We start from the raw sequence: 57,671 nt of genomic DNA on the forward strand, positions 1-57,671 counted from the left end.
TGATGACAAAACCACGGCATGAATTAAATAAGCAATTACAGACTGTTTAAACCACAAGGGTTCCAGCTTTTCTTAGTGCCATTCGTATAAGACTCCTTTCACAGAACCTCCTACAGGCGTTATTGAGAGGTTAAAAGTACCTACAAAATGAACTTTACTGCTATTGGTACCATACTACCGAATACTATTACTGAATTAAGGAAAGTTGATTCAGGACGAAACGTAAGTACTATAGATGCTGGGGATGTTTATCTTTCTCCCTCTCCTGGGAACACAGAGGACACAAACCATAAAATTCCAAGGTATGATAAAAAATTTTGAATGGTAAGGATTGATATAGTCGACCTTCTAGTTCCTTAATCGGACAAAAATCTAAAGGAACTGAGTCACCACAATCTACACAGGTGACATAATGTCGATCCCTATCTACCAAACTGTAAAGGGATTCACCATTGAGTTTTATACGGCTTTGTACTAAGCCCCATTTTTTCAATGCTTCTAGGGAACGATAAACTGTAGCTAAACCCACGTGTGGATTAGAAGAACGCAATTTAATATACAAATTTTGAGCAGAAATCTGAGTATCAAGCTTTTCTAGCAATTTGATAATTTTCTTTTGATATTTAGTTAGTCCAGTTTTCATTGTGACGATTTATTGAGATGTAATGTAATTTTGTACAAAATACTCATTGCAGTTTTTCTTCATACTTTAGCTTGCTAAAAATAACTTTTGCGCTAATATGATAACGATTCTCATTATATTTTAGTGCGATCAACTCATTAAATCAATCTCAAAATAATTGGAGCAAAGGAGGTGGTGAAGGATCGAGTTTTGTCTAAAAAGATATCAAAGCTGCAAATTCCACCTCCATCCTCAAGGGTTAATCGTACAGAATTAATTAGTGCGTAGTGCGCCTTTAGAAACAGGCTTTCTCCTACGCCGTAATATATTGCTAAATATTTTCTGAAAGGAGAAAATATGACTCAAATCACCGCACCCAAATCTGAAGTAATTCCCAATATTCCTAAACGGGGAATGCCTATTACGATTATTACAGGATTTTTAGGTAGTGGTAAAACCACATTATTGAATCAGATTCTTAATAATAAACAAGATTTGAAAGTCGCCGTACTTGTGAATGAATTTGGCGATATTAATATTGATAGTCAACTGCTCGTCTCTACAGATGACGACATGATGGAATTGAGCAACGGTTGTATTTGTTGTACTATCAATGATGGTTTACTTGATGCTGTGTATCGAGTTTTAGAAAGGGAAGACCGTGTTGATTACATGGTCATAGAAACAACAGGTGTAGCGGATCCACTCCCGATTATTTTAACATTTCTCGGTACAGAACTGAGGGATTTAACTAATATTGATTCTATCCTCACTGTTGTTGATGCAGAAGCTTTTAACCGGGAACATTTCCAAAGTGAAGCTGCTTTAAAACAGATAACTTATGGAGATATTATTCTCCTGAATAAAACTGACCTTGCGAGTAAAGAAAAACTCGCGGATTTAGAAGGTTTTATTTATGAAGTTAAAGCGGGTGCAAAAATTCTCCATACGACTTATGGTAAAGTAGCTTTGCCATTAATCTTAGATGTGGACTTAACCCCCAAAGATGAGTATTCTTCGTTGATTGAAGAAGATACCCACGATGATCACGATCATGACCATCATGACCATGACCATCATGACCATGACCATCATGACCATGACCACCATGACCATCATGACCATGACCACGAACATCACCACCATCACCACCATCATCACTCAGATCATTTAGAAAATGATGGATTCGTTTCCATTTCTTTCCAAAGTGAACGACCTTTTGATGTCCATAAATTCGAAACATTTCTCGGTGAAGAAATGCCGCAAAATGTATTTAGAGCAAAGGGTATTCTTTGGTTTAGTGAGAGCGATCTACGCCACATATTTCAACTCAGTGGTCCTCGCTATCAATTAGATGCTGATGAATGGATGACTGCGCCCAAAAATCAAGTAGTTTTTATCGGTCGTGACTTGAACCGTGAGGAAATATATTCCCACCTGAATAATTGTTTAGTATAAATTTAAAAGTCACAATCCAGGATTCACAATCTAGGAGTAAGACTCTTATATATAGCATTACGCTTTCGGATTAAGGCGTTTTCCTATTCTCTGTTCCCTTTAAAGCAAATGGGTAATTGCTTTTTTAATTACCCATTCCCATTACCCAATTTCTATGAATGTACCTCTAATTTCCGTTGTTGTAGGTCCTGTAGGTTCTGGAAAAACTGCTTGGATTTCTCAACAAATCCAAGATACAAGCTCTGTAGAAGATAAACATATTATTTACTTCAGTCCCGGCACTGGTAACATTTCTATAGATAAAAACCATATAGCTGCTGATTTTCCTAACATACAAGTTTTCGGAGATGGTCAAGAAATGGATTTGCTTAAGCAAATTCCAACAGCTAAAGCAGTTTATATGGAAGTAGGATTTTACTTGGAGTTGCAAAGCTTAACACAAATATTAGATCGTTTACCCTACCATGTCATAGCTGTTTTACCATCTCACCTCCAAGATTCTGAATATCATGCTTGGGCTGATGAAATCATTCCAGGGATACCAGCTAAAACCGATTCATCTAACCATTTGTGGCGAGTAGGAACTAATTCTCAAGTGATTGATGAAGATAGTTTAGAGGAGTTTTGGTACGAATTAACTCACGGTGCTTATGGTAACGTTACCCGCGCCAAAGCAATTTTTGATGTTAATGACGGTAGAAGTATTTACTGTGATTTTGTTGCGGGTATACCCCAAGCAGATTTTTTAGAATTAAATCTACCCCGTTACCTGGAAGGTAGACCGGAACGTTTTAGCGGTATTGAAGTGGTGGGAGAAAACTTAGATGAAGTAACTTTGAAGCAAACTTTATCTGATTGTTGTTTATCAGATTCTTTGATTGAGCAATATCAGCAACAAGTTAAGCAAATGTTATTAGAGGGGATTCAAGCATGAAACTAGCCGTAATATCATGTCTTCATGGCAATATTGAAGCTTTGGATGCTGTGTTATTAGACATAGAACAACACAAAGCCGAAAAAATCTTTTGTTTGGGAGATTTAGTTGGATATGGTCCTTATCCTAATGAAGTGGTTGAAAAAATTCGTTCTCTGAATATTCCCACCTGTACTGGTTGTTGGGATGAAGATATCGTTGAAGGTTTGAATGCTTGTGATTGTAGTTATCCTTCTTTATTAGCAGAAAAACGCGGTATTATTGCCCATGAATGGGCTAATGAACAGATAAAACCAGAAAACCGTGATTTCTTAGCTCAGTTACCTCATGTTCTCAAAGAGGATAATTTAGCCTTTGTCCATGGAAGTCCCCACAGCAACCACGAATATTTATTACCAGAACTCGATGCATTTGTAGCCTTAGAAAGGGTAATTTCATCAGGTGCTGATGTGCTTTTTTGCGGTCACACCCATCGACCTTATTTCCGTAATTTAGATTCTGGTCATTTAAAAGTTCAAATTGAAAGCAAAGATTTATCTGAGGAAAGAAGTTTTACTGCGACCCTTAAGAAAATTATTAATGCAGGTTCGGTGGGAGAACCAAGACATGGACGACCAAATGCAACTTATGTCATTTATGACACTGATACTCAAGAGGTGAGATTACGAGAAGTTGCTTACAATTATCAAAAAACCTGTGCAGCAATTCTTGACAAGGGATTACCCGCAATTTTTGCTTGGCGTTTGGCGCGGGGAATAGAGTTTGCAGAACGTGCAGATGACCCAACTCATGTTTGTACTAGGTAGGAGATTGCTTAATATTCCATGGTTTAGCTGCAATTTCAAAATATAATGATTTTTTACAAAAATATGGTTGTAAAACATTCAAACGGCTGTGGGAGTGTGTCTCTAACCCAACTGTAGCCATTAATAGGGGTAGTCATAATTTGGGTGGAAATGAAATTCATTATCAACTTAACAATTGTTTACTATAATTTAAATAGCGTTAGTAATTATTGCTTGTTGCATAGTTAGTTGAAGAACTGTAGATACACTAACCCGGTTAGATTTTATTTGTCTAATCCCTGGGGGTAATATTCTATTGCGTCTATTTTGGTAAATATCAACTGATAACTAATAAGTAATGATTGTTGACTAAAAAGCAATTAAGTTAAAATAATGACTTTATCTTTCCGTCCCGAATTAAATTCTGTCGAGCAAGTTGTTTCATCTTTGTCTACACAAAATAGACCAACTGTTACGGATGAAGAGATGATGCAGGCTGTGAGAACCTTACTACTTGGATTAGGAGAAGATCCAGATAGAGAAGGACTCAAAGATACTCCTAAAAGAGTCATGAAAGCCTTACAGTTTTTGACAAAGGGATACCATGAGTCTTTGGACGAGCTGTTAAATGGTGCAGTATTTACAGAAGATGCCAATGAAATGGTATTGGTCAGAGATATTGATATTTTCAGTTCCTGCGAACACCATATCCTACCAATTCTTGGTCGCGCTCACGTTGCTTATATTCCGAATGGGAAAGTGATTGGATTATCAAAAATTGCCCGCATTTGTGAAATGTACGCAAGACGTTTACAAGTACAAGAAAGATTGACTTTACAAATAGCTGATGCGCTCCAAGGTTTACTCAAACCCCAAGGTGTAGCAGTAGTTGTAGAAGCTAGTCATATGTGTATGGTCATGCGTGGCGTACAAAAACCTGGTTCTTGGACTGTTACTAGTGCAATGCGTGGTGTATTTGCTGAAGATGCAAAAACTCGCGAGGAGTTTATGAATTTGATTCGACACAAGGCTAATTTTCATTAATATATAATTTTAGGCAATGGTCAACCAAAACTCGCCATTGCCTGCTACCCTAATTTTGGGGTTTGCGGGTAGTGGAAAAACTAGTTTAATTCAACATCTGAGTAATCAGACTGGGACTGCTGTAGAACATATACAAAGTGGTTCTTCAGAACTCGGCAGTGGTTGTATTTGCTGTACTGGACTCAAAGATTTAAAACAGTTAATTAAAGATTTACTTATTGCTAGAGAAAGTGGAAAAATTGAATGCCAGCAATTATTTATCGAAGCTGGTCACGAAACCGATCCAATTCCGGTTATCAGAACAATTCGACAATCTTTTTCTCCAGAAAGTATTTTTTTGAAAGAAGCGATTACAGTAATTAATGCAGCAAACTATCCACCTACAGATGCAGAACGTTACTTAGTTACTAATCAAATATTCTTTGCCGATAAAATAGTAGTCAATCACTGCGACCGCGCAACTGACGAGCAAATAAATAAATGCCATAAGCATATTCGTGGAGTAAAATGGCAGCCAATATTTAATTCTATTCAAGGAATTGTTAACACTAATGATTTTTGTGTGTCTTCAACAGTAGAAGCATTTGCGGGTGTTTCTAATGTAATTTCTTTTTCCTCCTAAATTTATTGATAAAAAAACTGATAATTGATAATTGACATGGCTCTGACAATATACAATACCCTCACCCGTCTTAAAGAAACCTTTCAACCTTTAGAACCAGGAAAGGTCAAAATGTACTGCTGTGGTGTCACCGTGTATGATTATTGTCATCTGGGTCATGCAAGGTCTTATATTGTTTGGGATACGGTGCGACGCTATTTAGAATTTAGCGGTTATGAAGTGTGTTACCTGCAAAACTTTACCGACATTGATGACAAAATTCTCAATCGCGCTAACGCTGAGAATACATCAATGGAAGAGGTTTCCCAAAAGTACATTCAAGCTTACTTTGAAGATATTCGTCGCTTAAATGTCATCGATGCATCTGAGTATCCCCGTGTGACTGAAAATATCACCCCTATTCATCAGTTGATTGCAGAATTAGAACGAAAAGACTACGCTTATGCGGTAAATGGAGATGTCTATTACAAGACCGAAAACTTTTCTGAATATGGCAAACTTTCTGGTAAGCATTTAGAAGATATGCAAGCTGGGGCAAGTGGTAGAGTTGATTTAGAAGACTTATCTGGAAAGAAGAAACATAAACCATCTGACTTTGCCTTGTGGAAAGCAGCAAAACCGGGAGAACCTGCTTGGGAGTCACCTTGGGGAATGGGAAGACCGGGATGGCACGTTGAATGTTCGGCAATGATTCGTGCTAATTTGGGAGAAACCATTGATATTCATGGTGGTGGTGGTGATTTGGTATTTCCCCATCATGAAAATGAAATCGCTCAATCAGAAGTAGTCACAGGTAAACCGCTTGCTAATTACTGGGTGCATAACGGTATGGTGACTGTGAATGGTGAAAAAATGTCCAAGTCTCTAGGTAATTTTACGACAATTCGAGAATTACTTGAGCGGCCAATCGACCCAATGGTTATAAGGTTATTTGTACTGCAAGCTCATTACCGCAAGCCTTTGGATTTTACAGAGGATGCTATTTATTCCGCTCAAAATGCTTGGGAAACTCTCAAAGCTGGTTTGCTATTCCGATATCATTATGGCGAACAATTGGGATGGAAGGAAACAGATCTAAATCCAAAAACTGAATTGCAAAACTCTCAGATAAACAGCTTTCAAGTAGCAATGGATGATGATTTTAATACACCTGGGGGATTAGCTGTATTATTTGAACTAGCTAAAGAACTGCGTCGGAATGCTAATATCATCACTCATCAAGGTAATACTGAAATTCCTTCAGAACAGTTAAAGCAAATGTGGCAAACTTTAGTGACATTAGCAAAGGTTTTTGGACTTGAAATTTTATCCCCAGCAGAAAATAAAAACCCATCAGAAGTAATTAGTAATGAAGAAATTTTAGCTTTAATTGAGCAACGACGAGATGCACGTAAAAATCGTAACTTTGCTTCATCCGATTCTATTCGCAACCAATTACAAGCTGTAGGAGTAAATTTAATCGACCAACCTAATGGCGAAACTCGCTGGTATCGGGAATAATTATGATAATTTACTGCGAACTATTTTGCTGCCACACTCTAATTCCGCCATCCCTAGTACTACTTACTAAAAATTCTCCATTACCACTAAAATTAAGCGAGGTAATTTGATATATGCTGCCCAGTTCAAGAGTACAAATATTGCTATCAGTGTCTATATCCCAAAGGTTGATAGTAGAAAAACTATTAGAAACAGCTTGAGTAAATGCAAGAGTTTTTCCGTCAGGTGTGAAAGCCATATAACTGTGCCAATTCGGTTGAAAACGATTAATAATACGTATTTTTTCTCCAGAGCTAACTTGCCATAACGTGATGTAATTGGTGTTGGCGATCGCTAAAATCTCACCATCTGGACTGAACAGTACACAAACAGGTTCTTTTTCAGTATGATCGGTGTTGAGAATACGAATCAACCTACCAGTTTCAATTTCCCAGATTGCAAACTCAGATATATTATGCCGAGTAGCTATAAGACGCTTGTCTGGGCTAAAAATAATCTGCCATACTTCATCGTAATCGCCTGCGAGCGTACAAACAGTTTTACCATTACGAACTTGCAATATTTTTACAGGACACTCACGACGTTTAATAACTGCTAATAAATCCCCATATTGATTGATAGTTCTTGAAGCGAAAGGTTCGTCATAACCACGATATTTTATCGACTTAATTTTCTTGCCTGTTGTAACTTCCCATATAAAAATTTTTGATGGAGTAATTGTGTTGCAACTTTCATGAACGCTGATTAAAAATTTACCATCCTGACTAAAGACAATTTCTCCAACAAAAACAATTCTTGTCGAAATTCCAAATCTATAGGAGTTATATCTGAGACAACGTAGAAAAGCACCGCTGCGTGTATCCCAAAGTTTAATCATGTCGTTGGAACTATCAACAGTGGCGATTATCTTGCCGTCGGGACTAATGGCTACTTCTTCACTGCGATACTCGAAATAGTCAGAGCAAATTCTTTTATCTGACATCCAATGACCAAGGAAGGATTTATGCTCTTTACCACTTTTCACATCCCACAAGGTAATCCCGCCATTATTGTAGCCAGCGCCACTTGCCAAAGTTTGCCCATCTGGAGTGAACGCTAAGGTTTGAATCGGGTCATGAGAAATGCTACCAACAAAAGTCCTAATCTTTTTAATTGTTAACGGTTGCGACCGTTCTTTTCTCAGTTGCCATAAGGTAATACCACCAGATGAATCACCACTGGCTAAAAATTGGTCGTCAGGGCTAAAAGCAAGAGATGTAATTTTGTGTTGTAAGCCTCGTGAGTCTTGGCTTCCAAATCCTTCAAAGCGCCAAATTTCTTTACCCGTAGCGGCTTCTGACAATACAATAACTCTTCTACAAATATCGCCGCAATTACTAGCTAAAATACGACCGTCTGAGCTAAAGGCAAGAGTCCCAGTATACTTAGTTTCTGCTGTAACATTCGGTAGTGGGATAGTGCCAAGTTCCATCCCTGTTTTTACTTCCCACAGCTTAATTTTTTCTTGATCTTGTCTGTCAGGATAAAAATCACTCGAACCACGAAACCAGATTAAGCTAGCAAAGATTTTGCCATCCGGACTAAATAGATTTTGGTAAATTTCGTTTTTACTAACGTTGTGTCCAAGAAAAAGAGTATAAATTTCTTTTTCTGTAGACATGTCCCAAAATTTCACAGTACCTGCATCCGAAGCTGCAACCGCTATTTGCAAATCTGGACTGACAGCAAGACATTGGTTGTGGTTCTCAAAAGGTAATTTTAGCGTTCTTGCATTAATTACTTCACGCCGGTTTAAATCCCAAATAAAACCGTTGCAAGTTAAAGATTTTCCATCTGGGCTGAAAAATGCCGATAGACACCACTCAAACTCAAGTCTTCCTCCATATCTTCCTTTAGCTCCATCCAAATTCATCAGATCGGAATAATTGGCAGAATAAATTTTTTGCGAAGTTGTAACGTCCCATAAATTTACAAATTCAGTCGATCTAAAAGAGAAGCTAGCTAATATTCTCCCATCAGGACTAAAAACAATTTTGTCTACATAACGAGAAGTAGTAGGTATACATTCCCAACTGCGATCCGTGTTTTCAGAAGGGGACGGCTGTGAATTTAAAACCATGTCTAATGCAAATGGGAATATCTATTTTAAGTTCTTATTTAATTTCTAAGGCAAACACGCCTCAAAATGGAACCATTGAGATAATTAAGTAGATGCTATCATATGTATTTAGGACTTACGCAAAAACTCTGAGATTGCTTCCTGACACTGCGTTTCCGTCGCAATGACAAATCTTCTTTGCGTAAGTCCTGGTATTCTATAATTAATGCGTTTTATTTAACATGTTAGTCTAATATAGAGTCTAATATTGTTTGCTAAACAAGAAGCAAATTTTGTTGAATCAGATTGAGCTTGAGCTAAAGTATTTGTATTAGTAAACGCAGATAAGTTTATAGTCCCAAACATAACCATAACTGTAAGTATGGTGGCTTTTAATTTAATTCCTTATATCTGAAAATTCTTGTGCTACGGGCATCCCTGCCCGTATAAATGTACCTCACAAAGATGAAATATCTGTATATAATTTTAGGCAATGGTAAAGTTTTGTTTACCATTGCCTGTGGTTCTACTTTTGGTAAGCGGTAGGTTGGATTTAACGAAGTGAAACCCAACCTACTAACTAATTGTAATAAGTTACATTAAAAAATTCCTTTCTCCTGATTCCCAAAATAGCTAAAAACGATTATCATTCTCATATGATTTATACTTAGGGCTAATAAATTCTCATCTATTAATGAGTGATAACTGATAACTGAAATTACTGTACCTTTAATTAAAGTTGTAGCTGGTTGTGCGGGTTCGGGAAAAACCGCTTGGATTCATCAGCAAATCCAAAATACAACTGTCGAAGATAAAGATATTATGTATTTTACTCCCTGTACTGGTAACGTTGTAATCTAAAATCTAAAATTACTATGAAATGGGCAATTTTAAGTGGTATTGAAGGTAATTTAACAGCTTATGAGGCGGTGATGGCGGATATTAAACGTCAAAGTCGTTATATACAAGCTTTGTATATTCTGGGAGATGTGGTTGGACCGAATCCTGAATCTGAAAAGTTGGTGGAACGTTTGCGTAAGTCACAATATGAAGAGTTAGCACCACTTATTTGTAAAGGATGGTGGGAAGAGCAATGTTTAATATTGCATGGTTTGGCTGCAACTTCAGAACCTACTGATTTGTTACAAAAATATGGTGGTGAAACAGTCAAACTACTGTGGGAGTCTGTTTCTCGTCCTACTATAGAGTGGTTGCGAAACCTTGACTTTGGTTTTTTTGAATTAGATTCTTTGTTAATTCATGGTACAAGCGTATCTGTGGGTGAAGAATTAACTCCAGAAACTTCTCCTGTAGTTATTTTAGATCGGGTGGCACGAATGCAAGCAAATAATTTATTTTGCGGTCGCTCGGGTCTAACTTTTCAGTACAATTTAGAAGCTGGTTCCATCGATACTGGAGTAACAACTCTCGATAGTCAAACATCTAGCCAAACAATCGATGTTACTCCCCGTATGGTCGTAGGCGTAGGAAGTGTGGGGAGAAACCCAGGAGAAGCGACCTATACTCTCTACAACCCCAATACAAATCAAGTCGAATTTAAAACTGTTCGCTACGGGGTAAACAAGGGTTTTGGAGCCAAAAAAACAACCGTTAGGTCTAATTAGTTTTTCGCTATTTGCGATTTAATTGTTGGATTCGCAGAAAACACGAAAAAATATGTCACGAAAACGATTATCATTGTCCTTGTTCGATAATCATTATTGTCATCATGTCGTCAGAAAAGCCCACCCCAAATAACACCGAATCCGAATCTGATGCTCAAGCTTTAATTCAGCGTCCTCGCCGTTTGCGTCGTACTCCAGCTTTGCGTCGCATGGTGCAAGAAACTCAACTCACTGTAGATGACTTAATATATCCAATGTTTGTCATGGAGGGAGAAGACCAAAAGGTGGAAATCTCCTCCATGCCAGGGTGTTACCGCTATACTCTAGACTTATTACTAAAGGAAATCCAACAAGTTTATGAATTGGGAATAAATGCGATCGCACTATTTCCCTTAATTCCGGAAGCAAAAAAAGACGAATTTGGCGTTGAAAGTTACAATCCAGACGGTTTGGTGCAAACAACTGTCAAAGCGATTAAAAAAGCTGTACCAGATATAATTGTAATTACCGATGTTGCCCTCGACCCCTTCAGTACTCAAGGTCACGACGGTATTGTGATGATAATGGAGTCATTTTAAATGACCCCACTGTAGAAGTGTTGGTGAAAATGGCAGTTTCCCAAGCAGAAGCTGGTGCAGATATTGTCGCGCCTTCTGATATGATGGATGGTAGAGTCGGTGCAATTCGTAAAGCTTTAGATGCAGCAGGGTGTTTTCACGTAGGGATTTTGGCATACTCTGCTAAATATGCTTCTAGTTATTATGGACCATTCCGGGATGCTTTGGATTCGGCACCGAAATTTGGCGATAAGAAAACTTATCAGATGGATGCAGCTAACGCCAGAGAAGCTTTAAAGGAAGTGGCGTTAGATATCGCAGAAGGTGCGGATATGGTAATGGTAAAACCTGCTTTGGCATATATGGATATTATTTGTCAGGTAAAAGCAGAAACAAACTTACCCGTCGCAGCGTATAACGTCAGTGGGGAATATGCCATGATTAAAGCTGCTGCACAACAGGGTTGGATTGATGAGAAAAAGGTGATCTTAGAAACTTTGACCAGCATGAAACGGGCTGGTGCAGATGTGATTTTGACTTATTTTGCTAAGGAAGTTGCTTTGATGTTGCATTAGTTCATTTTGGTGTCTTGGCGATCGCTTCCAAGACACAAATTTTATCACTCTGAGATCTGACATTTTTTATCTAACTACAAGTTTGACAGCATCGAATTGGATTTTCTGAGCGCCATTGAACGAGTCTAGCGGGATTATTTACAACAGAAACTTTATCTCTTCTAATTCAAAGCCCAGGAAGACAGGCGGTAGAAGCGCGTAAGAGTACCGTAGGTATTCTATTGCACAACAAAAAATCCCTCTTTGAATAAGGTTTTGGAGTTCTTGTTACCCCGTCAAAAAGATTTTCAATAATTATAAAAAATATTTGATTAATACTTTTATTTTGACATCCTCTAGAAAAGGATGTAAAAGCATTTGTTACACAATATGCAGGTTATTTTTTTAGAGATGTCTACTGTTTTTTAGATCGCAAGCACTTACTCGCGACTCCATTACATTTATCTCCATATTTAGGACATCCGGTAGCATAAGTCTCCCGTTGTGATATCTCTTGACAGTATTGACAAATGAAGTTGTAAACCCTGGTATGGATAATTCGGTCGTGTGCTTTGACATTATATTCCCGGACATGAATTTTTTTGCTTGGCATAGTTTTAATAAAAATGCTAAGTGAACAATGATAATGATAATCAATTAAAGTTTGAAAAACATCAAATTAAAAAAATAGAGATAAAATTTCTATAATTATTACCTTACAAACTAAAATTGTTGATCAAAACTAGAAAATACAAATAAATAAAAGAGATTCGGGGGTTTTCCGATTTTCATTAGTCAACAAATTTCTCTATTTGTACGTTGGTTGACAAGCACAAAAGCTAATGTAACATAAATATCGAAAAAAAAATGATAATTATTATCATTTTGGTCAGTAATATTAGCTGTTGGGTGTTAGCAGAGCGCAAGCAACTGTAAGATTAGTCGTCACCTATTTCAACACACTTTGTGTCGCCGCTGTCTTCGGTTAACTGGGTTTGGATTCATAGTCGCAAGGAAAATACTACTGCAATGAGAGCCCGAGAACGCGACTGCACCTTGGAATTGGGATTCACTGATTACCTATGGCACACTTATTTGATGCGCAACCGATAATAACTTAAAGTTGTGTTGGATTGGGTGCATCGCCGTAAACTGTCTTGGGGTCAAAGGTTTTTTCGGTTTCGGTAAAAGTTAACCTTAGTGGTTGCTCAGAAGAGATAACATCTTTTCCTACAGGAATACTACGATAAAAACAAGAACGATAACCAACGTGACAACTTGCTCCTGAACCAGCAACTTCAACCCGCATCCAAATACAATCTTGGTCATCATCAATCAATAATTGCTTGACTTTCTGTACCAATCCGCTTGATTGACCTTTGTGCCATAGCTGCTGACGACTACGACTATAATAATGGGCTTCACCAGTTTCAATTGTTTTAACTAATGCATCCTGATTCATATAACCTTGCATCAACACTTCCCCAGTGTGTGCATCTGTGGTCACTACTGGTATCAAACCGTTGCAATCAAATTTGGGAGCAAGTTCTAGACCTTCTTCTACTTGTTCGATTGAAATCCGGTCGCTAAATAGTAAATTCATCTGTAGAGGAGTTGTGCAATAAGTATAATAATCATTATCATTCAAAAACAGTAATTTTTATGGAACCCATATCAAATAACCGCCCCAAGCCAGAATGAAGGCGAATATGATCGCCGCGCTCGCTTGTCTTAGCATCAATCTCAAAGCGAATTTGGGTGATTGCTCACGAGCGATTGTCAGTGCTGTCACCAGACAGGGTAACAGTACCCCGGCTAGATAAACACTTGTAAGGATTTGCACAGGGGACAACAGGCTGACCGTATTGGGTTGGGCAAATAGTAGTAGTCCATCTTTGCGAACTGATGCCAGAATCACAGGTAACGCTGCTTCCGGTGGCAGCCGAAACAAACCCATTGTTGGATCGATCAACCGACTCAAATCATTCAAAACACCCAACCAATCTAGGACAGAGGCAATCAACGTGACCGCCAAAAAGATGGGAATCGCTAAGGTGAAGAACTGGTTGAGGGTACCCTTCGTTTCGCGCCAAATGGCTGACCATCGAGGAACTTCCAGGAAAGTGCGATGCTCAATCATCAGCCGGTTTTGGGGAGAACGAGCCGATTTGGGCGCAATCAAGCGCGTATAAATCAACGTTGTAATCGTCAGGTAGACCAGGTAAGGAATTACCAAGTAGGGCAAGTTTGCCGCATTGAACACCGCCAATGTGGCACCAAACTGGTAAGAACAGGCGGAACCAAAGGCGATAGCTGAAATACAGGTTTTGCGAGAACAACTGGAGCAGGCACGGGTGCCGATCACGGCTGGCACATTACAACCAAACCCCATAATGATGCGTACCAAATCTCGTCCCGATAAGCCGAAGGGACGTAACAACGGATGCAAAGTAATGGTAATTCGTTCCACTAAACCACTGGCTTTGTAAGCACCCAAAAATAAAGCATAAAGAATGACCGTCGGCACTGCCCAGACAAACAACAACGGTCCCATGGTTACCAGACCATAGCGTCCAATCAAAATTTCCTTGGACAAAGACGGTAAGCCAGAGAGGGCTTCTACAGTTGGGTTGACCAATTCCTGTATGTGCTGCCTTTGGAAGAGGTCACGGTATGGGAGCGCGCTGCGCCACGTGTTTGGACGCACTACGTGAACGCTGGACCGCGCGTTCTTGTTTCTTCTTCTATAAAAATCTCAGCTAATATTTCTCCATTCCTGGTATGCTCAATAACTTCAACCAACCATTCATCCTTATCTCCAAGATTGTTATAAAAATCATCAGAGGTCAAAGCTGATTGATAATAAAAACGACCATCTATACCACTAACAGAATCATTTTTTATCAAATCAAACAAGGTCATAAAATTCCAACCTCTGAGAACATGACCATCACTATGCTTGTCAGGGTCACAATACTCTATAAATGAAATATGGGATAATAATTCACGACTAATGTGAATTAAATTCAGCCTTGTAATATCAAGAGTTTCAAGAACCGGCTTAAATCACGTTTGTGATTATTCCTACGAATTTAGGTTATTTCAGCTTCTAACTCACATAAGGCGTAATTCTTGAGTATTACCCATTTCTTCCACTACATCTGGAATTGTATTAAATGCTAACTGTAAATAATAGATAAAATATAAAAATATCTATAGGCTGTACAAAATTTTATAGATTATCCAAAAATTATAGAGATAATAAACAAAATTGACTTAATCTTGATATATTTTTTTGACCTTCGAAGAAGTGGAATTTGGTTGAAATTCAGTCCATTGTTTGCAGACAGTTTGGAAACATTGGGGTGGTGTAATTGGTAAATTAGTTAAGTAATAAAAATCAACTTGGTTTTCATACTCCAATAAAAAAACAGCATCTTTTTCTGGGTTATAGCTATCCACAGCTTGGAGAATATGACCATTCATGAAGTGTCTTTGTAAGAGTACAGTATCTGGTGCTGCTAACCAAGCGTTGAGAAATGCTGCAAGATTTTGACGGGGAACAAAATGCGCTTTAAATGTTTCTCCACAAACACCTAAATGAGGTGAATTAGTGCTACAAATAACAGCACCATGCTCCCCATTCAAGTAGCCAAGCCAAGCATTGTAGCCAATTGCAATTAAGTTGGTAGAAATAAAACTTTGTTGCCAATCTTGGGAGTTGATGTCTGGGGTCATCTGAATATTAAACTCCTATTATGATTTGGTAGATGCCGTTCGTTGCCTAAGCTCTTTGGCTTTCTGCTGAAACTGGTGTAATCTTAGCATCCGTACTTTCCACTGGTTGTACTTTTTTAGTGGTTTCGTCAGCCACGGCTATTTTTCCAGTTATTAATAATGAACCTAGAGAAATAAACGCTAGGTGTTTTCTTGATAAATTAGCGATTAAATTTTTCACTTAATTCTCCTACAAATACAGAGATTACTATTATCAATAAATTCTAGATTCAATGGACGATAATCATTCTAATTCTGTTCATTAAATGAATTAGGTGTAACACATTATTTATTTATTAGCGATATAGTAATTATGTATTTTTTTTAGAAATTTTACTAGAAAAACTGTTTTATTTATCGGAGAGTTTGTATCAATGTTATGTTCATGTTGTGACGTTTTTTTAATAATATTTACTTCATTTTTTTCATCATATAGTGTTAATTATATTCTAAATAAGCGAAAAAGGGACGCGAGATAAATATACCTTATTGGTATTAGAAAAAACACTGTTGCGCCCCATTTTATAAGTGGCTTATTTAGCTATATAACCAACTGCTAAAAATTGGTAAACTTCAATATTTTTGGAAAATTAATTAGTCTCCTTTTGTTACATTGGCTTCCTCTCGCAGTTTTTTAGCTGCTTCCACCATATTTTTTAAAGCCGGAATCACCTCTTCCCATCTCCGGGTTTTCAAACCGCAATCTGGATTTACCCAAATTTGTTTTACGGGTAAATTAGCAATTCCAGTCCGTAATTGTGACAACATTTGTTCAGTGGTAGGAATAGCAGGACTATGCACGTCATAAACCCCATTGCCTACCTGTTTTGAGTAGCCGCCATCTGTCAATTCATACAGCGTTTCATTGTTACTACGACTATTTTCAATCGACAATACATCCGCATCTAACCGTTCGATATCGGTGATAATATCGCCAAACTCTGAGTAGCACATATGGGTATGAATTTGTGTCCCAGGCTTGGCGATACCTGCACTTAATTTAAATGAATCCACTGCCCAAGATAGATATTCATTCCAACGTTTGGTTTTCAATGGTAAACCTTCACGTAAAGCCGGTTCATCTATTTGAATTATTTTTGCACCTGCAGCTTCCAAATCCGTTACCTCATCTCGCAACGCCAAAGCAATTTGAAAAGCTTGTTCTTGACGAGAAATATCCGTCCGGGTGTAAGACCAATTTATCATTGTCACTGGGCCTGTGAGCATTCCTTTTACAGGTTTTTCTGTCAAAGATTGAGCATAAATAAATTCGTCTACCGTCATTGCTTGGGTGCGAATCACATCCCCATAAATAATTGGTGGACGCACGCAGCGACTACCGTAGCTTTGTACCCAGCCATTTTGAGTGAAAGCAAAACCTTGTAGCTGTTGACCAAAGTATTCCACCATATCGGTGCGTTCAAATTCCCCATGTACTAAAACATCAAGTCCTGCTTCTTCTTGGCTTCTGATACATTCGAGAATTTGAGCCTTAATCGCTGTTTGATAATCTTCCTGACTTATTTCACCTCGTTTGTAACGAACTCGAAGTTTTCGTACATCTGATGTTTGGGGAAAGGAACCTATAGTCGTTGTAGGAAAAACAGGTAATGAAATTTGTAACGAACGTCTTAAGTCATAAGATAGATTACGTTCAAAATCTTTGCTTGTTAAAGATTTGAGTTGTTGCTGAACTATTTGATTTATCGGGCTAAAACGGCGAAATTTTTCCCAGGCTGTTTCAATTGTTTTTTGGTCTTTTTTATAATATGTAACAGTGAGTTTAGTCGCGTCAAATTTTGACTGATTTTGGCTATTGTTTCGATTGAAATTAACTAAAGGTTCGTGGTTATATTTAGCATCACAAACAGTAATTTTCTGAGCTAAAAAAACTACTTCTTGTAGCTTTTGTTCGGCAAAACTCAAAACATTACGTAAAGCTTCGGGAAGTTGTGTTTCTCGCGTTGCGTCGTAGGGTACAAACTGTAAGGAAGCAGAAGGCTGCACTTCAAATTCCCTGACTACATCTTTGATAGTTTCCAGCTTGGGAATAACTTCTTCAGGACAAATTTGCCAAATATTTCTTGCATCTACTATTCCCACTCCCAAACGCTTATCTTCGGGAAAACCATAGGTTTTGATTAACTCTAAATTACTTCCGCGAGTCAAATCTAAACTAATTGCATTTACAGGTAAATCCATTACCCAACTATAGGTTTCACCCAAGTCATCAAAGTAGGTGACTAAATTAAGCGGTATTTCCACCCCAGATAATGATTTATATACAGCTTGATAATGTTCTTTCCAATTATTTCCATCACCTAAAACCAATGCTGGCTCGTGAATTTGTACTTCGGAAATACCAAGAGATTTTAATTCGGTAAGTAGGTCAGTATAAAGTGGGATTAACTGAGAAATGGCTGTATCAACATTCAGATCCAACTTACTCAAACGTAGCAAGGTACAGGAACCAAAAACGATGGGAATTGCACGTTTACCTAATATTTCCTGAGCACGACTGACTCTTTCGATAAAATCACTCCAATCTGCTCTTAGTGCTCCTGATGTAATTTCTGGAACCAAATAGTGATAGTTAGTATCAAACCATTTTGTCATTTCCAGCGCCGATATTCCTTCTTTACCTCTAGCCATTGCAAAATAACGTTCTAAGCCAGAAAATTGCTGAAATCGTTCAGGAATTAAACCAAAACGGAATGTCCAATCAAGTATATGGTCGTACAGTGTGGTGTCACCAATGCCAATTTTATCGATTCCTGCATCTAATTGGGTTTTCCAATTGGCTTCCTCGACTTCTTTAACTGTTTGCAATAGGGATTGGGATCCTATCTTTCCATTCCAAAAAGCTTCCAATGCTTTCTTTACTTCGCGGTTTTTACCAATTCTGGGATAGCCTAAAGTTGCTGTTTGAATTTTCATATTTACCTGTGGATTAGTATGTGAGTCCTAAAGTTTGAAATAAGGCTTTTGATTGAATTAAATCAATTCCTTATCTTCCTTTTGTAGAGTATTTAATCAACCTCTCTGTATCGCGTAGCGGTACTAGTGGGATAATGCAAAATTTTTGTATAGGAGGTGTGACTCCTGAGTGATAAACAGTACCCTCTAAGGAGAGAGATTTCAAGGCTTAGGGAGTTCCAAAGAATAATTTATACCATTATTTGTTGACCGTAGGGGCACACCGACGTGCGCCCTGACACTGATATATTTTCGAATTCGAAGTCCCTTAAAGTTTGTGGGAATAAACAACCCAAATCCTTGAAATTAAAATATCTACCTTCCAAAATTTGAGCAGTTATCAAAAATAAGCTCAACTGTAAATTACTTGCTATAAAGTTTTGCTGCAATTAAAGCTGAATCATAACAACCTATTAATTTGCTTTTAAACAAACTCCAAATGCATCTCCATTTATTTTCTCAACGCTCTATAAGGAACAAAATAACTCCGCAAACCCCGGCGTTACACACTTTTAGAGCTATACGGTTATAGTCGAATCTTTTCTTTCTCTACGGGGAATCCTACTGCTGGAATCCTCGCCAAAATACCTTTTTTGAGAGTTTCGGGACGTTCTGACCTAGGTAAGGAACCTTCTGGATGTGTGTAGTATTTACCCGCACAATTGAAGACATCATTAATCTCTGCGGGAGTTAAATCGGATGAAATATCCCCGAAAAGATACGTATTTTTACCAGGTGAAGCGAAAGAAACTACACAAGCACGATTACAAGCACTCATGCATTCCACTGGTTGAATAACAAATTCTGTATTTAATCCCCAATTGGGATAACCATCCTGCAAGCGTTTAAGTAACTTTTCTCCACCACTTTCATCGATGCGCTCACCGTTACTCCACTTACCTGCACAGCTAGTGCAAACAAATATTCTGTGTGCTGTCATCTATACCTCGTAGATTTTAGCTATGTTTTTTGAGTTATCGGCGGGCATTCTGACTTACACAACTTTAGAATTTGGACCGATCGCTTTTCTAGATCTAATTATCTAAACCTATAATTATCCAAAGGTGCAATTATCCAAACCTAAAATTGGCTTACAGTTGCGGGACAGCGCCGGATTCACACCGAACTTTCCCCGTTACCTCTAGTAGATGATACTTACTAGAACCGAACTTAATCTGAATCGTAGCACAAATAGCTTTGCTTGTGGAAAAATAAATGCTTTGCAATAGGTGCAGGGTAAATCTAATGATAGAAACCTCTAAGCACCATTGAACGGGTCTAATGGGATTATTTATAACTATTTACAACTGAGACTTATTGAAAAACTTCTTAACAACTAAACCATACTTTCTACAGATTAAAATCCAGTATTATACTACGATAATGATTTTCATTATGTAGTTGAGCCGGAATTATGAGCGCATCCCAAACACTAGATAAAGTCCCTGTAACAGTTCTAACTGGTTACCTAGGAGCAGGAAAAACCACCCTGCTGAATCGGATTCTTACCCACGAACATGGTAAGAAAGTCGCCGTGATAGTCAATGAGTTTGGGGAAGTTGGTATTGATAATCAATTAGTTATCGATGCTGATGAAGAAATCTTTGAAATGAACAATGGCTGCATATGTTGTACGGTGCGGGGCGATTTGATTCGGATCGTTGCTAACTTGATGAAGCGTCGCAATAAATTTGACCACTTAGTAATTGAAACTACGGGACTCGCTGACCCTGCGCCTGTAATTCAGACTTTCTTTGTCGATGAAGACATGCGGGAAAAATTAGATTTAGATGCTGTGGTTACCGTAGTTGATGCCAAGCATATTTGGCAACATTGGGATGCGGATGAAGCGCAAGAACAAATTGCTTTTGCTGATGTGATTTTACTCAATAAAACTGATTTGGTAACTCCAGAACAACTCAATGAGTTAGAAAATCGCATACGGGGAATGAATGCAATGGCAAAAGTCTACCGTACTCGCAATTCTGAGTTAGGAATGAATGAGTTGTTAGGGGTGAAAGCATTCGATCTGGATCGGGCTTTGGAAATTGACCCGGAATTTCTCGGTGAAGATGCTCACGAACATGATGAAAGCGTTTATTCTATAGCTTTAGTGGAAGAAGGAGAATTAGACGGGGATAAGTTAAATCAATGGTTGGGTGAGTTACTGCAAACTCAAGGTCCAGATATCTTCCGCATGAAGGGGATTTTAAATATTGCTGGGGAAGATGAACGGTTTGTTTTCCAAGGAGTACATATGTTATTCGATGGTAAACCCGACCGTTTGTGGAAAGAAAACGAAAAGCGCAAAAGTGAATTGGTGTTCATCGGTCGCAATTTAGATGAAAACAAGCTCAAGGAAGATTTCTTGGCTTGTATGACGTGATTTCAGTGATCAATTATCAATTATCAGTAGTACAGTTTTTAATAGGATACTCGCACAAATAACTTCCTAATAAAATTTGGGAAGTTATTTTTCGAGCATCCATAGATAAAAAAATTTAACCATAAGTTGTCAACAACCCCACCCTGTAGAGGGATGGGGCTTGTAAGAGACAGTTCTTACTGAGAATTGACTAGCCCAAGTAAAGCCACTAACTGTTACGGACTACCGAATGCTTCCCCAGTTCGGTTTATCTCCAAGCCTTATTGTCAGGGCGTTAGGAAAGCTAAGACATGCTGTTAGCGGTGGGCGAGGGGACTGATAACTTTACTCTTGAGGATTATATCCATGTTAAGAGTGCCAGTAGTAGATAAAAACGGTTTGCCACTGATGCCAACTAAACCCAGTAGGGCGCGACGCTGGCTAAAAGAAGGTAAAGCCAAAGTTTGGAAAAACGACTTACAAGTATTTGCAATCCAATTAACTTTTGAACCTAGTAACTGCAAAGAGCAATTAATTGTTGCTGGTATCGACCCCGGCAAGCACTTTACCGGTATCGCCGTACAATCAGCCAAATCTACTTTGTGGTTAGGGCATTTGTTCTTACCATTCCAGAAAGTAAAAGACCGGTTAGAGCAACGGACGATGATGCGTCGCACTCGTCGCAGTCGCAGAATTGACCGCAAACTACCTTATAACCAACGCGCTCACAGGCAGAAAAGGTTTGATAATCGTCGCCAAAATAAGGTGCCACCATCAATCAGAGCTAATCGCGACTTAGAGAAGCGAGTGCTTGACGAATTAGAGCGATTATTCCCACTGTTAGACGTAGTGATTGAAAGCGTACAAGCTAAAGGTGACAAAGGTTTTAGCCCTGTAATGGTCGCTCAAAAGTGGCGAGTAAAACGTTTAAGTAAAAATTATGACGTTACCACTATTGAGGGCTGGCAAACCGCGCAGGTTAGACGTGAGTTAGGTCTAATCAAACAAAAGCATTCTAAAGCTGACGCAATAGTAGCCACACACGCTGTAGACGGCATTGCCTTAGCTGCAAGCAAATTTATGAGCTACCAAATTACATCAGGCGACTCTAGAGGCTGGGTTGGTAGCGTTGACGTCACCGCTTGCCCTTTGACCGTTATCCGTCGCCCTCCCGTCAGTCGTCGTCAACTTCACCTATTACAGTTCAGCAAGGGCCGTAATCGTCGTAAGTATGGTGGAACCGTTACCCGACACGGGTTTAGAAAGGGTGATTTTGTTGAGGCAACTCAAGGTACCAAAACAGTCAGAGGCTGGGTTAGCGGCGATACTAAAACACAAGTTTCTGTCAGCAATGCTGACTGGAAGCGGCTTGGTCAATTTTCTGTCCGCAAAACCAAGCTTTTGAAGAGAAACAGCGGACTTATTGTAAACATTACTTAGGAGTTGGCTGGCATTCCTCCCCAACCTACTTGCGTTGAGGATAGGGTGTCCTGCCAGAAGAATTGATGAAAAAGACTAAGTCTACTGACTTTGATTTGGACTGGAATTATGTACTTTCTGATTACGTCACTGCTTTGACTTGGTCACCTGACGGACAAATTTTGGCTGTTAGTACCGCTGCTGGAGAAGTAAAACTCTGGGTGGATGATCAGTTAACAGCTTTGCAGGAAGTCACTGATACATCTGTGGATGGGGTTGCTTTTTCTGCAGATGGACAGTTTCTTGCTGTTGGCGGACAGGATGGTAACGTAAAAATCTGGAGTACTTCTAATCATGAACTTATTGCAACCCTGGAAAATGCTCCTGCTTGGGTTGATAAGTTAGGGTGGAGTCCCCGTAATAACCTGTTAGCTTTTAGTTTGGGGCGTTACGTGCAGATATGGGATGCAGAAATTCAGGACATTGTTGCGACCCTAAATTTCGATAATTCTTCAGTACTGGGTATTGACTGGAGCAGTGATGGTAATTTTCTCGCGATCGCTGGTTATCAAGGAGTGAAAATTTGGCGGACGTTGGAATGGGATGAAGATCCATATTTTTTCAGCGTACCATCTGCTAGTGTAGCTGTTGCCTGGTCACCGGATGGTAAATATATTGCTTCCGGTAATATGGATCGGACTATCTGTGTATTAGAGACAGAATTTATCATTAAGGCTCAGCAAGCCGAACCTTGGTTAATGCATGGATTTCCTGGTAAGATCCGTCATCTAGGGTGGTCAAAAATTACTACTTCAAAAAATGAACCCCTATTAGCATCTTCTAGTTTAGAAGGGATAGCTGTTTGGGAAAAGCAGGAAGATAAATCTTTGGGGTGGGGTGCAACGGTATTAAGCGAACATCGCAATATTGTTGAGGCGATCGCATTTGCACCGAATAGCTTAACCCTTGCTTCTGCTGCTGCTGATGGTTGGCTTTGTTTATGGAAAAAAGCTAAAAGAGTAACGCAAGTGTTGCAAGGTGCACCCAAAGGTTTTGCTTGTTTAGCTTGGCATCCCCAAGGTAGTAAAATTGCTGCAGGCGGTCAAAATGGAGAACTATTGGTTTGGTCTCAAGCTACAAAGGCTTTAGGATTTGGTCGGCGTTAATGGGAGCAAGCATAATTCTAGGTAAAGCTCTTTTTTATCTCTTGGGTCTCTTTTATCCATAGATTATTCTTACTGCTAAGTTACATTTTAGACTTTTCGTACATCATCTTAGCTTTTTTGCTCTCGGGCGAGTTAATATACCTTGCGAGGGACTAAATAGTAATGCTAATAAAAATAATCCGGAAATAAATAATACAATCGACGCTCCTGAAGGCACGTTTTGATAATAACTAATATATAAACCGCCAACGCTACCAATAATACCGATTACAGAACCTAAAAGCATCATTTGATGTAACTCTTTTACTAATAAATAAGCCGTAACTCCAGGACCAATTAATAAAGAAATTACTAAAACCACTCCTACAGCTTGCATACTGGCAATAATTGTTAATGTAATTGCCGCTGTTAAACCAAACTTAATAATATTTACTGGTAATCCGCTGGCTTCTGCGCCTAATGGGTCAAAGGTATAAAATAGCAATTCTTTATAACAAAGTTTAACTAAGAATAAAGTAAAAAATGTAACAATTAACGTCCTAAAAACATCTTCTGTTGTCACCCCTAAAATATTGCCAAATAAAAAGTGATGCAAATCGACTTTACTTTTCAGAACGCTAATTAGCATAATACCCAATGCTAAAAAACCCGAAAAAACCAAAGCCATTGCAGCATCAACTTTAACCCTAGACTGGGATTCGATCCAAGTAATCACAAAAGTACTGAAAGTTCCGCAAACAAAAGCACCCAAGAAAATATCAATGCCGAAAAATATTGCGATCGCAATTCCGGGTAAAACAGCATGAGCAATGACATCACCCAATATTCCCTGACGCTGTACAATCAGATAAGAACCGACAACAGAGCAAAGAATCCCTAAACTAGCGGCGATCGCTAGCGCATCTCGCATGAATCCAAAACTAAGGGGTTCAAAAAGCAGATTAAACATTATTTTTAGTGGTTAGTTGATGGTTGGCCGGTTGATAACTAATTAAGCTGATTTTTCTTGCTGATTTAAAAATAAAATATTATTGCCATAAGCACGCTGTAAGTTTTCGGTTGTAACAACTTCTTTCATAGAACCATCAGCGATAATATATTTGTTTAATAATAATAAATAGTCACATTGAGCTAAAGTTTCACCCAAATCATGGGTAATTAAAATCAATATTTTGTCATTCCTTCTTAATTCATTAAAAATATCAAACATCATATCTTCAGTAGTTTTATCAATTCCCACAAACGGTTCGTCAAAAAAAAATAAATCAGCTTGCTGTGCTAGCGCTCTAGCTAAAAATACTCGTTGCTGTTGTCCCCCAGACAACTCACCTATTTGACGGCTACGAAATTCCCACATCCCCACTCTTTGTAGCGCAGATTTAACTATTTCTTTAGATTTACGATTTGATCTGCGGAACCAACCCGTACTAACAGTACGAGCCATCATCACTACATTCTGTACCGTAACTGGATAATCCCAATCTACTTGGGTTCTTTGAGGTACGTAAGCAATGGAGTGTAATTGTTTACGGATGGAGCAGTTACAAAATTTAATAGTGCCACCTGCAATTGGAATTAAACCCAATATCGCTTTGACCAAAGTGCTTTTCCCTGCGCCATTTGGGCCGATTACACCAACCATCTGTCCGGGGAAAACGTGAAAACTTACATCCTCAACAGCCACTACACCCCGGTAATCTACATCCAAATGCTCCACTTCTAACACTGATTCCTCCTGTGTAATAATAAAGACGATTGTTTCTGTTAAAAATCTACTTCCCTTCCCGTAGTCGTTACTGGTATGATAACGATTATCATTTTACTGCAATATTCCTAATAACTGATGTTTAGAAAACTACCTCTGAGTGCAATCGCGGCATTAACCTTAGCTTTTGGTTTAGTTGGCTGTGGTGGTAACGAGCAAGTTAATTCCAATTCTGGTACAGAAGAAAATTCTGCCGTAAATGCTAGCAGTACTGCAACGGGGAAGCGTCCTCTTGTTGTGGCGACTACTAGCGTAATATGTGACCTAACAAAACAAGTAGCGGCTCAAACTGTTGACTTGAACTGTTTAGTAGATGCAGGTCAAGACCCCCACACATACCAGCCTAAGCCAGATGACCGCAAAGCAATCGAGCAGGCTAATTTAGTTTTATACGGTGGTTATAATTTTGAACCTGGTATTATCAAATTAGTTCAAGCAAGCAGTAATGAGGCTCCTAAAGTAGCGATTCATGAAGTTGCTGTTCCTAAACCAATTATGGGGGAAGAACACGACCACGGTCATGATCAGCATAAGGGAGAAAAGCACGACGACCACGACCACGAGAAAGAAGGGAAACACTCAGAAGAAAAAGCGCCAGACCCCCATGTATGGCACGATGCTGAAAATGGGGTGCAAATGGTAGAAGCTATTCGTAGTAATCTAGAGAAAGTTGCTCCAGATAACGCTCAATTGTATGCAGCTAATGCCCAAAAAGTAACTGGGGAAATTAAAGAAATAGATAGCTGGATTCAACAAAATATGGCTACGATTCCTGCAAATCAACGTAAATTAGTTACCACTCACGACGCTTTAAGCTACTATACCGAGGCATATAATATTAAATATGAAGGTGCTGTAGAAGGTTTGAGTACTGATGCAGAACCAACAGCAGCAAGAGTTGCTCAATTATCTAAGGAAATTAAGCAAGAGAAGGTACCGACAATATTTGCAGAAAGTACCCATAGTTCTAAACTAATTGAAAGAGTTGCTAAAGAAGCGAATGTAAAAGTTGCTGAAGAAAAACTATATGCTGATGGTTTGGGTGAACAAGGTAGTGATGCTGATACTTATCAGAAAATGTTAGTTGCTAATACTAAAGCCATTGTGGATGGCTTGGGAGGTCAATACACGACTTTCCAAGAATAATAATTGACGCTTGAGGGTCAAGTAATTAATAAAATAATCAGTCTCATTCCCTTGCAGGTTGTGGAATTTAGTACCTCAATCAGACCCTCTGTCAAAAAACTGGTTTTTTTTAGAATGTATCAAACTGAAAAGTTTAGCGATTAGTTAAGTTGTTTGTGGCGAGATCTAGAAATCTGGTTGATTATTTTTTAGATTTGGGGTGTACTCTGGTTTTATTCGTAATTAATATTTAATCAGTATCAGGATAAAAAATATAACAATCCTAAATCATTTATGAGAATTAATATTGTAGAGACGCGTTAACGCAGTGTAACCGTAAGGTCATAATATAGCGTCTCTACAGGATTTATCTGTTCACAAATAAAATACGATTGCTATAGGTGGTGTAAGCATCTGGGGGATCTGCATTTATTCGCATATCTGTATTCTAAATTCAAGTGTGAGGAGCTTACTACCCAAAACAGCCTTCACATTAAACCAAATTTTTACGCTATTATGATAACGATTCTCATCATCATCACATATGGTCAGTTCATTATTCCAATCTCAGGACGGCTTGCAAGAAAAAGATGCCCAAAAACTTGAGCGGATTCGTCATACTTGCGCTCATATCATGGCTATGGCTGTACAAAAACTTTTTCCGGGGACTAAAGTTGCAATTGGACCAGTTACCAATACAGGTTTCTACTACGATTTTGATTCTCCCGTAAGTATTACGACCGATGATTTAGGTAAAATTGAAGCCCAAATGCGGCGAATAATTAAAGCAAATTTACCTATTATTCGCGAGGAGGTGGAAAGGGAAGAAATTAAAAAAGAGATTGTAGCTTTAAATGAACCATATAAGTTAGAAATTTTAGAACGAATTCCTGCCCAAGAAACAATTAGCCGTTATTTTATTGGTACTCCCGATCCTGGTAATACAGAATCATCATTGTTTGCTGTAGATAATATAAATAATACAAAATATAATAAAGCTGATAGTCATTGGTGGGACTTATGTGCGGGACCCCACGTAAATTTTACTGGAGAAATTAATAAAAAAGCGTTTGCATTATTAAATGTTGCGGGTGCATATTGGCAAGGTGATGAAACCAAGCCGATGTTACAGCGTATTTACGGTACAGCTTGGGAAACTCCAGAAGAATTACAAGCTTTTTTGAAACAAAGAGAAGAAGCATTAAAACGCGACCATAGAAAATTAGGTCAACAATTAGATTTATTTAGTATCCAAGAAGATGCTGGTGGAGGGTTAGTATTTTGGCATCCTAAAGGTGCAACAATTCGCTACATAATTGAAGAATATTGGCGTAAATCTCACATAGAATCTGGTTATAAATTATTATATACACCCCATATTGCTAATTTAGATTTATGGAAAACATCGGGTCATTATGATTTTTATAATGAAAGTATGTTTGACTCGATGGAAGTGGAAAAACAGGCTTATCAAATTAAGCCGATGAATTGTCCTTTCCACGTTCTGACTTATAAAAATAAGCTACATTCCTATCGAGAATTACCACTAAGATGGGCGGAATTAGGAACCGTTTATCGTTACGAACGTTCTGGAGCGCTACATGGTTTGATGCGGGTGCGTGGGTTTACTCAAGATGATGCTCATATCTTTTGTTTACCGAATCAAATCGCTGATGAAATTTTAGGAGTATTGAATCTTACCGAGCAGATTTTATCTGATTTTGGTTTTAATAATTATGAAATCAATCTTTCTACTCGTCCCAGTAAATCAGTAGGGACAGATGAGGTGTGGGAGTTAGCAACTGCAGCTTTAAAAGAAGCATTGGATAGTAAAGGTTGGAACTATATTATTGATGAAGGTGGCGGTGCTTTTTATGGACCAAAAATAGATATAAAAATTCAAGATGCAATTGGTCGTTTGTGGCAATGTTCGACGATTCAGGTAGATTTTAATTTACCTGAAAGGTTTGATATGCAATATGTTGCTGCTGACGATACTAAAAAACGACCAATTATGATTCATCGGGCTATTTTTGGTTCGATAGAACGTTTTTTTGGAATTTTAATTGAGAATTATGCGGGTGATTTTCCTTTGTGGTTATCGCCAATTCAATGTAGATTATTACCAGTCAGCGATGAAGTACGAGAATATGCAGAATCAGTAGCAAGGGAATTGCATAAAGAAGGATTAAGAGTAGAAGTTGATGGTAGTGGAGAAAGATTAGGTAAACAAATTCGTAATGCTGAATTAGAAAAGATTCCTGTAGTTGCTGTAGTTGGAAAACGAGAGATGGAAAACCAAAATTTAAGCGTGCGTACCCGAAAAGCTGGAGATTTAGGAACCCTATCAATCAATGAAACAATTACTTGTTTACAGTCAGCTATTGCTTTAAATTCAAATATTTAGCATTAATTTTAGCTATTAAATATGTCACAAACTATATGAGTTGATTGCTAAATGCGGTCGCAGCTAGAGGCTTTGCTGGTAGTGTCGGCATTATACTACCCAGTCTACAGGCTTAAATTTGGATATAACTTATCCAAATTCTTCTTCAATGATGCTTCTTAGGTTTCTTTGGGAAAAATCCTCAAAGTCCTAAGCACTTCTAACAAGGGAAGGAGCAATGCTAGATTTGACGATTGCGGGTACTATTTTCTGACTAGCCATTCTTGCACCAGATAAATTTCTGGCTGTTGGTCCGATCTGCAAAGCTGCCAACCCACCCATAATAAATAAAGAACAACCAGACCACCGCAAATAATTGTCTAAAACAGGTAAACCTTTAACCACAGGAATGGGATATGTTTGCAAAACTTCACTCAATAGCGGCTCTGAGTGAACATCAAAGCGGGTTCCAGTAGATAACCAAATGCGGTCGCACTCATATTCGTCACCATTGGTATATTTTACTAACCAATTATTCCCCAACCACTCAACCCAAACTATTTGAGTATTTTGATTAATTTTGAGCTTTCCAGTACGTTCTTGGCGTCGTAACTGGGTTACTATTGCTGGTGTCATGGAACCGCCATTTCTTGCTTGTTGAATTAGCTCCCAGCGTTTTTCCCAGTCAGATTCCGCTTCAAAACCTTTGAGATATTTTGGTCCGAGCCAACCAGGTTCAGCATCAAAAAGTTTTTCTTGCAACTGTCGTCGAATCATCATTTGTACTTGAGCTCCACGAGACAGAGCACCAATAGCTAGATGTCCGCTGGTTAATCCTCCACCGACAATTAATATTCGCTCATTAGTTAACCTTAGTCGACGTAAATCTATTGTCTGGGAATGAGCAAGTCTATCTTCGGGTATCGGTGACTCGATCTGACTGACCCAATCTGGTATTTGCTGTTGACTGCTACCAGTCGCTAGCACAACTCGTCGCGCTATCATCGATTTTCCATTTTCTAACCACAAGCGAAAACGAGGATAAATAGGATGAGATAAGGGTTGAATTCGAATCACTTTTGTAGGGATAATTTTATCTTCCAAATCCCAACAGCGAATCAAATCCTGGCAAAAATCCTCAAATAACCGAGTTCCAGGTAAATCATAAGGAGGAAAAAGTTCATCCAGACGAGATTCAGCAAATTTACGCAAAGCAAAAGGATAAGGATCTGGGTGATGAACCGCAGGAGAACGCAAATGTGGTATTTCCAATGCTGCGAATTGGCGCTCCCATTGGCTTATCCATTTACCACTGGGGTCGAATACTACTATTTTTGACCTTAGCTTTTGCCGTTTTTTTAACAGATGAGTTACTAAAGTCAGAGCATGAGGTCCAGATCCAATAATCGCCAAGTCGATTTTAGTTAATAGGTGTGGTGGACTACTTCCCATTAAATTTTTCTGAGAATGACAACGATTATCATTATAAACTTGATATGCCTTGATAATCTAATACAGTTCAGTTAAAACTTTTTTTGAGCACCGTAGGAAAGGGATTTTCCACGCTCATCATAAATATATGAATATTTCCTTTAAACTACCGATTTCGGTTACGCAGATTCGACCTAAGCAGAGAGCATTCTTGCTTTCTCACAGTTGATATTACACAGCATAAAGTTTCAATTTACTTGAAGATCAAGAGGGACAAAATATTTATAAATTAGATTGTGTCCCCTAGCTCTAAGATTAGATGTGTTTCTGTTAGAATCAAAAAAAAGGTTTTTTAACTTAGTAAAATTTTTTGTGTAAAAACTATCAAGTTAAAAAACCAGTTATTTTTGGGTTTTGTTTTTATTCCTTCACTTACTTAGTATCTGAGACTATGCTGAGAAGTAACTGATTTATAAATGAGAATTTACTGAGATTCAAGTTGTTAATATACGAAAATCTACTCGACTGTTGTAAATTTATATTCCCAAAAAAATCCGCAAAATATCGGATAAAGACAAGGTTTAACTATAGCTAAATTGGAGATACTGTCTACATTGAGAAATATATGGGTTTTGATGAAGCATTTTCCGAATTTGGTGATATTAGATTATTAAGCAAACTTGTTGGTAATGCATATAACAATAAGATACAGCAGCAATCGAAATTAAAAATTGCATTGCTGATTGATGCAGATAATGCACCTGCATCTAGGATTAATGCGATCTTATCTGAGATTGCAAAGTATGGAGTTGCTAATGTTCGTAGAGCTTATGGAAATTGGAAAAGTTCTGGTTTGAAACCTTGGGAGAATTGTTTGCATGAATATGCTATTCGCCCTGTACAGCAGTTTGATTATACAAAAGGCAAAAATGCAACTGATGCAGCCATGATAATTGATGCAATGGATTTACTGTATACACAGGATTTAGATGCTTTTGCAATTGTATCAAGTGATTGCGATTTTACTCCTTTAGTAATGCGCATTCTGACTAATGGCTTGAAAGTTTATGGATTTGGTGAGAAGAAAACACCTTCACCTTTTGTTCATGCGTGCTCAACTTTTTTATATTTAGAAAGTATTACTCAAAATATTGATTCTGAAGAATCTAAAGCTGCTGCAACTGTCAAAAAAACTGGACAGGAGTTGAAACAGGATAGTCAATTGATGAATTTGCTCAGAAGTGCTGTTTCTAGTACTGAGGATGATAATGGATGGTCGAGTTTGTCTGCAATTGGTTCTCATATAAGAAATCAAGCATCCTTTGAGTCACGCAATTATGGATATGATAAATTAAGTGGTTTATTTGAAGCAATTGATTTATTTGAAATTAAGCGAAGTAATAAGACAATTTATGTCAGAAACAAACAAAAAAAATAAGGGTAAATAACAATTGTTTATACTGCTAATATGATTAATTTAGTGGATAGGGTGCATGATCGCGATCGTGCATCCTATCAAAGTATCTACTATTTAATAAAAAATTTAGCGAAATATCTGTGAAAGATAAAGTATAGCGGTTTGCAACTTAATGAGGTACATTTTGGTGGACAAAAATGCTTCACTACAAGAAGTATCTGTACCTCACCGAGTAGAAATCCGCTATAAAAGTGTAGCTAAATGCGGGGAAGTAAATCTTGGAGGTTCGATATGCGAAAATTAAAGTATTACGTAGCTTGCAGCATTGATGGCTTTATTGCTCGCGAAGATGGATCGTTTGACTGTTTTCCATTCGATAATGAGGTTGTTGCTGATTACCTCGAGTCTTTAAAATCATTTGATGTTGTTCTTATGGGTCGTAAAACTTACGAAGTAGGTTTAAAAGAAGGAAAAACTGACCCATATCCGAATATGAAGAGTTATGTATTTTCCCGCACAATGAGAAAAAGTCCAGACGAGCGAGTTCAACTTATTTCAGACAATGTCCCCAACTTAGTCAGAAATTTGAAAAATGAAACGGGAAAAGATATTTATTTATGTGGTGGCGCAGATTTAGCCGCAACGCTTTTTGCTGAAAACTTAATTGATGAGGTAATTCTAAAACTCAATCCATTTTTAATGGGTTCAGGTATTCCGCTTTTTGGAAGAGCGATTGAACAGACTACTTTAGAACTCACCAACAGTAAGATTTATAGAAGTGGCATTATTTTGCTTAATTATCAGGTAATGCACTTTAATAAATAAGGTGCGTTGCGCTTAGCGACAACACACCCTACTTATTACTATTTATTTCAGAAAGAACTACTTAGCAGCAGCGGCTTCACGCTCTTTAGTTTCCTTGATTACTTCTTCTGCTACGTTAGCAGGACAAGGAGCATAATGAGAAAATTCCATTGAGAACTGACCACGACCAGATGTCATGGTACGTAGATCGCCAATATAACCGAACATCTCACTTAAAGGAACATCTGCTTTGATGCGAACACCTGTTGCAGCAGCGTCTTGAGACTTAATCATTCCACGACGGCGATTTAAATCTCCAATTACATCACCAACATGAGCATCTGGAGTGAAAGCATCAACTTTCATAATCGGCTCAAGTAGCTGGGGACCAGCTTTGGGGAAAGTTTGCCGATAAGCAGCCTTCGCTGCAACTTCAAATGCAATTGCAGATGAATCAACAGGGTGATAAGCACCGTCTTTCAAAGTGACTTTTACATCAACACAAGGGAAACCAGCTAAAACGCCCTTAACGATACTGGTTTGAAAGCCCTTTTGCACAGCAGGCCAAAATTCTCTAGGTACGTTACCACCGGTTACCTTGGATTCGAACTGGAAGCCACTACCAACTTCGCCAGGTTCAACAACGTAATCAATCTTACCATACTGACCAGAACCACCGGACTGTTTCTTGTGGGTATAACTGTCTTCAAGGCGCTTAGTAATAGATTCGCGATATGCCACTTGTGGCTTACCAACATCAACTTCAACCCCGTGAGTCCGTCTGAGGATATCAACCTTAATATCCAAATGCAGTTCTCCCATCCCTTTGATGATGGTTTCTCCGCTTTCCTGATCGGTCTCAACTTGGAAGGATGGATCTTCCTGAACCATTTTACTTAACGCAAGACCCATCTTCTCAGCACCTCCCTTCTTCTTCGGTGCTACTGCAATTGAGATTACAGGGTCTGGGAATACCATGGGTTCCAGGGTTGCAGGTTCTTTAGGATCGCACAAAGTATGTCCAGTTTGAACATTCTTCATACCAACGATCGCAACAATGTCCCCTGCTTGAGCTGAAGTAACTTCTTCCCGGGAGTCAGCATGCATTTCCACAAGACGACCAATTCGTTCGGTCTTACCTGTAGCAGTATTAAGTACGGTTTCACCTTTATTTATCTTACCGGAGTAAAGACGGGTAAAGGTAAGAGCACCATAGCGATCGTCCATGATCTTAAATGCTAAAGCGCGTAAAGGCTTCTCTGGATCTACAAAAGCAAATGTACCGGTTTCATTACCTTCGAGATCTACTTCTGGTTGTGGTTTAACTTCAGTTGGGTTAGGCAAATAATCCACAACAGCGTCAAGTACCAATTGTACGCCTTTGTTTTTGAATGATGAACCACAGTAGGTGGGGAAGAAATCAAGTGCGATGGTACCTTTGCGAATACAGCGCTTAATGGATTCGATGTCAATCTCTTCCCCTTCCAGGTATTTCTCCATGAGATCGTCATCTTGTTCGATCGCTGTTTCAATCAACTGTTCGCGATAGGTTTCAACATCATCAACCATATCGGCAGGTACATCTTTGATTTCATAGTTCAATGGATCGCCAGAATCATCCCATACCCACGCTTTGCGAGTGAGTAGGTCGACTACACCAACAAAATCAGACTCCGTACCAATGGGCAACACCATTACTAAGGGCTTTGCTGCAAGTACATCTTCTACCTGCTTAACTACTCGGTAAAAATCGGCACCCATCCGGTCGAGCTTATTGACGTATACAATACGGGCTACTTCGGAGTCGTTGGCATAGCGCCAGTTGGTTTCAGATTGTGGTTCAACACCACCTGAGCCACAGAAAACACCAATCCCACCATCGAGAACCTTGAGAGAGCGATAAACCTCAATGGTAAAATCCACGTGACCAGGAGTATCAATAATATTCAGTTGATTTTCTTTCCAGAAGCAAGTGGTTGCTGCTGACTGAATAGTGATACCTCGCTCCTGTTCCTGTTCCATGAAGTCGGTTGTTGCTGCACCTTCATGTACTTCGCCGATTTTGTGAATTTTACCGGTAAGCTTTAGGATTCTTTCAGTTGTGGTTGTCTTACCTGCATCCACGTGAGCGAAGATGCCGATGTTTCGATAACGAGTGAGGTCTTTCATAATTTACTATAATAACTAAGTGCTAAGAACCGTTAGCGTTGGCCCTCAAGTAGGACTCAAAGGGGGTGGGGAATCGGCGTTGTCTTCGTAACCAGCAATGGCTGGACAGAACTCTACCATCTGGGACATTTTAAGCCCTTTTCATGGTTATGGGGACGATACCAATTGTTAAGTAATTATAAAATATTTGTATCTAAAGGTGAAGGAAGTCAAAGTATTGCAATTTGTTTCCCATAAATAAAAAACGCAAAAAATATCCTATAGGGCTCTAAAAAGCCAAAAACTGGAGTAGAAATTTCCATTTCTTGTTCATCTTAATAAAACTACTCTAGCGACAAAACTTCAAGGGTAATAATTTATTAGTTTTTGATTTCTTTGTTTTTCTAATTTGTTAATTGTTGTTCTTTAGGCAAATACCTAAAGGTCATTGACACCATTAAATTTTAAACTAGTGGTTTTAGTTTATTGGGTGTGACAAACCGAACCTAATTGGAGGAATTACCTTTCATATTTAGTTACAAGTGAATCACCATGGGTTACTTAAAGGCATATTGGCATCACCGAATAATTTAGATAGTTTAAAATTGGGTTTACCTATTGCGATCGCATTTAAGGAGTTTATCTTAAGCTTGTAAAATTTTTAGTAAATGCTTTTTTAGGAATAGAGTTGCCAGATGTTTGCGTTACAGATCGCGGATCGAAAAGAAGCTGAAAAAGTTTAGAGGATAATCTACCGTGCTTGATATTCAACCTTGGTTAATTCGATTTGCATTGCCAAGTGAAACTGAATACCTGACTGAGTTAGCATTACGTTCCAAAGCATACTGGGGCTACTCTGAAGAATTTATAAATGCATGTCGCCAAGGATTTACTGTCGATCTGAACTATATTGAACAAAATCCCACTTTTGTACTTGAAAACAAAGAATTGATTATTGGTTTCTACTCTCTAGAACATCTCAGTGAAAATGAAGTGGAATTGGGTTTTTTGTTTATTGAACCTTCAGAAATAGGTAAAGGTTACGGGCGAAAGTTGATAATGCACGCCAAACAACAAGGACAAAATTTAGGATACAGGAGAATAATCATTCAGAGCGATCCAAACGCAGAGCAATTTTATCTTAATGTGGGTGGAACAAGAATCGGCACAAAAAAATATGCAAATATTCCAAATCGCGAATTTCCCCTGCTTCAAATTGATTTACATGAAATTCACTTATAATTACAAATCTTTTTGTATCCTCACAATTTCCTCAAGTTTTTTTATTATTTTCAAGATAGTTCGATTCATCGCAGCGATCGGAGGATGGTTATATATCATGTCCGTTAGATAAATGTTTTCATTACGAAGACGTATTTTTATCATCGGAGATCGAACGGACATGATATTATTCTTATTTTTATTCATTACTTATGGTTTTAGTGTAAAGAGCAATACTTTATGTGCCGTCTGGTTCAATCGGTTCAATCTTAAATAATTACTCTCATTGCCCTTTCTCTGACACCATTGCAGCTAGCTATTGAGAAAGGAAACAGAATAATGAAAACAGATTACCTTATCCTAGGCAGTGGTTTATCAGCTCTGGTATTTGGCTCTCTGATGGCAAAAGCTGGTAAGCGAGTTCAAGTTTTAGAAGCCCATGAGTATCCGGGGGGATTTGGACATACCTTCACGATGGCAAAAAAATATAGGTTTAATGCCCAACTGCATTATGTGTGGGATTGTGGTGAAGGACATACTGTCAATCGAGTTCTGAAAAAATTGAACTTAGATAAAGACATAACTTTTGAAAGATACAATCCTAATGGTTTCGATCGCATGAGAATGCCCGGTTATTCATTGGATATTCCTTCAAAATCTGAAGAATTGATCGGACGTTTATCTAAACTCTTTCCCAAAGATGCTGCTCGTATTCGTAAATTTGTTAATGAGGTTCTCCGCACTAGTCAGGGATTAAAGAAACTATCACCTCCCATAAAGCCTGCCGAATTATTCAAAAATTTTGCTGAGGTTTTCTGTGCCATAACCTATCTCAAAAGTACCCTGCAAGATGTTTTCGATAAGTTTAAACTACCTCAGGAGGCACAGACACTTTTAGCGTTACAATGGCCTGATTTTTTATTACCTCCAAATCAACTTTCTTTTTATGCTTGGGTAATTTTATTTACAGGGTATCAGGAGGGAGCTTTTTACCCTACACAGCATTTTGAATATGTTATCAATTCTTTGGTCCAGATTATTGAAGATAATGGAGGAAAATTTCTCCCCAATCTTGAAGTTACAAATTTTATGGTTACAGATCGGACAGTAATTGGTGTCCAAGCTATAGATCGCATCACTCATCAAACCCATGAATTTACTGGTGAAACTGTCATCTGTAATATTGATCCGAAAAAAGCTGCAAAGATGATTGGTAAAGAGAATTTCTCTAAGAAAATCCGCCAAAAACTCAATTATGAGTATTCGCCGTCAAACTTCATGGCTTACTGTGTGGTGAAAGATATCGATCTGCGAGACTATGGTTTTGGCAAATCAAACACTTTTCATACAGGACACAGAGATTTGAATGAAGCATTTGCTCAAATGTATGAAAAGAATGACTTTTCTAATCCTAGTTTTGCGATTACAACACCAACTTTACTGACTCAAGAACATCGCGACTGTCCTGAGGATTGTCAAATAATTGAGTTCTTGACCGTTGCTAAATATGCTTATTTTAAGGAACTCAGAGATAGCAGTCGAAAAGCTTATAACCAGAAGAAAGAGGAGATTTTAGACTCCATCTTAGATGTGGTAGAGAAAGACTATGTGCCAAACTTGAGAAAATATATAGTTTTTAAAATTACTGGTAGTCCAACCACAAATGAGCGATTTTGCTGGTGTCCAAATGGGAATTCCTATGGCTCTAGCCTGACACCAAAAAATATGGGAATCGGTCGGTTGAATCATCAGACCTCTTTGAAAAATTTCTATTTCTGCAATGCTTCATCGGGATATCCAGGATTTGCTCCAACATTTTGGACGGGAGCATTATTATATCAACGGTTATCTGGAGACGTAATTTTAGGTGACGGGTAAACCTGAAATAAGTTGATTACTAATGTTTAAAGGTCTTGATTTAAGGGTGTTGAGTTCAGCGCACAGATATGAAAATAGCAATTATTGGCGGTGGAGCAAGTGGTATGGTTACAGCATACCTACTCGATAAAAAGGGTCATCACGTTACAGTCTTCGAAAGACAGCCGATTTTAGGGGGACATATTCGCACGCTCAACAAAAATGTCAAACCCAATCATTCAAACTGCGAAGAGGTTTTGGAAAATGGCGTACTTGAATTTCCTGTTGTTTTTCATAACTTCTTAGAGTTGATGAAAGAACTGGAAGTGGAATTAGAACCTGTTGATGTTGGATCTGCACTATTTCTCAAAGATGGTCGCCACTTTCTGTCAGGTAAAATGATTCAGAAAAACTTCACAGGAATTCAACGGTTGCTTGAATATCTGAGATTAGACACTCTTTATGCCCGTTCTGCGGGGTTCTGGGTAAAAACAAAATTTTCCAAAGTGCAGGATTTCTATGATATTTCGATGTCTCAAGTGTTGAGACGACAATGTGTCCGTAATTGCTGGCTAAAATTATTGACTATGTACAGCTACTCAATGTCCTTTGAGTTAATAGATAATTTTCCTGCAGAACTCGCAATTCCAGTTCTGCAGGATTATGTTTTTGTTGATTGGGTGAGAATTAAAGGTGGAGTATACTCCTATATCGAAAAAATTCTCAAACGCTTTAAGGGTGAAGTATTTCTGAATGTTGAAGTATCAGCAATTTCTAGAACTCCTGACGCAGTTAAAGTTGAGTTATCTGACGGTTTTACGCAACTATTTGACAAAGTGGTTTTTGCAACTCCTCCAGATCGAGTAATAAAACTATTAGCCGATCCAAGCAGTGAAGAAATTAAACGCTTTTGTGCATGGGAAGAAAATCATATCAGAAGCTTTCTCCACAAAGATACTTCGATGTATGCTCGATATGGTATTCGGGAACTATCGGAATTTGATTTTTTCCAAACCAACAAAGGGTGGGGATATAACGCTTATCTCAATCAGCTTTGCGGTATTTCATCACCAGTGAAATATAGTTTAGCCTTTAACCTCGATAGTTTGATTGTAAAAGACGAAATCCTGCACATTCAGGAACATACTACTCCACTATATACAGTAGAGTCTTTTAAATACAGAGATGAAGTAGTCAGTACTAATGGTGAAAACAATACTTATCATGCAGGTGCATATCTTGGAGATGGTTTGCATGAAGGAGCTATTACTTCGGCGATACGAGTTGCTCAATTAATTGGCTAAAATGCGAGAAGCAATTGCCAATGCAGAGGTTGAAGATGATGTTATGGTCACCATCCTACTATTAATACTCTAGAAGCTTATGTTGCATAACTTTTAGTATCGGAAGCTGCGGTTTATATTAACGGAAAATAAATTAACTCAAAATAGCTACCATATCAGTTTTCTGATTCTCTGGTTAGGACTCCGGTAAATAGATCGTTAGCAATCGCTGTTCCTAAGAGAATTAAACTACAGCCTAATATCATTGAGACTGTCACAGTTTCTTTCAATATGAGCGCACCCCAAAGCATTGCGAATACCGGAACGAGATAATTAACAGTTAAGGTTTTGGTTGAGCCAATATTCTCAATCAGTTGGAAATAGAGAACACGTGCAAAGGCGTTTGATAGCAAAGCAAGAGCGATTACCGCCATCACTACAGTAATGGAGGGTATTTGTTGAGGTATTGTGAATGGTAAGATAGGTAATAGTAAGAACGCTGCACTTAACTGACTTCCGGTAGCAACGACTAGCGATGAAACACCAGCGAATTTTTTTTGGGCGTATGGAGCGGCTGTAGCATACATCAAGGCTGCAGATAGTCCAGCTGATACTGCAAGCAAGAAAGTTGATGTTGCTGAAATTGCTTTCCATCCGACAAAAACTACTACGCCGATGAATCCTAGAATTAAGCCAACCATTCGAGTGGTGGTTAATTTTTCCTGAAGGAAAACTGAAGCAATAACGATCCCGAATAGTGGAGTTGTCGCATTCAAAATAGACGTAAATCCTGCAGGTAGGGATAAAGATGCAAATGCAAAGAGTGAAAATGGAACAGCCGAATTAATACATCCAGTAACGATTAGTGGAATTAAATTGCGGCGAATTTGATGTAAAAGACCCAATTGTACTAATACTGGTAAAAATACTAAACCTGCCAATAATACTTGAAACTGGATCAACCAAATCGGACCTAATACAGGAACTGCAACTCGTATAAATAAAAATGAAGAACCCCACAATGCTGAAAGTAGCAAAAGCTGAAAGAGATCTAAGATTCTCATAATCAATTTTGGGTGTTATTTAGGTAACAAAATTGCAAACATTCCCAAATTTAATTATTCCATTTTCTCTACCAACTGGGCAAAAGTGAAATTATTCTTGCGAAGGCTATTTTAGTAACGGTATGGGAACAGATGGATTAATTCGTGGTGTGGTAGGATCTATTTCTGGTGCTGCAATCTGGAGTTTTCTCTATGCATCAGTTTATTGGTTACAAAGATTTAGAGCTACCTCAAACTAAGGTATTTCTATAAATATTTTTATGAATTCCATGATTTAGTCTAAAAAAACAATTATTCAAAAAGTTTTTGTCTTTACAATTTTCATTTAATGCAGACTTCATTTAAGGGTAAAGACTATATTTAGTCAATATTCTGTTCTGTTGTTTACCACAAACATATTAGGGACCGGAAATCAAAAAAATTATATTTAGGCTAAAAATAGTCTTTACTTTTTCTCCTTTGCACAAAACCTTGAAATGATGAGCTTTTGAGTTCAGTAACCAAGCTCGGAGTAATCCCAAGAGTGCATTTGGCGGAATGGAAGACCCATTTTCTGGAAGACATACTTTTCTTTGATCCCAGCACCAACGATGTCAGGTTTAAGAGCTTTAACAAATTCTTCGAATTCGTAAGCAGTTACGTCATCATAAACGATGGTACCATTTTCAATGTAGTGGGTAGTACGTTTGTAGTCATCGTTATGAGCGAATTCATAACCGGTACTTACTAACTTAATACCTAAGTCAGTAAATGCTGGTACAACGTGGCGAGGACGTAAACCACCAACCATCAATGCAACAGTTTTACCATCTAAACGAGTACCATATTTAGCTAGAATTGCATCTACTGTAGGCTGATACTTAGCAATTACTTTCTCGGCGTTCTCTTGAATTTTCTCGTCAAACTTGGAAGCGATCGCTCTCAAAGATTCAGCAATCTTGGTAGGACCGAAGAAGTTGTATTCCATCCAGGGAATACCATAGGTTTCTTCCATGTGACGGGTGATGTAGTTCATAGAACGGTAACAGTGAACTAAGTTCATCTTGACCTTAGGAGTTACCATCAACTCGTTGAAAGTACCATCACCAGACCACTGAGCGACTACGCGCAAGCCGATTTCTTCTAACAGGATGCGACTAGACCAAGCATCACCACCGATGTTGTAGTCACCAATGATTGCAACATCATAAGGACCGGGTTCATAACCTAAAGTACCATCTTTAGCAGCTTTGTCAGCTTTGGGGAATACCCAGTCACGGATGGTATCGTTAGCAATGTGGTGTCCTAAGGACTGAGATACACCACGGAAACCTTCACAACGAACGGGGATAATAGGTTTACCAATTTCTTTGGAACCTTTTCTTGCAACCGCTTCGATGTCATCACCAATTAGACCGATAGGACATTCAGATTGAACTGAAATACCGTTGTTAAGGGGGAACAGTTCATCGATTTCCTTAATCATCTTCAGGAGTTTTTTGTCACCACCGAAAACGATATCCCGTTCTTGGAAGTCAGAGGTAAAGTGCATGGTACCGAAGGTATCAATACCAGTGGTACCAATATAGTAGTTACGACGACCAGACCAAGACCAGTAACCACAACCTACAGGACCATGGCTGATGTGAATCATGTCCTTAATCGGACCCCAAACCACACCTTTAGAACCTGCATAAGCACAACCACGAGCGGTCATCACACCAGGAATAGATTTGATGTTAGACTTAACACCACAATCTGACTTACCTTCTTCATGAACGTTTAAGTGCTTGGCACGCTTTTTACGTGCTTTCTCAGGGTAAGTGTCAAGGACTTCCTTAATCAGTTCTTTGCGCTCTTCAACGACTTTGTTCTTGTCAGTAGGTGACATGTTTAATAACCTCTCTTTATATTCAGTTCGAACCTGGGAATTGGTGATGGAAGGGAAGGTCAAAGGGGGAAAGATAAATTTCCCTTTTCCTTTGCCTAAAATATTAGTTACTTAGCAGCAGCTTGTTCTGCTTGGGTTTGACCAATGATGTCTGCATGCTTAGAATCATCGTCGAGAATACCGAATTCAATCAACAATTCCTCTAATTCATCCATTTCCATTGGTGTAGGAATGGTAAGATTTTTGTTGTTGATGATTTTCTTAGCTAAAGAAGCATACTCTTGAGCTTGATTGCTATCAGGTGCGTACTCGTTAACAGTCATACGACGCAATTCAGCGTGCTGTACGATGTTGTCACGAGGTACGAAGTGAATCATTTGAGTGTTAAGTCTTTTAGCCAAGTTTTCAATCAATTCATCTTCACGGTCAGTCTTACGGCTGTTACAAATTAAACCACCCAAACGTACACCACCAGAGTGAGCATACTTAAGAATACCGCGAGCAATGTTGTTAGCAGCATACATCGCCATCATCTCACCAGAGGTAACGATGTAGATTTCTTGGGCTTTACCTTCACGAATAGGCATCGCGAAACCACCACATACAACGTCACCTAATACGTCGTAGGATACGAAATCTAAATCTTGGTAAGCGCCATTTTCTTCTAAGAAGTTGATGGAGGTGATGATACCACGACCAGCACAACCTACACCGGGCTCGGGACCACCAGACTCAACGCAACGTACGCCACGGAAGCCTGTGAGCATTACTTCTTCAAGTTCTAAGTCTTCTACCGCACCACGCTCAGCAGCTAAGTGAAGTACGGTAGTTTGTGCTTTTGAGTGCAACATCAAACGAGTAGAGTCAGCTTTAGGGTCGCAACCAACGATCATGACGCGCTGACCCATTTGTGCCATAGCAGCAATGGTGTTTTGAGAGGTAGTGGACTTACCGATACCACCTTTACCGTAAAAAGCTATCTGTCTAATGTTTTCGTCAGTCATGATTTTCTCCTGTAATTGGTTGGTTGTTAAGTTAGTGGAGCTTAGGGTTGATTTAAGGTGTTGTTACGCTCTTGCAAGTACAGTTGTGAGCGTGAGGAGAACGTCGCCTGCACTAGGTTGGTACTTTGACGATATACTCTCCTGGAAAGTCAAGGGACCTAGGAGGCGAACGCTCAACGCCTGAAAATATGGATACTAAAAACATTTATTTCCTCTTCTTTTTTGAGTTTTCTGAGTTATTCTGTTGTGATTTAGTTATTGTGAATTAGTTGTTGTGGCGGCAGTTTATTTATTGCAGATAATAGCTTATAAGCTTTTCCGAACCATCATTAGGGATTAGTATTTGACCTAAGGATATTTCACGCGATCGCTATACTGCTTCTACTACTATGTTTTGACTGATGCGTTCTTTTAATCTAGATTCGATGGCAATTTTTAGAGTTGCTGTGCTACTGGAGCAGGAACCACAAGCACCTTGTAGTAAAACTTTAACTTTGTCACCTTCTACATCGTAGAGTTCTACATCTCCTCCATCAGCAATTAGAACGGGTCTGACTTCTTCATCTAACACTTTTTGGATTAGTGCTATTTGCTGCACTGGTGTTAGTTTTTTACCTGAAGGTTGACTGATGTAGTTAGAGTTAGTGGAATTTTGTGGAGATGAGGTGATTCCTCTTTGTACATCGATGATTATGTCATCAATTGATGCGAGACAAGTTCCACAACCGCCACCAGCTTTGATATAATTTGTTACTTCTTCTGCTGTAGCTAAATTATTCTCTTGAATAACTCGGCGGATTTTCGGTTCGCTGACACCAAAACAACTACAAATCAGTGCACCTTCATCATCATCGTCATGAGTTGCGAGGGGAATACCTCGATAATTATAGACTGCTGCTTCTAAAGCTTCTTGACCCATTACCGAACAGTGCATCTTTTCTTGAGGTAATCCACCCAAGTACTCGGCTATATCTTTGTTGGTAATTTTTAGAGCTTCATCTAAGGTTTTACCTTTGACGATTTCCACTAGTGCTTCTGAAGATGCGATCGCACTGGTGCAACCAAAAGTTTGAAAGCGAGCGTCAATAATTTTATCAGTTTCTTGGTCAACTTTTATATGAAGTCTGAGAGCATCTCCACAGGCAATACTGCCTACTTCTCCTGTTGATATTTCAACTCCAGCTTCACCCTTATCTTCTATTGTACCTTGGTTTTTAGGATTGTAAAAGAGTTCTAATACCTTATCTGTATATTCCCACATGATTGATTCTAATTCTTAAATTTTCAATAGGTAATTGTTAAGTGGTAATGGGTAATGGGTAATGGGTAATGGGTAATTGGTAATTGGTGATAGGGATAATAAAAATTCTGACTCCCGACTTATTACTTATTACTGTGCGCTGTCGCGCCCCGCTTACGCTAACATTACTCATTACTCCTTACTCATTAACGGTGAGCCAATACCTGTTCCTGTTCTTGTAGCCAACCTGCTTCATCATTAGTGAAAGGCGATATTGCACGTAGGCGTTCAATAATACCAGGGAGTACCCCTAAAACAGCATCTATTTCGGCTTCTGTTGTGTATCGACAAAGACTGAAGCGAATTGAGCCATGTAGAGTTGTATAGGGTAATCCCATTGCTCGCAAAACGTGGGATGGTTCTAGAGAGCCGGAACTACAAGCAGAACCACTAGATGCACAAATTCCATGTTGGTTTAAAAGCAAGAGAATTGCTTCACCTTCGATATATTTAAAACCAATATTTGTAGTGTTAGGTAGTCTTTCGCTTCCATGACCATTCACTTCACAGTCAGGAATGGTATTAATTATTGCTTTTTCTAGGCGATCGCGCAACCTTCTTTCTCTGGCTGTAGCTTCTTCAATATGCAGTAATTCTAATTCTGCAGCTTTCCCGAGGGCTACTATTCCCGGAACGTTAGGGGTTCCTCCCCTTCTACCACGTTCTTGTCCCCCACCAATTAACATTGGGCGAAATCTTACTCCGCGTCGCACATATAATGCACCAATTCCTTTGGGAGCATGAATTTTATGACCGGATATGCTCAACATGTCGATGGTACTATTTTTCATGTTCAGGGGAATTTTACCCACAGCTTGTACTGCATCTACATGAAAGATTGCACCATACTCTTTAACTAGTTTGCCAATTTCTTCGATGGGGAAGATTACCCCAGTTTCGTTATTGGCATACATTATGGTCACTAGAGCAGTGTTACCTGTTAGAGCAGCCTCAAGTTCGTGTAAGTCCAGTTGTCCTCGACTATCTACTGAAAGATAAGTTACTTCGTAACCCTGATTCTGCATTTGTTTGCAGAGATTTAGTACCGCTGGATGCTCTACTTGAGTTGTAATGATATGTCGCTTTTGGGGTTGTGCTTGTAATGCAGCCCTGATTGCAGCATTATCTCCTTCTGTCCCACCACTGGTAAAAATTATTTCCGATTCTTCTGCACCAATGAGGGCTGCAACTTTTTCCCTTGCTTGTCTAATTGCTTTGCTAACTTGTCCGCCGAAAGTGTGCATGCTAGAGGGATTACCATAGTATTCAGTTATGTAGGGCATCATCGCTTCTACAACTGCTGGGTCTACTTTGGTTGTTGCATTATTGTCGAGATAAATACAGTTATTTTCCATTGCTTTCAATTCGATTTCACACGTAGCCAAGAATAATGGCAGTTATTTTTTTTAAGACAAGAGGGTGGATGTTTAGGTGAAATGGGGAGTTGAGATTGAGAATAATATCCCCATTTCCGAGTCTTTTTCTTATAAATTCTGAGTTCGTATAGCAGTTTCCATTCTTGGGGTCTGCTTTTGAACTTTTTGTATTTGCTCTGAGTACTTCTGGGAATAAAGGTCAAACCAGCCCTCCCAGTAATCTTGCTTATTTCTTAATTTTTTTACAAATCGATTATATGTATCAAACCAGCATTGCCAATAGTCTGTCTTTTCTTTGATGCAACCTCTGTAAGTAGGGCAACCTGCTGCACATTGAGGTACGTTATGAATGCTACCAACGCAGTCTGTGCAAAGATTGGGATCGATCCAACGATGACCATCAATTATTTTGATTGCGTTGGTTGGACATACTGAAAGACACAAGTCACAGGAAATGCACTGACTGGTAATTTTATAAGACATGAGCGTACTCCTTACAAGGGTTTTGTTGGGATTTTGGGTAATGAGTACTGGGAATCATGAATGGGGAATAGGAAGTGGGGATATGACCTACAGTCACGCTGCGCTAAGGGGAATAAGAATAAGTTTTGATGCTTATTTTTCCCAAGACTTTAGTCTTATTTTTTGTCACTAGCTCCCCTTTACCAAATTCAAATTATTTGGTTACTAGTTCCCGCACATATTCTTGGTGAAATTCCAAAGCTACTTTGTCGATAGATTCGTAAGCTTCAACGGTCTTAATTCCAGTTTTATGTAACTGCTCTTTCGGACAATCACCAATCTTGGCAACTAAAACTGCTTTACAATCAGAAATTGCTTGGATGATATGGTCGAGAGTGGCTTCTTCGCCGTATCCACCTTGACAGTAGCGGTCTATTTTGCGGTGAGCGACGAAAGTTACTTCATTACCGTCTACTTCGTATATTTGGAATTCCTTTGCATGACCAAAGTGTTGGTTAACAATTCCACCACCTTTGGTTGCTACTGCAACTAAAATTTTCTCATGACTGACAGCATTTTTCTCTGCTTTTACCTTTTCTTTGGCATTTTGCAGTTCAATTCTAAATTTCTCAATACCTTCATGAACTTCTTGGCGTTTTTCCAGATCGTATTCTGGAGCCATTTCCATGAACTTATCTTTGGTAAATTCTTGGCTGCGATCTTCCCCTAATAAACCTACTGCATCAGCACGACATTGACGACAATGACGCATTAATTTGATTCCACCAGAACATTTATCTTGTAATGCTTTCAATTCTTTGGGTGTGGGACCGCGCTGACCTGTGAGTCCAAAGTGAGTACCATGTTCCGGTGCACTAATCAGAGGCATAATGTTGTGCAAGAATGCACCATGTTCACGAATTACTTGATTGACTTCAGGCAAATGTTTGTCGTTTATTCCCGGAATCATTACCGAGTTAACTTTACAGAGGATATCCGCTTCTTTCAAAGCTTGCAAACCTTCCATCTGCTTCTGATGGAGAATTCTTGCTCCTTCTATACCTCTGTAACGTTTGCGTTTATAGTGAACCCAAGAATAGATTTTTTCTCCAATTTCAGGATCCACCATATTAATGGTGATGGTAACGTGATCTATATTTAGTTCTTTGATGCGGTCTACATATTCGGGAAGCATGAGACCGTTGGTCGATAAACAAAGTTTTATATCTGGTGCTTGTTCTGCAATTAATTCAAAAGTACGGAAGGTTTTTTCGGGGTTTGCTAATGGGTCACCTGGTCCAGCAATTCCCAAAACAGTCATTTGGGGAATTTTACCGGCAACAACCAATACTTTCTGTGCAGCCTCTTCTGGGGTTAGTAATTCACTTACTACTCCCGGACGGCTTTCATTTGCACAATCATACTTGCGGTTACAGTAATTGCATTGAATATTACAAGCCGGTGCAACTGCTACGTGCATCCTAGCATAGTGATGGTGAGCTTCTTCGCTATAACAAGGATGTTTTGCAATTCTTTCTTTGAGCTTATCGTCCATTTCTACGGTGGTTTCGCTGCTGCATCCGCCGCAACCACCAGAGACAGTCGAATTTTTATCCTTTGTAGGGTCCGTAGTTGAAGGATTGATGATTCCTGAAGACAGTGCAGACATTGAATTTCGCAAAAATTGGTGGACTAGCTGCCACGGGGAAAGATGTTTTAGCTAACCCGTTGAGTTGTTGAGGAATAGAAGCCGCACTTGGATCGCACTTTGCCTACTTCTTTCCAGTAGAGTGCAGGCAAATGTTTTGATCTAAAAGTTCTCGGCTGGTGTGTGTCAAAGCTTGAGAATTGGGAAAATCAATGTACTTCCAAGCACGACTTCCAGTTCACAGGGGCATGGTGCTATCTCATCCCTCCACTCACTTATCACGTTAGGTTCGAGAACTTAATCAAAATTGAGTAATTGACTTGGTTCTTGGGAACGCGTTAAGTGTTTGGCGATATATGATTTATAGCAATCACCAAAATTGAGCACTTTACAAACCACTCGGATAAGATTTATTAAGTTTATTAAACTTGTACTCAAAATCTCAAACCCAGGTATATTAAACGATTAAGAAAATTTAAATTTTTTTCTCAGCTAGGGTACTAGTATTTCCAGGGATAGCTACTGGATTTTTTCAGTTCGGGGACAATATTTTTTTGTACTCATTCATTAATTCACCATTGCTTTGCGCATGCTCAGAGAGCTTATCGCTATTTCCAAAACTTCCAACTTCCACCGATCTCAATCTCTACTTCTTCTAACTTCCACCGATCTCAATCCCTACTTCTTAGAGTCTCAATTCATTTGAATCCCTGGGAATAATAATTAATCCAGCCAAGCCCCTAATCTACAATCCCTTTCTAACCCACCGCTACGTCGATCTAATAAAACCCTAATGATTCTTCATATTTTTGATATATAGGAACCCTGAAACTTGAAAAGTCGGACTTGAAAAGCTAAGTCTGAAAAACTGGAGCAGTCTACGGAGCAGTACCACTCCAGTTATGTGCGAAATTCAATTCTGTATCTAAGATATCACTTTTTTTTTGCACAAAAAATTCAATTAACCCTTTCTTAAACTTTGTCCTTAAAACTGAAGTGATTTCCCCTGATTTTTTGCTATATCAGTAGTTTAAATCGATCCAACATGAAAAGTAAATGAGAATTATTCGCTATAAAATTCGATATTACACCTTTAAATGGGATCTATATAATCCTTCTCTTATGGCTGATAAACGCCTATATCAACGTCAGAGCCATCATCTATAGAAGGATAAATTTGCAATGCTTCTTGGAATCAGGAAGCATTTATCTAAATGTTATAACCAAACTTAAATAATTATCAAGCAAGTGAGTAAAGATTAATGAGTTTTATCCTAATGGGTGATGAGTAACTCAATTTAATTTACAGCCATTGACGAAAATTGGAACGTAATCCGTGAGGGAGATATCCAGCGTCAGACTAAGGTGAACATTATCAATTTAAAAACAGCTTTAAATTAAGCAGGAGCTACTATCAAGGATGTTGTGAAAGTTAACTGGTATCTGACTGGAATGGCACGAAGTTAAGACTCAAACCTTGAACTGATGGGGAGTGTGGGGAGTGTGGGAGGTGTGGGAAGTGTGGGAGGTAGCTTTATGCAACAACCTGCATTAATTAAACTCCCCCCTCTCCCCTCTCTACCCCCTCTCCCCACACCTCCCGAACACCCCGCGCCTAGCGGCGAACAGCTTTTCTTAGTGCCATTCGTATCTGACTGATATCAGCCATTTTCAGACTGTGCTAGAGGTAAGAGAGCAAATGTTTGAAGGTAACAGACCAGCAAAAGTGCAACAATTCCTGTAAAAAGCTTGTATGATAAATTTTTGTTTCTTTTAACTTCCTGTAATAATTTTGTGTACAGAATATCTCCATTAGCACTAACAGCTTTGTGATTGTTCGTTGCTAAGTTCAGAGAAAAAGAAACAGGGCAAACCCATCTAAAATTAACAAAAATAAATGGACAAAAACTTTGATTTATGTACTTGACGTAAAAATAAGATTTTTCGTTAGTCTTATTGTTTTAAGCGTGTATGGAAGGTAAAAAATTTCAGACCATAGATTCTCAATTAATAGGATTTAATGCGAAAAGTAGGGTTTTATTGAGAAAATAGCATTTTTATTGACAAGATGCGTTCGCCCTGGGAAAAGAAACATAATATGAGAATTTTAATTGTAGAAGATGATGATCGCATTGCCAGACCCTTGGCTCAAGATCTAAAACATCAACATCATGTTGTAGAGATTGCAGCAGATGGTGTCGAAGGATGGGAATACACTCAAGCAACGAAATATGACTTAATTTTATTAGATTTAATGTTACCCAAACTAGATGGTATTAGTCTGTGTAAAAGATTAAGGGAAGCTAGATATAAAGCATTAATTTTGATGCTCACAGCAAAAGATACCACCACCGATAAAGTCATAGGTTTAGATGCTGGAGCTGATGATTATCTGGTTAAACCTTTTAAATTAGATGAATTAGCAGCACGAATCAGGGCTTTATCTCGCAGAAGTCTGGAAACCAAATCACCGATTTTAAGTTATAACAAGTTGCAGCTCGACTCCAATAGTGCAGAGGTTAGCTACGATGGAAAAAATATTGCTCTTACGATCAAAGAATACATGATTTTGGAACTATTTCTCCGTAACCCAAATCAAGTATTTAATCGTTCGGCAATATTAGAGAAATTATGGGAATTTGACAAAGTTGTCCAAGCCGGAGACAGAACTGTCACAACACACATTACTAATTTGCGACGCAAACTTAAGGATGCAGGAATGTCAGAAAATTTTCTGGAAACAGTTTATGGGATGGGTTATCGTCTTAGTCGTAAAAATAATTGATAAGTACCGACGGCAAAATGAATTTAATATTTTTATCAACATAGAGAACAGTGAATAGGTAGTATAGCCCGATAGTAAATGTATGAATCTACTTAAAACTCCTATAAAATTCAAATTCAGGTAAATCTTTACCCTTTCTTGACATTTTCGAAGTACAACACTTTTTATCAAAGAAAAGCTGAGATTTAAAAACGGCAGGTTTATAACTGACGAGTGTTGAACTCTTAGCTTGATTGCAAACTTTTCGAGAATATAAAGTAAAGATAACCGTGAAAACATTACTTCCAGACTTCAAGCAAGCAAAATTTGACTCCAAAAATTCGACTACCATCAATAATCCCTATTTTCCTTTAGTCTCAGGTACTCTTTCTACCTATGAGGGGAAAGAAATTGATGAAGATACCGGTGAAGTTGAGTTGGAAAAACGGGAAGTTCTTGTTACTAACGATACTAAAGATATTCTTGGCGTTACCAGTCGAGTAGTACAAGAAAAAGAGTTTGAAAATGGTGTACTCAGTGAAGAAACACTTTCTTACTATGCTCAAGATCGAGAAGGAAATGTTTGGTTACTAGGTGAGGATGAAACTGAGTATGAATATGACTCCCAAGGTAATTTAGTTAATACTGATAAATCTGATTCTTGGTTAGCTGGTCAAAACGAGAATCTTCCCGGATTGATTATGGATGCTAGTCCGGAAAATGGTGAAGCTTATTACCAAAGATTTGAGATTGGAGAGCAAGAACAAGAGCAAGCAAAAATTGTTGATACTGATACTTCTATCTCTAGTAAATTTGGTCAATTTGAGGATGTAATCAAAATTAAAGAATTTTCTGAATCAGACGAGTTTGAATATAAATACTATGCAAAGGGTGTTGGTGAGGTGTTTACAGAGGAAATCGATGATGGTGAAGTAGATTTTTCTTCTTCTCTAATTAAGGTTCAAGATATCAACCAACCTACAGCAAGTAATCCTGAAACTATTTTTGGTAGTCTTGGTGCAGACGCTATTGAAGTTGATGGTAGCAATCAAATAATCTTTGGTGGTGCTGATGCTGATTTGATAGATGCTTCTATTAATAGTGAAGGTGGTAATCGTATTTATGCTGGTGGTGGTGATGATACTCTAATTCTGGGTGCTAGAGATAGAGTTGTTGGTGGTGCTGGTGCAGACCAAATATTTGTGACAAATGGTGGTGACAACACTATTACCGGTGGTGCTGGTGCAGACCAATTTTGGATTGCTACTGCTGAAACTCCTGATATTGCTAATACTATCACTGACTTTACAAGTGGTGAAGATGTAATTGGTTTAAGTGGTTTGGGAATTGGATTTGAAGATTTAAGTATTACTCAAAATGGTGACAATGCTCTTATTGATGCTAACGGTCAAGATTTAGCAATCTTACTGGGTACTGATGCTGCTAGTATAACTGCAGAAAACTTCGTTATCGTATAACTATTTACTATTAGCTCAGAAAATTAAAAATAGGTTAGTTATTGCCAAAAGTTTACCAGATTTATTATTACGCCAAACAAGCCCTGCTATCATACCAGGGTTTTTCTTGTATTTTTTCAATCAGTCTTTACTATTTGATACTTACATATATAAAAAATCGACAAGTGAAGATAATCTTTTCAAGTTCTTGACATTTACCCTGCAAATTAATATTTCTAGTTAAAATTCAAAACTTCCTTAGATGACTAAAAATAACATTTCTTTACTTTTAGCTGGTATTGTTGCTATTACCGCAGTTACAGCTTGTAGTCCGAAATCTAACCAAGAAAGCGTAACAGAAATATTAAATGATGAATCAGAACAAATAAATGATCTAAGAGAAGAACGAAGAATTGCTAAATACAAATCACTGGCGAAAATTACTCACGAACAAGCAAAGCAAGCAGGAGAAGCAGTAATTGGAGGGAAAGCTAATGAAGTTGAGCTAGATATTGAAAATGGTGGTCTTGTATATGATGTAGAAATCGGCAATAAAGAAGCAATAATTGATGCGGGTACCGGCAAAGTTCTTTACATTAAATCTGAAGAAGAAGAGGAAAAAGCCAAAGCTGATAAACCCCGTAGCAGTATCCGAATTCCTGATGATGATTCTAAGTAAAAGCTATTTACAGTTGATAAAATTTTACCAACTTCTAGACAACTTTCTATAAGATAAAAATAACTAATTGATTAATTCAATAAATTGAAGAAATTAATAAAGAAAATTGAAACTACAATTAATTACATTAGGATTATCACTATTGATACCATTGTCAGTTCAAGCGAATACTGTAATACATGGTGAATTTGACTATGATATCAATGAGAGAAAATTTACCGAATGGCAACTTGGTCCTGTATTTTCAATTGGTGAAGATACGGAAATCGAGATACCAATTGGACAATCAGATGGAGAATGGGAGTTATTCCCAGAATTAAAACGCGACTTTTGTGCAAGTGAAAGCTGTTCAATTGAAATAGGTATTGGTTTTGAGATTCCTCTCAATAGTGACAAGACTCAACCCTTCGGTAAAGTAGAAGCAGAATTCGATTTATAAATTAAATCTCCAAAACTAAACCTACAAAACTAGATCTACAAGACTGATGATATTGTTAGGATTCTCACTCCATGTTTGAAAAAACTCGCTATCAGTTAACAATTGCTTATGTAGGAGTATTAACTGTTATTTTGGTCGTGTTTACCGTCGCTGTCCGCTTTACTTTTATTAATAATCTTGAGAATCAATTAACTGATAGGTTGAGAAACTTAGCAAAAGCTGCTGCTTTTAATATGGATTTAGAATATGGAGGGCTAGAGGTTGATGAGGATGAAATATTAGTCAGGAAAAACCAAGCAATAGAGTGGTTTGACACTCACGGTAAGCTGGTAGCTAAGCAAGGAAAGTATCGTTTAAAGCGATCGCTTAATACTAAGCAAGCAATACAAACTCAAAACGCTCCTTACCCAGTTCGTGGCTTTACTGGACTTGTTAAAGATTTAGAAGGAAAGAAAATAATTGGTTACGTTCGAGTAAGCGAATCCCTAACTGAGTTAAATGATACCATTCGTGGCTTAGATGTGGGATTGGGTTGTGGAGTTGTAATTGCACTAGTCTTAAGTGGTTTTGGTGGAATTTGGTTGACTAGTCGTGCAATGAAACCAATTGAAGAAAGTTTTCAACGACTCAAGCAGTTTACAGCAGATGCTTCTCATGAGCTACGTAACCCTTTGATGGCGATAGAAACTAATGCTTCGGTCGCATTAAAATATTCAGAAAGAATGCGAGAAGAAGATAAAGAAAAATTCAGTGCAATTGCTGCTGCAACAGATCAAATGACTAGACTTACGGAAGATTTGTTGCTTCTAGCACGTACTGACAAATTCAGTACAGTTAATCAAAGTTTGGTACATCTAAGTTTGATTTTGTCTGACTTGATCCAATTATACAAACTGACGGCGGAAGAAAAAGATATTACGCTGACTACAGAACTTACTGAAAACTTGTATTTATTAGGAAATGAAGCACTTCTGGAACAAGTTTTTGCTAATTTACTACAGAATGCTCTCTACTATACGCCTGCTGGGGGTGCGATCATAGTTGAAGCTAATCGAGTTAATTCTAAAATCGTCATCAATTTCAAAGATACAGGGATAGGAATTGCACCAGAACACTTAGATCAAATATTTGAGCGATTTTTTCGAGTAGATACATCCCGTTCCTATAAAAATGCTAAATCAGGATTAGGTCTTGCTATTGTTCGAGAAATTGTTCAACTACATAAAGGTAAGATTTCTGTGGACAGTGAGTTGGGAGTTGGTAGCTGTTTTACTGTTTCTTTTACTGACTGGAGCTTAGTTACCGGTGCGAAACTTCAAACCTTTACTACAGACTGATATACATCAAATTCTATTTGCATCCACTCGCAAACTAGAGGGTTTTTTTTAGTAAATATGAACTAAATGTTCCTGAAAATCTGCGTTTGTTAACGCACAAAGCGTGAGACGCACCGTTCACCTCTGGTGCCCCTCAGGCGAACACCCTAGGTGCGTTAAAATAGGCGCGCCACAAAGTGGCGCTTTAGAAATAAAAATTATTTACATTTTCTTGTCATCAATTCTCTTACGATAAAAATTATGGCGTTGCTGAATAGAGAATGCTAATCAAGAAATTAAGTTATTGAAACATTAATTTTTCGTAGATATTTGCACCAAAAGCATTACGCACTCACCAACGCCAAAATTATTACTTAAGAAATGTAAATGTACAAGTTAGGAGTTGCAAAGTATAGGGGTCAAGTAAAAGTAAGATTTTAGATTCTCATAGGTTTTTCTAATATCTGGTTAACTTATAAAGAAAGATGAATAGTATTTCTATATACAAAAAATTGACATCTTAAAATACCTTTTCTTAGTTTGAGTACAATTTTAGAATTATGTAAGTAATCCAAATAGATACCGCAAAAATAGCTGTAAATCTTTGAGAAATAGGGTTTAGGGTTGAGTACATTAACTTCTAATGGTCAGCCCGAAAAATACTAGAACCTTGGCTACATTAATTCTAGGAGCCTTACCCGAATAAAATTTTTAAGTTTGCATTATTAACTTGTCCTTTGGCTAAATTTTTCCTTGAGTTTGAATCTCTACAAGTCCAGATAAAAGTACCTTTAAGAGCGAATCCTAACTTTAGGACTATCCACATTTTTAGGTTGTTACAATCGAGATTGTAAAGTATTGAGTACAAGTTTAATAAAACTAATAAAATCAATCTTCGACTAATTTATTTTTTGTTCAGAGTTGTTTTGGTATAAGCAGAAAAACAGTACGTTTCTTCACAAGCCTTAACATTAGCAATGCAAAAATCCGACTACCGGCTCGACAAGTTCCTAATTGAGACAATCTCAGACGAGCCTGTGCTGAATTGTGCAATTGAGGATATGGATAAAGCTGAGAAACTGGGTAAGAAAATTAGTTTTGAACCAATTTGGAGTGATTTTCGTATTATCTTCGAACGGGATCCAGCAGCACATAATTGGCTAGAAGTACTGTTTTGTTATCCTGGGTTGCATGCGTTATGGCTACACAGAATCGCCCATTGGTTATACGAATGTCAAATAAGTTTCTTTCCACGTTTAATTTCTCATATTGCTCGATTTCTCACCGGAATTGAAATTCATCCTGGAGCCAAAATTGGTAAAGGTGTATTTATAGACCATGGTATGGGAGTCGTAATTGGAGAGACTGCCATCATTGGAGAGTATTCACTAATTTACCAAGGTGTGACCCTCGGGGGAACAGGTAAGGAAAGTGGTAAGCGACATCCGACCTTAGGTAAACAAACAATTATTGGTGCTGGGGCAAAAATTCTAGGAAATATCCATATTGGTGATCGCGTCCGGGTTGGTGCAAGTTCTGTTGTATTACGAAATGTTCCTTCAGATTCAACTGTGGTAGGTGTTCCTGGTCGTAATATTTCCAGGACTCAGAACTCTCCCCTTTATCCTTTAGAGCATGGGAAACTACCCGATCTAGAAGGAAAAGCAATTATTTCCTTGTTGGAACGTGTCGAAAGAGCAGAAAAGCAACTACAAAGCCTCACTCTGCAATTTCAAGAACAAGAACTTAAAGAACAAATTCAACAAAAAAAATCTCAAGCAAAAGAATTCAAGAATGAAAACTCAAGAATGAAAGTTTCAAAAACAAGAACTCACAAACCAGAACTTGTAACCAAGGAACCTCCCAAATGTCACATTACGACAGCCCAAAAACTATAACTGTTCGCTTGTGCTTAGAACTTCCCGTTGGAACTCGCTGGCAAATTTATCATAGATTGCAAGAACTCAAAATTGAATGTTCTTGTTCTGATGATGGTTCCCTACGAATTAAAGTCAATCAGTTTGAAGATTTAGTTTTACTGCAAAGCACTCTAAAGCAATTTACAGCTTCCCGACAAGAACTAATTGACTGGTTAGATAAATGCTGGAACTTATAATCTTTGAATATACTTTGATTCGATGTATAAGACTACACAATCAGTTTAAGACATTTCTAAATCCCGCAAAGCTATGATTTGTAAGCTTTTACTGTGCTTGCGCTCCCCTAGAGGCTTATAGCTGCGCTACCTGTGGCTCCGCCGACACCATAAAAGCTCTAGCTGCGCCGATCCGAGAAGTTAGTTCATAAGCGCCGTCACCCTATGCTAATGACTTGGGCGTAGCGCCACAAATGCTTTGGAATCAAGCGATCGCTCTTTTCTCAGAATGCCGGAATCTAAATTTAGATTTTTTCAAGAGAATTTTTCATTGCTTGGCAATATCATAAATAGATACGTGTCCAAGTAATGAATTAGAATCTCACTTTAGTTGCTACTAAATCATTACTTGATACTCATTATTTTTCTTTGAGTTTTAGGTAATGGTACTACCCCCTACACCAAAAAGTAACATTTGCTGCATACTGAAAAACAAATATTTTTCGATACTGATTTTTCTAAAAAAAACCCCAATTCTTGGGTTTCTTTTGTAGTGAAAATATTAAATTTTCCTGAAATTGTTCTCAGAGTTAAAAATCATTTTCCGAAATCATCAGTATAAAAGGAGAAATATTTATTTATTCATATTTTCTAATTAAATTCTAAGTATAAGGACTAAACGTTCCATGATGTTTAACTATCGTCGCGATCGAAAATTCATAGTTTTTTTGCAAAATGAACTGGAACTATCAAACTCAGATATAGCTGTTGCGTTGCGACATCGAGAATGTGACAGTGCTCGTTTACCAATGCTGCTATGGCAATATGGCTTAATTGATTTGGAACAGTTAGAACGAATTTTTGATTGGTTAGAAAAGCAGGTTTAAGTGAATCTGCAAGTGAAATCTGTGTTTAAGCATAAATATTTTGGCAAATATGTTACCCACTATCAGTAATTGCCTAAAACTAGGACCAAAATCAATAAAGAGATTAGGAAATTTTCCCACTATAGGTACTATCAAAATGAATCAAGTCCTAATCAATGACACCACTTTACGCGATGGTGAACAGGCTGCTGGCGTTGCTTTTAATTTAGAAGAAAAAATTGCGATCGCCAAGTTTCTTGATGCTATTGGTCTTGAAGAAATAGAGGTTGGAATCCCAGCGATGGGTGAGGAAGAACAACGCGCAATCCAATCAATTGCAGATTTGGGCTTATCTGCAAAACTTTTGGGTTGGAATCGTGCTGTGATTTCCG

Annotated in this window: 50 protein-coding genes, 1 pseudogene and 1 riboswitch (1 of these 52 running past the window's edge); of the genes and pseudogenes, 29 read left to right on the top strand and 22 right to left on the bottom strand. The window is 38.3% G+C overall.

The window, feature by feature from the left end; translation table 11 throughout:
- Positions 1 to 229: 229 nt before the first annotated feature.
- Complete coding sequence (locus tag BC008_RS36800; RefSeq protein WP_058184416.1) at positions 230 to 643, bottom strand: Fur family transcriptional regulator; 414 nt, start codon at positions 641 to 643, stop codon at positions 230 to 232.
- A gap of 336 nt (positions 644 to 979) precedes the next feature.
- Between BC008_RS36800 and BC008_RS36805 the strand changes: the two genes are divergently transcribed.
- The 6 genes from BC008_RS36805 (at position 980) to cysS (ending at position 6,965) form a co-directional block, all read left to right on the top strand.
- Positions 980 to 2,080: a CobW family GTP-binding protein gene (locus tag BC008_RS36805; protein ID WP_027841808.1), complete on the top strand. Its 1,101-nt coding sequence runs from the start codon at positions 980 to 982 to the stop codon at positions 2,078 to 2,080.
- Between the two features lie 154 nt (positions 2,081 to 2,234).
- Positions 2,235 to 3,014, top strand: coding sequence for a DEAD/DEAH box helicase family protein (locus tag BC008_RS36810; RefSeq protein WP_027841807.1), 780 nt, complete (start codon positions 2,235 to 2,237; stop codon positions 3,012 to 3,014).
- Entirely contained in the window at positions 3,011 to 3,820 is an 810-nt protein-coding gene (locus tag BC008_RS36815) for a metallophosphoesterase family protein (protein WP_027841806.1), read from the top strand. Before BC008_RS36810 ends, BC008_RS36815 begins: the two co-directional genes overlap by 4 nt.
- Before the next feature lie 372 nt (positions 3,821 to 4,192).
- The gene (gene folE / locus BC008_RS36820) at positions 4,193 to 4,843 is read left to right on the top strand and encodes a GTP cyclohydrolase I FolE (RefSeq protein ID WP_027841805.1); all 651 of its coding nucleotides are present in this window, start codon (positions 4,193 to 4,195) and stop codon (positions 4,841 to 4,843) included.
- Between the two features lie 16 nt (positions 4,844 to 4,859).
- Positions 4,860 to 5,465 carry a GTP-binding protein gene (locus BC008_RS36825; protein ID WP_027841804.1) on the top strand — a complete coding sequence of 202 codons (606 nt, stop codon included), beginning with the start codon at positions 4,860 to 4,862 and terminating at the stop codon, positions 5,463 to 5,465.
- 36 nt (positions 5,466 to 5,501) lie between these two features.
- Positions 5,502 to 6,965: a cysteine--tRNA ligase gene (gene cysS / locus BC008_RS36830; protein ID WP_027841803.1), complete on the top strand. Its 1,464-nt coding sequence runs from the start codon at positions 5,502 to 5,504 to the stop codon at positions 6,963 to 6,965.
- A 10-nt stretch (positions 6,966 to 6,975) separates the two neighbouring features.
- Here cysS and BC008_RS36835 read toward each other — a convergent pair whose 3' ends face one another.
- Positions 6,976 to 9,084 carry a WD40 repeat domain-containing protein gene (locus tag BC008_RS36835; RefSeq protein WP_058184418.1) on the bottom strand — a complete coding sequence of 703 codons (2,109 nt, stop codon included), beginning with the start codon at positions 9,082 to 9,084 and terminating at the stop codon, positions 6,976 to 6,978.
- Between the two features lie 854 nt (positions 9,085 to 9,938).
- On the opposite strand from BC008_RS36835, the gene BC008_RS36840 reads away from it, so the two are divergent.
- Positions 9,939 to 10,688, top strand: coding sequence for a metallophosphoesterase family protein (locus BC008_RS36840; protein WP_027841801.1), 750 nt, complete (start codon positions 9,939 to 9,941; stop codon positions 10,686 to 10,688).
- A 104-nt stretch (positions 10,689 to 10,792) separates the two neighbouring features.
- Positions 10,793 to 11,820 (top strand): annotated as a pseudogene (hemB, locus tag BC008_RS36845) (porphobilinogen synthase).
- A 394-nt stretch (positions 11,821 to 12,214) separates the two neighbouring features.
- Here hemB and BC008_RS47075 read toward each other — a convergent pair.
- The 7 genes from BC008_RS47075 to BC008_RS36875 form a co-directional block, all read right to left on the bottom strand.
- Positions 12,215 to 12,412, bottom strand: a complete 198-nt coding sequence (locus BC008_RS47075; protein ID WP_072207804.1) for a hypothetical protein — start codon at positions 12,410 to 12,412, stop codon at positions 12,215 to 12,217.
- A 504-nt stretch (positions 12,413 to 12,916) separates the two neighbouring features.
- Positions 12,917 to 13,402 carry a phosphoribosyl-AMP cyclohydrolase gene (gene hisI / locus BC008_RS36850; RefSeq protein ID WP_027841800.1) on the bottom strand — a complete coding sequence of 162 codons (486 nt, stop codon included), beginning with the start codon at positions 13,400 to 13,402 and terminating at the stop codon, positions 12,917 to 12,919.
- 57 nt (positions 13,403 to 13,459) lie between these two features.
- On the bottom strand, positions 13,460 to 14,437 hold the full coding sequence (locus tag BC008_RS36855) for a nucleoside recognition domain-containing protein (RefSeq protein WP_201026213.1): 978 nt from the start codon (positions 14,435 to 14,437) through the stop codon (positions 13,460 to 13,462).
- Positions 14,438 to 14,505: 68 nt separating this feature from the next.
- A complete protein-coding gene (locus tag BC008_RS36860; RefSeq protein WP_027841799.1) occupies positions 14,506 to 14,721 on the bottom strand; it encodes a hypothetical protein in 216 nt (71 codons plus the stop codon).
- A gap of 354 nt (positions 14,722 to 15,075) precedes the next feature.
- Positions 15,076 to 15,537, bottom strand: coding sequence for a hypothetical protein (locus BC008_RS36865; RefSeq protein ID WP_027841798.1), 462 nt, complete (start codon positions 15,535 to 15,537; stop codon positions 15,076 to 15,078).
- Positions 15,538 to 16,170: 633 nt separating this feature from the next.
- Positions 16,171 to 18,513 (bottom strand): 5-methyltetrahydropteroyltriglutamate--homocysteine S-methyltransferase, encoded by a 2,343-nt coding sequence (gene metE, locus BC008_RS36870; protein ID WP_027841797.1) that lies wholly within the window; start codon positions 18,511 to 18,513, stop codon positions 16,171 to 16,173.
- Between the two features lie 565 nt (positions 18,514 to 19,078).
- Positions 19,079 to 19,492, bottom strand: coding sequence for a DUF1636 domain-containing protein (locus BC008_RS36875; RefSeq protein WP_058184421.1), 414 nt, complete (start codon positions 19,490 to 19,492; stop codon positions 19,079 to 19,081).
- A 22-nt stretch (positions 19,493 to 19,514) separates the two neighbouring features.
- A riboswitch (cobalamin riboswitch) is annotated at positions 19,515 to 19,734 on the bottom strand.
- 232 nt (positions 19,735 to 19,966) lie between these two features.
- Here BC008_RS36875 and BC008_RS36880 point away from each other — a divergent pair.
- The 3 genes from BC008_RS36880 to BC008_RS36890 all read left to right on the top strand — a co-directional run bounded on the left by BC008_RS36880 (position 19,967) and on the right by BC008_RS36890 (position 23,502).
- Positions 19,967 to 20,938: a CobW family GTP-binding protein gene (locus tag BC008_RS36880; protein WP_027841796.1), complete on the top strand. Its 972-nt coding sequence runs from the start codon at positions 19,967 to 19,969 to the stop codon at positions 20,936 to 20,938.
- 345 nt (positions 20,939 to 21,283) lie between these two features.
- On the top strand, positions 21,284 to 22,357 hold the full coding sequence (locus BC008_RS36885) for an RRXRR domain-containing protein (RefSeq protein ID WP_027841795.1): 1,074 nt from the start codon (positions 21,284 to 21,286) through the stop codon (positions 22,355 to 22,357).
- 65 nt (positions 22,358 to 22,422) lie between these two features.
- Positions 22,423 to 23,502 carry a WD40 repeat domain-containing protein gene (locus tag BC008_RS36890; protein WP_027841794.1) on the top strand — a complete coding sequence of 360 codons (1,080 nt, stop codon included), beginning with the start codon at positions 22,423 to 22,425 and terminating at the stop codon, positions 23,500 to 23,502.
- 103 nt (positions 23,503 to 23,605) lie between these two features.
- Here the strand turns inward: BC008_RS36890 and BC008_RS36895 are convergent, their stop codons facing one another.
- Both BC008_RS36895 and BC008_RS36900 read right to left on the bottom strand, forming a co-directional pair.
- On the bottom strand, positions 23,606 to 24,451 hold the full coding sequence (locus tag BC008_RS36895) for a metal ABC transporter permease (protein WP_027841793.1): 846 nt from the start codon (positions 24,449 to 24,451) through the stop codon (positions 23,606 to 23,608).
- A gap of 42 nt (positions 24,452 to 24,493) precedes the next feature.
- Positions 24,494 to 25,228, bottom strand: coding sequence for a metal ABC transporter ATP-binding protein (locus BC008_RS36900; protein WP_027841792.1), 735 nt, complete (start codon positions 25,226 to 25,228; stop codon positions 24,494 to 24,496).
- Positions 25,229 to 25,345: 117 nt separating this feature from the next.
- On the opposite strand from BC008_RS36900, the gene BC008_RS36905 reads away from it, so the two are divergent.
- Positions 25,346 to 26,413, top strand: coding sequence for a metal ABC transporter solute-binding protein, Zn/Mn family (locus BC008_RS36905; RefSeq protein ID WP_027841791.1), 1,068 nt, complete (start codon positions 25,346 to 25,348; stop codon positions 26,411 to 26,413).
- 523 nt (positions 26,414 to 26,936) lie between these two features.
- Positions 26,937 to 28,799 (top strand): threonine--tRNA ligase, encoded by a 1,863-nt coding sequence (thrS, locus tag BC008_RS36910; RefSeq protein WP_027841790.1) that lies wholly within the window; start codon positions 26,937 to 26,939, stop codon positions 28,797 to 28,799.
- Between the two features lie 189 nt (positions 28,800 to 28,988).
- On the opposite strand, the gene BC008_RS36915 is transcribed toward thrS, so the two are convergent.
- Positions 28,989 to 30,230, bottom strand: coding sequence for an FAD/NAD(P)-binding protein (locus BC008_RS36915; protein ID WP_027841789.1), 1,242 nt, complete (start codon positions 30,228 to 30,230; stop codon positions 28,989 to 28,991).
- A gap of 604 nt (positions 30,231 to 30,834) precedes the next feature.
- Here BC008_RS36915 and BC008_RS36920 point away from each other — a divergent pair.
- Both BC008_RS36920 and BC008_RS36925 read left to right on the top strand, forming a co-directional pair.
- Complete coding sequence (locus BC008_RS36920; protein ID WP_082650715.1) at positions 30,835 to 31,647, top strand: NYN domain-containing protein; 813 nt, start codon at positions 30,835 to 30,837, stop codon at positions 31,645 to 31,647.
- A 270-nt stretch (positions 31,648 to 31,917) separates the two neighbouring features.
- Entirely contained in the window at positions 31,918 to 32,451 is a 534-nt protein-coding gene (locus BC008_RS36925) for a dihydrofolate reductase family protein (protein ID WP_027841787.1), read from the top strand.
- A gap of 57 nt (positions 32,452 to 32,508) precedes the next feature.
- Here BC008_RS36925 and fusA read toward each other — a convergent pair whose 3' ends face one another.
- On the bottom strand, positions 32,509 to 34,599 hold the full coding sequence (gene fusA / locus BC008_RS36930; RefSeq protein ID WP_027841786.1) for an elongation factor G: 2,091 nt from the start codon (positions 34,597 to 34,599) through the stop codon (positions 32,509 to 32,511).
- A 735-nt stretch (positions 34,600 to 35,334) separates the two neighbouring features.
- On the opposite strand from fusA, the gene BC008_RS36935 reads away from it, so the two are divergent.
- The gene (locus BC008_RS36935) at positions 35,335 to 35,820 is read left to right on the top strand and encodes a GNAT family N-acetyltransferase (RefSeq protein ID WP_201026214.1); all 486 of its coding nucleotides are present in this window, start codon (positions 35,335 to 35,337) and stop codon (positions 35,818 to 35,820) included.
- On the opposite strand, the gene BC008_RS49995 is transcribed toward BC008_RS36935, so the two are convergent.
- Complete coding sequence (locus tag BC008_RS49995) at positions 35,821 to 35,982, bottom strand: hypothetical protein (RefSeq protein WP_161938207.1); 162 nt, start codon at positions 35,980 to 35,982, stop codon at positions 35,821 to 35,823. It abuts the gene before it with no gap.
- A 156-nt stretch (positions 35,983 to 36,138) separates the two neighbouring features.
- On the opposite strand from BC008_RS49995, the gene BC008_RS36945 reads away from it, so the two are divergent.
- Positions 36,139 to 37,677, top strand: a complete 1,539-nt coding sequence (locus BC008_RS36945) for a phytoene desaturase family protein (RefSeq protein WP_027841783.1) — start codon at positions 36,139 to 36,141, stop codon at positions 37,675 to 37,677.
- A gap of 68 nt (positions 37,678 to 37,745) precedes the next feature.
- Entirely contained in the window at positions 37,746 to 38,960 is a 1,215-nt protein-coding gene (locus BC008_RS36950) for an FAD-dependent oxidoreductase (RefSeq protein WP_027841782.1), read from the top strand.
- A 155-nt stretch (positions 38,961 to 39,115) separates the two neighbouring features.
- Here BC008_RS36950 and BC008_RS36955 read toward each other — a convergent pair whose 3' ends face one another.
- The 7 genes from BC008_RS36955 to BC008_RS36980 form a co-directional block, all read right to left on the bottom strand.
- Entirely contained in the window at positions 39,116 to 40,003 is an 888-nt protein-coding gene (locus tag BC008_RS36955) for a DMT family transporter (protein WP_027841781.1), read from the bottom strand.
- A 493-nt stretch (positions 40,004 to 40,496) separates the two neighbouring features.
- On the bottom strand, positions 40,497 to 41,873 hold the full coding sequence (nifD, locus tag BC008_RS36960) for a nitrogenase molybdenum-iron protein alpha chain (protein WP_058184423.1): 1,377 nt from the start codon (positions 41,871 to 41,873) through the stop codon (positions 40,497 to 40,499).
- 107 nt (positions 41,874 to 41,980) lie between these two features.
- Complete coding sequence (gene nifH, locus BC008_RS36965) at positions 41,981 to 42,877, bottom strand: nitrogenase iron protein (RefSeq protein ID WP_027846702.1); 897 nt, start codon at positions 42,875 to 42,877, stop codon at positions 41,981 to 41,983.
- 370 nt (positions 42,878 to 43,247) lie between these two features.
- On the bottom strand, positions 43,248 to 44,138 hold the full coding sequence (gene nifU / locus BC008_RS36970) for a Fe-S cluster assembly protein NifU (protein WP_027846701.1): 891 nt from the start codon (positions 44,136 to 44,138) through the stop codon (positions 43,248 to 43,250).
- Between the two features lie 37 nt (positions 44,139 to 44,175).
- Positions 44,176 to 44,310 (bottom strand): hypothetical protein, encoded by a 135-nt coding sequence (locus BC008_RS52335; protein ID WP_268768274.1) that lies wholly within the window; start codon positions 44,308 to 44,310, stop codon positions 44,176 to 44,178.
- Positions 44,311 to 44,323: 13 nt separating this feature from the next.
- On the bottom strand, positions 44,324 to 45,532 hold the full coding sequence (gene nifS / locus BC008_RS36975; protein ID WP_027846474.1) for a cysteine desulfurase NifS: 1,209 nt from the start codon (positions 45,530 to 45,532) through the stop codon (positions 44,324 to 44,326).
- 129 nt (positions 45,533 to 45,661) lie between these two features.
- Positions 45,662 to 46,036 carry a 4Fe-4S binding protein gene (locus tag BC008_RS36980; protein WP_058184425.1) on the bottom strand — a complete coding sequence of 125 codons (375 nt, stop codon included), beginning with the start codon at positions 46,034 to 46,036 and terminating at the stop codon, positions 45,662 to 45,664.
- Between BC008_RS36980 and BC008_RS50000 the strand changes: the two genes are divergently transcribed.
- Positions 46,035 to 46,208 carry a hypothetical protein gene (locus BC008_RS50000; protein WP_161938208.1) on the top strand — a complete coding sequence of 58 codons (174 nt, stop codon included), beginning with the start codon at positions 46,035 to 46,037 and terminating at the stop codon, positions 46,206 to 46,208. The two genes, BC008_RS36980 and BC008_RS50000, sit on opposite strands and share 2 nt — an antisense overlap.
- Positions 46,209 to 46,229: 21 nt before the next feature.
- Here the strand turns inward: BC008_RS50000 and nifB are convergent, their stop codons facing one another.
- Entirely contained in the window at positions 46,230 to 47,684 is a 1,455-nt protein-coding gene (gene nifB / locus BC008_RS36985) for a nitrogenase cofactor biosynthesis protein NifB (protein WP_027846473.1), read from the bottom strand.
- A 1,464-nt stretch (positions 47,685 to 49,148) separates the two neighbouring features.
- On the opposite strand from nifB, the gene BC008_RS50005 reads away from it, so the two are divergent.
- The 10 genes from BC008_RS50005 to nifV form a co-directional block, all read left to right on the top strand.
- Positions 49,149 to 49,322 (top strand): hypothetical protein, encoded by a 174-nt coding sequence (locus BC008_RS50005; RefSeq protein ID WP_161938209.1) that lies wholly within the window; start codon positions 49,149 to 49,151, stop codon positions 49,320 to 49,322.
- Between the two features lie 439 nt (positions 49,323 to 49,761).
- Complete coding sequence (locus tag BC008_RS36990) at positions 49,762 to 50,448, top strand: response regulator transcription factor (RefSeq protein WP_027846382.1); 687 nt, start codon at positions 49,762 to 49,764, stop codon at positions 50,446 to 50,448.
- A gap of 269 nt (positions 50,449 to 50,717) precedes the next feature.
- Positions 50,718 to 51,905 (top strand): calcium-binding protein, encoded by a 1,188-nt coding sequence (locus BC008_RS36995; RefSeq protein ID WP_058184427.1) that lies wholly within the window; start codon positions 50,718 to 50,720, stop codon positions 51,903 to 51,905.
- 241 nt (positions 51,906 to 52,146) lie between these two features.
- Positions 52,147 to 52,563, top strand: a complete 417-nt coding sequence (locus tag BC008_RS37000) for a PepSY domain-containing protein (RefSeq protein WP_058184428.1) — start codon at positions 52,147 to 52,149, stop codon at positions 52,561 to 52,563.
- A 106-nt stretch (positions 52,564 to 52,669) separates the two neighbouring features.
- Positions 52,670 to 53,002 (top strand): hypothetical protein, encoded by a 333-nt coding sequence (locus BC008_RS37005; RefSeq protein ID WP_027846384.1) that lies wholly within the window; start codon positions 52,670 to 52,672, stop codon positions 53,000 to 53,002.
- Between the two features lie 71 nt (positions 53,003 to 53,073).
- Entirely contained in the window at positions 53,074 to 54,339 is a 1,266-nt protein-coding gene (locus BC008_RS37010; RefSeq protein ID WP_058184430.1) for a sensor histidine kinase, read from the top strand.
- A 1,040-nt stretch (positions 54,340 to 55,379) separates the two neighbouring features.
- Complete coding sequence (gene cysE / locus BC008_RS37015; RefSeq protein ID WP_153009727.1) at positions 55,380 to 56,216, top strand: serine O-acetyltransferase; 837 nt, start codon at positions 55,380 to 55,382, stop codon at positions 56,214 to 56,216.
- Positions 56,186 to 56,434 (top strand): Asr1405/Asl0597 family protein, encoded by a 249-nt coding sequence (locus tag BC008_RS37020; RefSeq protein ID WP_058184432.1) that lies wholly within the window; start codon positions 56,186 to 56,188, stop codon positions 56,432 to 56,434. The genes cysE and BC008_RS37020 overlap by 31 nt, the downstream gene beginning before the upstream one ends.
- Before the next feature lie 668 nt (positions 56,435 to 57,102).
- Entirely contained in the window at positions 57,103 to 57,300 is a 198-nt protein-coding gene (locus BC008_RS37025; RefSeq protein ID WP_058184434.1) for a DUF2949 domain-containing protein, read from the top strand.
- A 136-nt stretch (positions 57,301 to 57,436) separates the two neighbouring features.
- Positions 57,437 to 57,671, top strand: partial view of a homocitrate synthase gene (gene nifV / locus BC008_RS37030; RefSeq protein ID WP_027845134.1) — the 5' portion only. Its footprint extends 899 nt past the window's final position; only the first 235 of its 1,134 coding nucleotides appear in the window; the start codon lies at positions 57,437 to 57,439; its stop codon lies off the right edge, out of view.

The organism is Mastigocoleus testarum BC008 (assembly GCF_001456025.1).
Lineage (GTDB): Bacteria > Cyanobacteriota > Cyanobacteriia > Cyanobacteriales > Nostocaceae > Mastigocoleus > Mastigocoleus testarum.

Coding starts and splice junctions, on each gene's coding strand:
- BC008_RS36885 (WP_027841795.1), top strand. CDS start 21,284: ATGTTAAGAGTGCCAGTAGTAGATAAAAACGGTTTGCCACTGATGCCA.
- BC008_RS50005 (WP_161938209.1), top strand. CDS start 49,149: ATGGGGAGTGTGGGGAGTGTGGGAGGTGTGGGAAGTGTGGGAGGTAGC.
- cysS (WP_027841803.1), top strand. CDS start 5,502: ATGGCTCTGACAATATACAATACCCTCACCCGTCTTAAAGAAACCTTT.
- BC008_RS37000 (WP_058184428.1), top strand. CDS start 52,147: ATGACTAAAAATAACATTTCTTTACTTTTAGCTGGTATTGTTGCTATT.
- nifD (WP_058184423.1), bottom strand. CDS start 41,873: ATGTCACCTACTGACAAGAACAAAGTCGTTGAAGAGCGCAAAGAACTG.
- BC008_RS36880 (WP_027841796.1), top strand. CDS start 19,967: ATGAGCGCATCCCAAACACTAGATAAAGTCCCTGTAACAGTTCTAACT.
- BC008_RS36980 (WP_058184425.1), bottom strand. CDS start 46,036: ATGTCTTATAAAATTACCAGTCAGTGCATTTCCTGTGACTTGTGTCTT.
- BC008_RS36955 (WP_027841781.1), bottom strand. CDS start 40,003: ATGAGAATCTTAGATCTCTTTCAGCTTTTGCTACTTTCAGCATTGTGG.
- BC008_RS36805 (WP_027841808.1), top strand. CDS start 980: ATGACTCAAATCACCGCACCCAAATCTGAAGTAATTCCCAATATTCCT.
- BC008_RS36835 (WP_058184418.1), bottom strand. CDS start 9,084: ATGGTTTTAAATTCACAGCCGTCCCCTTCTGAAAACACGGATCGCAGT.
- BC008_RS50000 (WP_161938208.1), top strand. CDS start 46,035: ATGAGCGTACTCCTTACAAGGGTTTTGTTGGGATTTTGGGTAATGAGT.
- hisI (WP_027841800.1), bottom strand. CDS start 13,402: ATGAATTTACTATTTAGCGACCGGATTTCAATCGAACAAGTAGAAGAA.
- BC008_RS36840 (WP_027841801.1), top strand. CDS start 9,939: ATGAAATGGGCAATTTTAAGTGGTATTGAAGGTAATTTAACAGCTTAT.
- BC008_RS36905 (WP_027841791.1), top strand. CDS start 25,346: ATGTTTAGAAAACTACCTCTGAGTGCAATCGCGGCATTAACCTTAGCT.
- BC008_RS36825 (WP_027841804.1), top strand. CDS start 4,860: ATGGTCAACCAAAACTCGCCATTGCCTGCTACCCTAATTTTGGGGTTT.
- BC008_RS36875 (WP_058184421.1), bottom strand. CDS start 19,492: ATGACAGCACACAGAATATTTGTTTGCACTAGCTGTGCAGGTAAGTGG.
- nifS (WP_027846474.1), bottom strand. CDS start 45,532: ATGGAAAATAACTGTATTTATCTCGACAATAATGCAACAACCAAAGTA.
- thrS (WP_027841790.1), top strand. CDS start 26,937: ATGGTCAGTTCATTATTCCAATCTCAGGACGGCTTGCAAGAAAAAGAT.
- BC008_RS36895 (WP_027841793.1), bottom strand. CDS start 24,451: ATGTTTAATCTGCTTTTTGAACCCCTTAGTTTTGGATTCATGCGAGAT.
- BC008_RS36810 (WP_027841807.1), top strand. CDS start 2,235: ATGAATGTACCTCTAATTTCCGTTGTTGTAGGTCCTGTAGGTTCTGGA.
- BC008_RS36925 (WP_027841787.1), top strand. CDS start 31,918: ATGCGAAAATTAAAGTATTACGTAGCTTGCAGCATTGATGGCTTTATT.
- cysE (WP_153009727.1), top strand. CDS start 55,380: ATGGATAAAGCTGAGAAACTGGGTAAGAAAATTAGTTTTGAACCAATT.
- BC008_RS36860 (WP_027841799.1), bottom strand. CDS start 14,721: ATGACCTTGTTTGATTTGATAAAAAATGATTCTGTTAGTGGTATAGAT.
- BC008_RS37025 (WP_058184434.1), top strand. CDS start 57,103: ATGTTTAACTATCGTCGCGATCGAAAATTCATAGTTTTTTTGCAAAAT.
- BC008_RS36915 (WP_027841789.1), bottom strand. CDS start 30,230: ATGGGAAGTAGTCCACCACACCTATTAACTAAAATCGACTTGGCGATT.
- BC008_RS36990 (WP_027846382.1), top strand. CDS start 49,762: ATGAGAATTTTAATTGTAGAAGATGATGATCGCATTGCCAGACCCTTG.
- BC008_RS36890 (WP_027841794.1), top strand. CDS start 22,423: ATGAAAAAGACTAAGTCTACTGACTTTGATTTGGACTGGAATTATGTA.
- nifB (WP_027846473.1), bottom strand. CDS start 47,684: ATGTCTGCACTGTCTTCAGGAATCATCAATCCTTCAACTACGGACCCT.
- BC008_RS36920 (WP_082650715.1), top strand. CDS start 30,835: ATGGGTTTTGATGAAGCATTTTCCGAATTTGGTGATATTAGATTATTA.
- BC008_RS37010 (WP_058184430.1), top strand. CDS start 53,074: ATGTTTGAAAAAACTCGCTATCAGTTAACAATTGCTTATGTAGGAGTA.
- BC008_RS36950 (WP_027841782.1), top strand. CDS start 37,746: ATGAAAATAGCAATTATTGGCGGTGGAGCAAGTGGTATGGTTACAGCA.
- BC008_RS36865 (WP_027841798.1), bottom strand. CDS start 15,537: ATGACCCCAGACATCAACTCCCAAGATTGGCAACAAAGTTTTATTTCT.
- BC008_RS52335 (WP_268768274.1), bottom strand. CDS start 44,310: ATGAGTAATGTTAGCGTAAGCGGGGCGCGACAGCGCACAGTAATAAGT.
- BC008_RS36800 (WP_058184416.1), bottom strand. CDS start 643: ATGAAAACTGGACTAACTAAATATCAAAAGAAAATTATCAAATTGCTA.
- BC008_RS36815 (WP_027841806.1), top strand. CDS start 3,011: ATGAAACTAGCCGTAATATCATGTCTTCATGGCAATATTGAAGCTTTG.
- fusA (WP_027841786.1), bottom strand. CDS start 34,599: ATGAAAGACCTCACTCGTTATCGAAACATCGGCATCTTCGCTCACGTG.
- BC008_RS36945 (WP_027841783.1), top strand. CDS start 36,139: ATGAAAACAGATTACCTTATCCTAGGCAGTGGTTTATCAGCTCTGGTA.
- BC008_RS49995 (WP_161938207.1), bottom strand. CDS start 35,982: ATGTCCGTTCGATCTCCGATGATAAAAATACGTCTTCGTAATGAAAAC.
- folE (WP_027841805.1), top strand. CDS start 4,193: ATGACTTTATCTTTCCGTCCCGAATTAAATTCTGTCGAGCAAGTTGTT.
- metE (WP_027841797.1), bottom strand. CDS start 18,513: ATGAAAATTCAAACAGCAACTTTAGGCTATCCCAGAATTGGTAAAAAC.
- nifU (WP_027846701.1), bottom strand. CDS start 44,138: ATGTGGGAATATACAGATAAGGTATTAGAACTCTTTTACAATCCTAAA.
- BC008_RS37020 (WP_058184432.1), top strand. CDS start 56,186: ATGTCACATTACGACAGCCCAAAAACTATAACTGTTCGCTTGTGCTTA.
- BC008_RS47075 (WP_072207804.1), bottom strand. CDS start 12,412: ATGCCAAGCAAAAAAATTCATGTCCGGGAATATAATGTCAAAGCACAC.
- nifH (WP_027846702.1), bottom strand. CDS start 42,877: ATGACTGACGAAAACATTAGACAGATAGCTTTTTACGGTAAAGGTGGT.